The sequence below is a fragment of the Nocardia sp. CC213A genome, assembly GCF_030766805.1.
Classification (GTDB): Bacteria; Actinomycetota; Actinomycetes; order Mycobacteriales; family Mycobacteriaceae; genus Nocardia; species Nocardia otitidiscaviarum.
The window spans coordinates 344959-391848 of record NZ_JASFXA010000006.1; the positions used below are offsets into that span (position 1 = coordinate 344959).

At 69.4% G+C, this 46890-nt stretch carries 48 protein-coding genes, 1 pseudogene and 1 riboswitch (1 of these 50 only partly in view); of the genes and pseudogenes, 17 read left to right on the forward strand and 32 right to left on the reverse strand.

The annotated features are described in order from the left end of the window. Window positions 1–236 carry the end of a DUF4232 domain-containing protein gene (locus tag QJS31_RS14260; protein ID WP_029925258.1) on the forward strand. Its footprint begins 424 nt before the window's first position, so the window shows 236 of its 660 coding nt (coding positions 425–660); its start codon lies beyond the left edge, outside the window; it ends in the stop codon at window positions 234–236. 117 nt (window positions 237–353) lie between these two features. Here QJS31_RS14260 and disA read toward each other — a convergent pair whose 3' ends face one another. The 3 genes from disA to QJS31_RS14275 form a co-directional block, all read right to left on the reverse strand. Continuing rightward, entirely contained in the window at window positions 354–1511 is a 1158-nt protein-coding gene (gene disA, locus QJS31_RS14265; RefSeq protein ID WP_306356909.1) for a DNA integrity scanning diadenylate cyclase DisA, read from the reverse strand. After that, window positions 1511–2911, reverse strand: a complete 1401-nt coding sequence (gene radA / locus QJS31_RS14270; RefSeq protein ID WP_306356910.1) for a DNA repair protein RadA — start codon at window positions 2909–2911, stop codon at window positions 1511–1513. Before radA ends, disA begins: the two co-directional genes overlap by 1 nt. 146 nt (window positions 2912–3057) lie before the next feature. Beyond that, entirely contained in the window at window positions 3058–3732 is a 675-nt protein-coding gene (locus QJS31_RS14275; protein WP_306356911.1) for a hypothetical protein, read from the reverse strand. A 328-nt stretch (window positions 3733–4060) separates the two neighbouring features. On the opposite strand from QJS31_RS14275, the gene carD reads away from it, so the two are divergent. From carD to QJS31_RS14305, 6 genes and pseudogenes are all read left to right on the forward strand, one after another. Beyond that, complete coding sequence (carD, locus tag QJS31_RS14280) at window positions 4061–4549, forward strand: RNA polymerase-binding transcription factor CarD (RefSeq protein WP_019931623.1); 489 nt, start codon at window positions 4061–4063, stop codon at window positions 4547–4549. Window positions 4550–4551: 2 nt separating this feature from the next. After that, a pseudogene (gene ispD, locus QJS31_RS14285) lies at window positions 4552–5226 on the forward strand (2-C-methyl-D-erythritol 4-phosphate cytidylyltransferase); the annotation flags it as partial. Window positions 5227–5387: 161 nt separating this feature from the next. After that, a complete protein-coding gene (gene ispF / locus QJS31_RS14290) occupies window positions 5388–5852 on the forward strand; it encodes a 2-C-methyl-D-erythritol 2,4-cyclodiphosphate synthase (protein ID WP_282780760.1) in 465 nt (154 codons plus the stop codon). A 172-nt stretch (window positions 5853–6024) separates the two neighbouring features. Further along, window positions 6025–7425, forward strand: a complete 1401-nt coding sequence (gene cysS / locus QJS31_RS14295; RefSeq protein WP_306356912.1) for a cysteine--tRNA ligase — start codon at window positions 6025–6027, stop codon at window positions 7423–7425. A gap of 253 nt (window positions 7426–7678) precedes the next feature. Beyond that, window positions 7679–8650: a 23S rRNA (guanosine(2251)-2'-O)-methyltransferase RlmB gene (gene rlmB, locus QJS31_RS14300; protein WP_282780732.1), complete on the forward strand. Its 972-nt coding sequence runs from the start codon at window positions 7679–7681 to the stop codon at window positions 8648–8650. A 590-nt stretch (window positions 8651–9240) separates the two neighbouring features. Continuing rightward, on the forward strand, window positions 9241–9519 hold the full coding sequence (locus QJS31_RS14305) for a hypothetical protein (RefSeq protein ID WP_029925243.1): 279 nt from the start codon (window positions 9241–9243) through the stop codon (window positions 9517–9519). Between the two features lie 19 nt (window positions 9520–9538). Here QJS31_RS14305 and QJS31_RS14310 read toward each other — a convergent pair whose 3' ends face one another. The 4 genes from QJS31_RS14310 to QJS31_RS14325 all read right to left on the reverse strand — a co-directional run bounded on the left by QJS31_RS14310 (window position 9539) and on the right by QJS31_RS14325 (window position 12735). Then, entirely contained in the window at window positions 9539–10357 is an 819-nt protein-coding gene (locus tag QJS31_RS14310) for an enoyl-CoA hydratase/isomerase family protein (RefSeq protein ID WP_282780734.1), read from the reverse strand. A 59-nt stretch (window positions 10358–10416) separates the two neighbouring features. After that, window positions 10417–11586, reverse strand: coding sequence for an acyl-CoA dehydrogenase family protein (locus QJS31_RS14315; RefSeq protein ID WP_306356913.1), 1170 nt, complete (start codon window positions 11584–11586; stop codon window positions 10417–10419). Between the two features lie 188 nt (window positions 11587–11774). Then, window positions 11775–11957, reverse strand: coding sequence for a hypothetical protein (locus QJS31_RS14320; RefSeq protein WP_306356914.1), 183 nt, complete (start codon window positions 11955–11957; stop codon window positions 11775–11777). 22 nt (window positions 11958–11979) lie between these two features. Continuing rightward, window positions 11980–12735: an alpha/beta fold hydrolase gene (locus tag QJS31_RS14325; RefSeq protein WP_306356915.1), complete on the reverse strand. Its 756-nt coding sequence runs from the start codon at window positions 12733–12735 to the stop codon at window positions 11980–11982. A gap of 195 nt (window positions 12736–12930) precedes the next feature. Between QJS31_RS14325 and QJS31_RS14330 the strand changes: the two genes are divergently transcribed. The 3 genes from QJS31_RS14330 to QJS31_RS14340 all read left to right on the forward strand — a co-directional run bounded on the left by QJS31_RS14330 (window position 12931) and on the right by QJS31_RS14340 (window position 14401). Continuing rightward, window positions 12931–13242, forward strand: coding sequence for an antibiotic biosynthesis monooxygenase (locus tag QJS31_RS14330; RefSeq protein WP_029925234.1), 312 nt, complete (start codon window positions 12931–12933; stop codon window positions 13240–13242). Between the two features lie 73 nt (window positions 13243–13315). Then, window positions 13316–13391, forward strand: a riboswitch (cobalamin riboswitch). A 57-nt stretch (window positions 13392–13448) separates the two neighbouring features. Continuing rightward, entirely contained in the window at window positions 13449–13643 is a 195-nt protein-coding gene (locus QJS31_RS14335) for a CbtB-domain containing protein (RefSeq protein WP_029925233.1), read from the forward strand. Continuing rightward, complete coding sequence (locus QJS31_RS14340; RefSeq protein WP_282780743.1) at window positions 13634–14401, forward strand: CbtA family protein; 768 nt, start codon at window positions 13634–13636, stop codon at window positions 14399–14401. The genes QJS31_RS14335 and QJS31_RS14340 overlap by 10 nt, the downstream gene beginning before the upstream one ends. Before the next feature lie 81 nt (window positions 14402–14482). Here QJS31_RS14340 and QJS31_RS14345 read toward each other — a convergent pair whose 3' ends face one another. After that, entirely contained in the window at window positions 14483–14926 is a 444-nt protein-coding gene (locus QJS31_RS14345) for an OsmC family peroxiredoxin (protein WP_282780744.1), read from the reverse strand. A 626-nt stretch (window positions 14927–15552) separates the two neighbouring features. Here QJS31_RS14345 and QJS31_RS14350 point away from each other — a divergent pair. Beyond that, complete coding sequence (locus QJS31_RS14350) at window positions 15553–15780, forward strand: hypothetical protein (RefSeq protein ID WP_282780746.1); 228 nt, start codon at window positions 15553–15555, stop codon at window positions 15778–15780. 94 nt (window positions 15781–15874) lie between these two features. On the opposite strand, the gene QJS31_RS14355 is transcribed toward QJS31_RS14350, so the two are convergent. Together QJS31_RS14355 and QJS31_RS14360 are read right to left on the reverse strand one after the other, a co-directional pair. After that, complete coding sequence (locus tag QJS31_RS14355; protein ID WP_282780748.1) at window positions 15875–16723, reverse strand: ABC transporter permease subunit; 849 nt, start codon at window positions 16721–16723, stop codon at window positions 15875–15877. Then, the gene (locus tag QJS31_RS14360; protein ID WP_282780750.1) at window positions 16720–17628 is read right to left on the reverse strand and encodes an ABC transporter ATP-binding protein; all 909 of its coding nucleotides are present in this window, start codon (window positions 17626–17628) and stop codon (window positions 16720–16722) included. Before QJS31_RS14360 ends, QJS31_RS14355 begins: the two co-directional genes overlap by 4 nt. Before the next feature lie 127 nt (window positions 17629–17755). On the opposite strand from QJS31_RS14360, the gene QJS31_RS14365 reads away from it, so the two are divergent. The 3 genes from QJS31_RS14365 to QJS31_RS14375 all read left to right on the forward strand — a co-directional run bounded on the left by QJS31_RS14365 (window position 17756) and on the right by QJS31_RS14375 (window position 20188). Next, window positions 17756–19051, forward strand: a complete 1296-nt coding sequence (locus QJS31_RS14365) for a sensor histidine kinase (RefSeq protein ID WP_306356916.1) — start codon at window positions 17756–17758, stop codon at window positions 19049–19051. Then, window positions 19048–19710, forward strand: coding sequence for a response regulator transcription factor (locus QJS31_RS14370; protein ID WP_306356917.1), 663 nt, complete (start codon window positions 19048–19050; stop codon window positions 19708–19710). Before QJS31_RS14365 ends, QJS31_RS14370 begins: the two co-directional genes overlap by 4 nt. A gap of 190 nt (window positions 19711–19900) precedes the next feature. After that, the gene (locus QJS31_RS14375; RefSeq protein WP_039808959.1) at window positions 19901–20188 is read left to right on the forward strand and encodes a hypothetical protein; all 288 of its coding nucleotides are present in this window, start codon (window positions 19901–19903) and stop codon (window positions 20186–20188) included. Window positions 20189–20380: 192 nt separating this feature from the next. On the opposite strand, the gene QJS31_RS14380 is transcribed toward QJS31_RS14375, so the two are convergent. Then, window positions 20381–22411 (reverse strand): hypothetical protein, encoded by a 2031-nt coding sequence (locus QJS31_RS14380; protein WP_306356918.1) that lies wholly within the window; start codon window positions 22409–22411, stop codon window positions 20381–20383. Between the two features lie 125 nt (window positions 22412–22536). On the opposite strand from QJS31_RS14380, the gene QJS31_RS14385 reads away from it, so the two are divergent. Further along, a complete protein-coding gene (locus tag QJS31_RS14385) occupies window positions 22537–23202 on the forward strand; it encodes a hypothetical protein (RefSeq protein WP_306356919.1) in 666 nt (221 codons plus the stop codon). A 139-nt stretch (window positions 23203–23341) separates the two neighbouring features. On the opposite strand, the gene QJS31_RS14390 is transcribed toward QJS31_RS14385, so the two are convergent. From QJS31_RS14390 to ftsH, 19 genes are all read right to left on the reverse strand, one after another. Continuing rightward, complete coding sequence (locus QJS31_RS14390) at window positions 23342–25888, reverse strand: ATP-dependent Clp protease ATP-binding subunit (RefSeq protein WP_306356920.1); 2547 nt, start codon at window positions 25886–25888, stop codon at window positions 23342–23344. A gap of 240 nt (window positions 25889–26128) precedes the next feature. Further along, window positions 26129–27091, reverse strand: a complete 963-nt coding sequence (locus QJS31_RS14395; RefSeq protein WP_282783227.1) for a triacylglycerol lipase — start codon at window positions 27089–27091, stop codon at window positions 26129–26131. A gap of 77 nt (window positions 27092–27168) precedes the next feature. After that, the gene (locus QJS31_RS14400) at window positions 27169–27729 is read right to left on the reverse strand and encodes a DUF1772 domain-containing protein (protein WP_282783229.1); all 561 of its coding nucleotides are present in this window, start codon (window positions 27727–27729) and stop codon (window positions 27169–27171) included. A gap of 129 nt (window positions 27730–27858) precedes the next feature. Continuing rightward, window positions 27859–28482: an FHA domain-containing protein gene (locus QJS31_RS14405; RefSeq protein ID WP_051036735.1), complete on the reverse strand. Its 624-nt coding sequence runs from the start codon at window positions 28480–28482 to the stop codon at window positions 27859–27861. Window positions 28483–28681: 199 nt separating this feature from the next. After that, a complete protein-coding gene (locus tag QJS31_RS14410) occupies window positions 28682–29041 on the reverse strand; it encodes an Lsr2 family protein (protein ID WP_282783233.1) in 360 nt (119 codons plus the stop codon). A 118-nt stretch (window positions 29042–29159) separates the two neighbouring features. Continuing rightward, on the reverse strand, window positions 29160–30626 hold the full coding sequence (lysS, locus tag QJS31_RS14415) for a lysine--tRNA ligase (RefSeq protein WP_282783244.1): 1467 nt from the start codon (window positions 30624–30626) through the stop codon (window positions 29160–29162). A gap of 212 nt (window positions 30627–30838) precedes the next feature. Continuing rightward, a complete protein-coding gene (locus QJS31_RS14420; RefSeq protein WP_029925207.1) occupies window positions 30839–31270 on the reverse strand; it encodes a rhodanese-like domain-containing protein in 432 nt (143 codons plus the stop codon). Next, a complete protein-coding gene (locus QJS31_RS14425; RefSeq protein WP_306356921.1) occupies window positions 31267–31881 on the reverse strand; it encodes a cysteine dioxygenase in 615 nt (204 codons plus the stop codon). Before QJS31_RS14425 ends, QJS31_RS14420 begins: the two co-directional genes overlap by 4 nt. Before the next feature lie 192 nt (window positions 31882–32073). Continuing rightward, window positions 32074–32865, reverse strand: coding sequence for a type III pantothenate kinase (locus tag QJS31_RS14430; RefSeq protein WP_029925204.1), 792 nt, complete (start codon window positions 32863–32865; stop codon window positions 32074–32076). Window positions 32866–32879: 14 nt separating this feature from the next. After that, window positions 32880–33299, reverse strand: a complete 420-nt coding sequence (gene panD, locus QJS31_RS14435) for an aspartate 1-decarboxylase (RefSeq protein WP_306356922.1) — start codon at window positions 33297–33299, stop codon at window positions 32880–32882. 14 nt (window positions 33300–33313) lie between these two features. Further along, window positions 33314–34240, reverse strand: a complete 927-nt coding sequence (gene panC / locus QJS31_RS14440) for a pantoate--beta-alanine ligase (protein ID WP_306356923.1) — start codon at window positions 34238–34240, stop codon at window positions 33314–33316. Continuing rightward, window positions 34240–35220: a Rossmann-like and DUF2520 domain-containing protein gene (locus QJS31_RS14445; protein ID WP_306356924.1), complete on the reverse strand. Its 981-nt coding sequence runs from the start codon at window positions 35218–35220 to the stop codon at window positions 34240–34242. Before QJS31_RS14445 ends, panC begins: the two co-directional genes overlap by 1 nt. 188 nt (window positions 35221–35408) lie before the next feature. Continuing rightward, the gene (locus QJS31_RS14450) at window positions 35409–36608 is read right to left on the reverse strand and encodes a DUF6779 domain-containing protein (RefSeq protein WP_306356925.1); all 1200 of its coding nucleotides are present in this window, start codon (window positions 36606–36608) and stop codon (window positions 35409–35411) included. A 69-nt stretch (window positions 36609–36677) separates the two neighbouring features. Beyond that, complete coding sequence (locus QJS31_RS14455; RefSeq protein WP_282786104.1) at window positions 36678–37148, reverse strand: DUF3180 domain-containing protein; 471 nt, start codon at window positions 37146–37148, stop codon at window positions 36678–36680. 109 nt (window positions 37149–37257) lie between these two features. Further along, window positions 37258–37788, reverse strand: a complete 531-nt coding sequence (gene folK / locus QJS31_RS14460) for a 2-amino-4-hydroxy-6-hydroxymethyldihydropteridine diphosphokinase (RefSeq protein ID WP_306356926.1) — start codon at window positions 37786–37788, stop codon at window positions 37258–37260. Next, window positions 37785–38156 (reverse strand): dihydroneopterin aldolase, encoded by a 372-nt coding sequence (gene folB / locus QJS31_RS14465; RefSeq protein WP_282786106.1) that lies wholly within the window; start codon window positions 38154–38156, stop codon window positions 37785–37787. Before folB ends, folK begins: the two co-directional genes overlap by 4 nt. Next, the gene (gene folP, locus QJS31_RS14470; protein WP_306356939.1) at window positions 38153–39004 is read right to left on the reverse strand and encodes a dihydropteroate synthase; all 852 of its coding nucleotides are present in this window, start codon (window positions 39002–39004) and stop codon (window positions 38153–38155) included. The genes folB and folP overlap by 4 nt, the downstream gene beginning before the upstream one ends. Before the next feature lie 275 nt (window positions 39005–39279). After that, window positions 39280–39900: a GTP cyclohydrolase I FolE gene (gene folE, locus QJS31_RS14475; RefSeq protein ID WP_029925192.1), complete on the reverse strand. Its 621-nt coding sequence runs from the start codon at window positions 39898–39900 to the stop codon at window positions 39280–39282. Window positions 39901–40021: 121 nt separating this feature from the next. Next, window positions 40022–42406, reverse strand: coding sequence for an ATP-dependent zinc metalloprotease FtsH (ftsH, locus tag QJS31_RS14480; protein ID WP_282785662.1), 2385 nt, complete (start codon window positions 42404–42406; stop codon window positions 40022–40024). Window positions 42407–42727: 321 nt separating this feature from the next. Between ftsH and QJS31_RS14485 the strand changes: the two genes are divergently transcribed. Continuing rightward, entirely contained in the window at window positions 42728–43657 is a 930-nt protein-coding gene (locus QJS31_RS14485) for a hypothetical protein (protein WP_029925189.1), read from the forward strand. A 152-nt stretch (window positions 43658–43809) separates the two neighbouring features. Here the strand turns inward: QJS31_RS14485 and QJS31_RS14490 are convergent, their stop codons facing one another. Further along, window positions 43810–44634, reverse strand: a complete 825-nt coding sequence (locus QJS31_RS14490) for a DUF1266 domain-containing protein (RefSeq protein WP_282785663.1) — start codon at window positions 44632–44634, stop codon at window positions 43810–43812. A 191-nt stretch (window positions 44635–44825) separates the two neighbouring features. On the opposite strand from QJS31_RS14490, the gene QJS31_RS14495 reads away from it, so the two are divergent. After that, on the forward strand, window positions 44826–45080 hold the full coding sequence (locus tag QJS31_RS14495; protein ID WP_029925185.1) for a DUF2277 domain-containing protein: 255 nt from the start codon (window positions 44826–44828) through the stop codon (window positions 45078–45080). Window positions 45081–45355: 275 nt separating this feature from the next. On the opposite strand, the gene QJS31_RS14500 is transcribed toward QJS31_RS14495, so the two are convergent. Beyond that, window positions 45356–46603, reverse strand: a complete 1248-nt coding sequence (locus QJS31_RS14500) for a CdaR family transcriptional regulator (RefSeq protein ID WP_306356927.1) — start codon at window positions 46601–46603, stop codon at window positions 45356–45358. Window positions 46604–46890: the final 287 nt, after the last annotated feature.

Here is a 46890-nt window from a genome sequence, read left to right on the forward strand (position 1 = left end):
CCTCGCTGGACGGCCAGCGCCGCATGTGGGCCAGCACCGACTGCTACCCGGAGGGCACCCCCGACGTGCGCACCCTGCAGCCCGGTCAGCAGGCCGCCTTCACCGTCACCTGGTCGGGCTCCACCTCCCAGCCCAATTGCGCGGGCGAGCGCGTGCCGGTTCCGCCGGGGCCCTACAGCGTTGTGGCGCAACTCGGTTCGGTCACCAGCTCCCCGGAGCCGTTCAATATCACCTGAGCGATCACCCGAGCGCGGGAGACCGGGCCGCCACCATCACGTGAGCGCGAGACTCGGACCCGCCACCATCACCTGAGCGCCGAGACCGGCCTGCCACCACGGCGACCGCCACCGGGTTCAGCAGTCGCCGCCAGCGGCGTGCCGGGACAGGCCCTCGCGGATACGGCGGGCGGTGGCGGGGGTGACGCCGTCCACGGCTTCCAGATCGGCCTGGGTGGCGTCCAATAGTCCGCGCAGGCCGCCGAAGGCGTCCACGAGCGGCTCCACCCGCCGGAACGGGACCCGGGGTATCTCGGCCAGCAGTCGATAGCCGCGCGGCCCCACCGGTGTGTCCAGGGCCTCCAGGGTGGCCGGATAGCCCAGCGGCGGAGCCAGATCCGCCAGCACGAGCAGTTCCGGCTCGCCGAGCGCGTCCAGTCGCGCCAGCGCGCGGTCGATGCGGGGCTCCCCGGCTCGCTCCGCCACCAGGTAGTCGCGGACGAGCAGTCGCCGCAACTGCGCGGTGTCGGCCACCAGTTCGGTCAGTTGCAGGGCGAGCTGACGGCCGTCGACGCCGAGTTCGGCGACCGCCTGGTCGATCTCGCCCGCAGTTCGGCGCATGAGCTCGAGGCAGTGCAGCACGGTGAGCACATCGCGCAGGGTGGCGAAGTCCTCGATCTCCAGCGCGGACAGCCGCCGGGTCACCTCGTCCAAGCGGGCCCGGTAGCGCTGCAGGGTTGCCATGGCCTGATTGGCGCGCGACAGAATGAGCGGCGAATCCTCCACCAGATACCGGTCACCGTGCGCGTACACGGTCACCAGGCCGGTGGAGCGGCTCACCGACACCACCGGATATCCGGTGTGCGCGGCGGCGCGTTCGGCCGCCTTGTGCCGGGTGCCGGATTCGACGGTCGGCAGCGCCGGATCGGGCACCAAATGCACATTGGCGCGCACAATTCGCGTGCCGTCGGTGGAAAGCACCACCGCCCCATCCATTTTCGACAATTCCCGCAGCCGGGTCGGCGCGAATTCGACATCCAATTCGAATCCGCCGTCGCAGATGCGCTCCACCCGATCGTCGTAACCGAGCACGATCAATCCACCGGTGCGGCCCCGCAGAATTCGATCGATCCCGTCGCGCAATTGCGTGCCGGGCACGAATCGCGAGAGCACGTCGCGGCGCGCGTTCGTGGAATTGTCCCGCGCCGCACCGTCATTCGCGCTCGCTGCCGAACCGTCCCCGGCCGCAGCGGAATTCGAGCGGCCGAGCAGCCCGCTCACCCACCGCCCGGCCATCAGTCGCCGACCGCCTCGACCGGCGCCTTCGCCCGACGGCGGCGTAGTCCGCTGGCGGCGATGGCCGCCCCCAGGTCCGAGACCTCGCGCAGGGTCATGGTGCGTCCGGCGCGGTCCACCCCCGGCGGCACCAGCGCCTCGGTGAAGCCGAGCCGTTCGGCTTCGGCCAGCCGCCTGGTCAGCCCGGCCACCCGGCGCACCTCCCCCGCCAGGCCGACCTCGCCGAGAATCACCATGCCGGGCCGCAGCGCCCGATCCTGGTGCGCGCTCACGATGGCCAGGGCCACCGCCAGATCCGCGGCCGGTTCGGCCAGCCGCATACCGCCGACGGTGGCGGCGTACACATCCTGCTTGCCCACGTAGAGGCCGCAGCGGCTCTGGAGTACGGCCAGCACCATGGCGACCCGGTTGTAGTCGAGCCCGCTCACCGCGCGGCGCGGCGCGGGCACCTGGGTGTCCACGGTCAGGCCCTGCACCTCGCCCAGCATGGGGCGCTTGCCGTCCATGGCCACCGTGACCGCGGTACCGGGCACCGCCACGCCCCGGTGGTGCAGGAACAGCCCGGACGGGTCGTCCACGCAGGCGATGCCGCTCTCGCGCATCTCGAAGCAGCCCACCTCGTCGGTGGAGCCGAAACGGTTCTTGATGCCGCGCACCATGCGCAGGGTGGAGTGCTTGTCGCCCTCGAACTGCAGCACCACGTCCACCAGGTGCTCGAGCGTGCGCGGACCAGCCACCGCACCGTCCTTGGTGACGTGGCCGACCAGCAGCACGGCGATGCCGCTGGCCTTGGCCATCGAGGTGAGCGCGGCCGTCACCGCCTTGACCTGGGTGACGCCGCCCATGACGCCGTCGGCGTCGGCGGCCAGCATGGTCTGCACCGAATCGACCACCAGCAGTGTGGGTTTCACCTGATCCACGTGGCCGAAGATGGTGGCGAGATCGGATTCGGCGGCGAGGTAGACCCGTTCGTGCACGGCATCGGTGCGGTCGGCGCGCAGGCGCACCTGTCCGGCGGACTCCTCCGCGGTCACGTACAGCGACTTCTCGTCACGCTGCCGCGCCCAGCGGTGCGCCACCTCGAGCAGCAGCGTGGACTTGCCCACCCCGGGCTCACCCGACAGCAGCACCACCGAACCGGGCACGATGCCCCCGCCCAACACCCGGTCCAGCTCCGACACGCCCGTGGAGCGGGCCCGCGTCGTCTTGGAATCGATACTGGAGATCGGCGCGGCCGCGGTGCTCGGCAGCATGGCCCGGCGACCCACGGTCGCGGCCGTCGAGGTCGCGGCGACCTCGTCGATGGTGCCCCAGCCGCCGCACTCCGGACACCGGCCCACCCACTTGGCGACCTCGTGCTGGCAGGAGGAGCAGCGGTACAGCGTTTTCACCTTGGCCACGCGGGCAGCCTAATAACGCGCCCCGACAGTCCCGCCTCCGCCGCGCCAGTTCCCGGTCCGCCCGCGACGGCCCGCATCCATCTCGTACGAACGCGACGGCCGGTCCGCACCAGGTGCGGACCGGCCGATGACAGCGCTGGGCCGGGTCAGTGGCCGCCGCCTCCGCCGCCCTCGCCCGAACGCGACTTGTCGGTGACGGCGCGCTCCAGCTCGACGCCCGCGTCGACCGGAACGTTCACCAGGACGGTGCCGTTCTCCTTGAAGTTGAAGCGCACCGGGTAGGTGAGGCCCGCGGTGACGTCCTGCTGGAGTCCGGTGATCTCGATCTTCAGCGGGTCGGCGGCCGGGTCGGCGACCTCGTCGGCGGGCGCGTCGGCGGCGGGCGCGCCGTGCGCGTCGTCGGAGTGCGCGGGATCGGCGTGCGAGTCACCGGCGCCGGCGGCCTCGCCCGCGACCACGGTCGACTGCGGGCCGAGTTCCACCGTGCCGTCGATCTGGACGGTGCCCAGGTCGGGGGCCTCGATGCTGACCAGGGTGTCGCTCTGGTGCTCGCCGAGGTTGATGGCGCTGAACGCCAGCAGCGCCTTGCCGCCCTTGGCGTTGTCGTACTCCGCCGACTGCGGCAGCAGGATCCGCACATCGCGCAGCGCGATCTTGCCGACGTCGGCGCTGTTGCCGTTGACGGCGGCGACCTGATCCGCCGTCTGCGAGATCTGGCCGGCGCTGCAGCCCGTCAACGCGAGCGCCGCGCCCGCAGCGAGTGCGATCAGTGTCGCGGCACGCCGCGGTTTCGACGCTGTGGTGGCTTTCAGGGCAGTCACGGGTTGTCCTCCATGTCGACCGGGCTCACTCCACTATGGAGAGTAGTAGTCAAAGAGAGTAGTGGGCGACTTCCGGAGCTGTGCGCGGGGGCGGTGTCGTACATCGCGCGCGGTTCGCTCACACGCGGATGCGGAATTGCGTGATGCGCCAAGGGATGAACGCGCGAACGCATGTGGCCGGTATCTCCTTATGGCACAACGCAGATGCACACTCAATCGGTTCTGTCAACCCCCGCCGCCGCCTAGTTGTGGCCCTGACCTGCATCGTTGATCGCGCCGTTACCGAGTCGCATGTTAAACTGTGAACATCGAAAGGGGCACGGGACACATGATTTTTAAGGTCGGAGACACCGTCGTTTACCCCCACCACGGAGCGGCGCTGATCGAAGCTATCGAAACTCGCACCATCAAGGGTGTGCAGAAGGAGTATCTGGTCCTGAAGGTCGCACAGGGCGACCTCACCGTTCGGGTTCCCGCCGAGAACGCTGAATATGTCGGCGTTCGCGACGTGGTCGGTCAGGAAGGCCTCGATCGAGTCTTCCAGGTGTTGCGCGCTCCGCACACCGAAGAGCCGACCAACTGGTCTCGCCGCTACAAGGCCAACCTCGAGAAGCTCGCCTCCGGCGATGTGAACAAGGTTGCCGAGGTCGTTCGCGATCTGTGGCGTCGGGAGCAGGACCGCGGCCTCTCCGCTGGCGAGAAGCGGATGCTGGCCAAGGCCCGTCAGATCCTTGTCGGTGAATTGGCTCTCGCCGAGGGCACCGACGATGTCAAGGCCGAGACCCTGCTCGACGAGGTTCTCGCGGCGGCCTCCTGACAGTGAATACATCGCGCGACGGCCTTCGTGTCGTGGCGTTGGTGCCTGCCGCCGGCATGGGCGTTCGCCTCGGGGAATCACTCCCCAAGGCTTTCGTTCCGGTCGGCGGCAGTCCCATGCTCCGACTCGCCGTAGACGGTCTCATCGCCTCCGCGGTGGTGGACCACGTCGTGGTGATGGTCCCCGCCGAGCTGGTCGATGACGCTCGCCGACTGCTGCCCGCCTCGGGCGCGGTGGCGGTGAGCGTCGTGGTCGGTGGGGCCGAACGCACCGATTCCGTCCGGGCCGGCCTCGCGGCCGCGCTGGACGCCACCCATGTGCTCGTCCACGACGCGGCCCGTGCCCTCACGCCGCCGTCGCTGATCGCCCGCGTGGTGGCCGAACTGCGGGCGGGGCGACGGGCCGTGGTGCCCGCACTGCCGGTGTCCGACACGATCAAGTCGGTGGACGCGGCCGGAGAGGTGACCGGAACGCCGGATCGTTCCGCGCTGCGCGCGATCCAGACGCCGCAGGGCTTCGACGCGGCCCTGCTGCGCGACGCGTACGCGGGCGACACCCGGGCGACCGATGACGCCGGACTGGTGGAATTGCTGGGCGCGACCGTGCATACCGTGCCGGGCGACCCGCTGGCTTTCAAGATCACCACTCCCCTGGATCTCACGCTCGCCGATACCCTCGCGGCTCGGCTGCGCGCGACACGCCAGGATGGCCTTGGCCACAGAAGCCCCCTTGACATCCCTGCCAGCCCCCTTGACGTTGCGCGCGGCGCGGCCGACACACCGGGCGATCGGTCGGAATCTTCCTCCGCGACGGTGCCGCGATGATCGATCCGACCGCCATGCGCGTGGGCATCGGCTCCGACGTGCACCCCATCGAACCCGGCCGCCCCTGCTGGATCGCCGGACTGCTCTTCGACGGCGACAGCGGCTGCGCCGGACACTCCGACGGCGATGTGGCCGCGCACGCGCTGTGCGACGCCCTGCTGTCGGCCGCCGGGCTCGGCGACGTGGGCGCGGTCTTCGGCGTCGGACGCCCCGAATGGGAGGGCGTCACCGGCGCGGCCATGCTGAAGGAGGTGCGGCGGCTGCTCGACGAGGCGGGCTACGGCATCGTCAACGCGGCCGTACAGGTCATCGGCAACCGGCCCAAGATCGGGCCGCGCCGCACGGAAGCGCAACAGGTGCTCGGCGATCTGCTCGGCGCGCCGGTATCGGTGTCCGGGACCACCACCGACGGTCTGGGACTGACCGGACGCGGTGAGGGGATCGCCGCCGTCGCCACCGCCATGCTCTGTCGCCCCTGACGCTCGCCGCCGCCGGCTGTCGCCCTGACGTTGTTCGTGCCGCGGCTTTCGCCCGGAAAACCGCTCCCGCCGCGCCGCCGTCGGTGACCCGCACGGACCGTGCGATCACCGCCGAACGCCACCCCCGCTCCGCCCGTAATCCGCATCAATCCACAAGCTAGGATGCCTTGTCGTGACTCTGCGCCTGTTCGACACCGAGACGCGGACCCTGCGTGACTTCACGCCGCTGGTCCCCGGCCATGCCTCGGTGTACCTGTGTGGCGCGACTGTGCAGGGTGAACCCCACATCGGCCATCTACGCAGCAATGTCGCCTTCGACGTGCTGCGGCGCTGGCTCACCGCCAATGGTTTCGATGTGGCCTTCATTCGCAATGTCACCGATATCGACGACAAGATCCTGACCAAGGCCGCCGAGGCCGGGCGGCCGTGGTGGGAGTGGGCCGCCACCTACGAGCGGGCCTTCGACAGCGCCTACGCCGCGCTCAATGTGCTGCCGCCGTCGGCGGAACCGCGGGCCACCGGGCACATCACCCAGATGGTCGAGCTCATGCAGCGGCTCATCGCGCGCGGGCACGCGTACGCCTCCGAGGGCAATGTCTACTTCGACGTCCTGAGCTTCCCCGAGTACGGGCGGCTGTCCGGGCACAAGCTCGACGATGTGCACCAGGGCGAGAGCGCCGGGACCGGCAAGCGGGACCCGCGTGACTTCACGCTGTGGAAGGCCGCCAAGCCGGGCGAGCCGAGCTGGCCGTCGCCGTGGGGGCCGGGGCGGCCGGGCTGGCATCTGGAATGCTCCGCCATGGCCGGGTACTACCTCGGGGGTGAATTCGACATCCATTGCGGTGGAATGGATCTCGTTTTCCCGCACCACGAGAACGAGATCGCCCAGTCACGGGCGGCCGGGGACGGTTTCGCCCGCTACTGGTTGCACAACCACTGGGTGACCATGGGCGGCGAGAAGATGTCCAAGTCACTGGGCAATACGCTGACCGTGGCCAAGGTGCTCGAACGGGTGGGCGTGCGGGCCGTGGAGCTGCGCTACTACCTGGGCAGTGCGCAGTATCGGTCGGTGCTGGAGTACTCCGATCAGGCGCTCGCCGAGGCCGCCGCCGGATACCGGCGCATCGAGTCGCTCATCCAGCGCGTGACCGAGCGGGCCGGCGAGGTGCCGGTCGGCATCTGGACCGCCGGATTCGCCGACGCGCTGAACGACGACCTGGCGGTGCCCAAGGCCCTCGCGGAGATCCACCGCCTGGTGCACGACGGCAACAAGATGCTCGACTCCGGGGATCTCGGCGCGGCGCGCGAGATCGCCGGCCGGCTGCGGGCCATGCTCGACGTCCTCGGCGTGGATCCGCTCGATCCGCACTGGGCCGCGCCCACCGACGACACCACCGCGCTCGCCGCGCTCGACGTGCTGATCGGCGCGGAGCTGCGCCGGCGGCAGGAGGCGCGGGCCGCCAAGGACTGGGCCACCGCCGACGCGGTGCGCGACCGGCTGGAGGCCGCGGGCGTGCAGGTCACCGACACACCCGACGGGCCGGAGTGGTCGCTCGCCGAGAAGGAACGGTGAGCGACGAACCGGCGGCCGACCGCGTGCGGCCCCGGTAGGTGCGGCCGTACCGTGCGACGAGTCGGCCGCCGCTGGCGCGCGGCGGGTGCCGGGTAACCCCACGGAGCCCGGAAGCGGGATGATGGGTGGGGATACGAAGACGAAGGACCCGGTACGGGCTTGCACACGGCAGCCGGGCACAGCGGGACCGCGCCGATGCGGTCGACACGGACGATCGGGCGCGGGAGCACCGCATGAGACGGAAGGCGAAGTGATGGCAGGCAATTCACAGCGGCGCGGCGCGGTCCGCAAAACGGGCTCCAAGAAGGGCGCGGTGGTCGGATCCGGCGGCAAGCGGCGGCGGGGGCTGGAAGGGCGCGGCGCGACCCCGCCCGCGCATATGCGGACCAAGCATCCCGCGGCCAAGCGGGCGGCGGCCGCGGCGAAGGCGGCGCAGGCACAGCAGCCGCGGGGCCGGGGTCCGGCGCGCGGCGGCAAGGGCGACGACGGTCCCGAACTGGTGCTGGGCCGCAACCCGGTGGTGGAGTGCCTGCGGGCCGGTGTCCCGGCCAGCGCCCTGTACGTGGCGCAGGGCACCGAGAACGACGACCGGCTCACCGAGGCGGTGCAGATCGCCGCCGACACCGGCATCTCCATCCTGGAGGTGCCGCGCACCGACCTGGATCGGATGAGCAGCAACGGCATGCACCAGGGCCTGGCCCTGCAGGTGCCGCCGTACCGCTACGCCCACCCGGATGATCTGGTGGACCGGGTCCGCGATTCCGGCGAGCCCGCGCTGCTGGTGGCCCTGGACAATATCTCCGACCCGCGCAATCTGGGCGCGGTGATCCGCTCGGTGGCCGCGTTCGGCGGCCAGGGCGTGGTGATCCCGCAGCGCCGCAGCGCCAGCGTCACGGCCGTGGCCTGGCGCACCAGTGCCGGTGCGGCCGCTCGCCTGCCGGTCGCCCGCGCCACCAATCTCACTCGCACCTTGAAGGATTGGGCCGCGCAGGGCTACCAGATCGTCGGCCTGGACGCGGGCGGCGACACCACCCTCGACGAATTCGACGGCACCGCACCGACGGTCGTGGTGGTCGGCTCCGAGGGCAAGGGGCTGTCGCGGCTGGTGCGCGAGAACTGCGATGCCATCCTGAGCATTCCCATGGCGGGGCCGGTCGAGTCGCTGAACGCCTCCGTCGCCGCGGGCGTCGTCCTCTCCGATATCGCCCGCCAGCGCCGCGGCTGATTCCCATTCCGCGCCCGGCCGAGGCCGCCGCGCATCGGCCGCCCTCGTCGACCGGCGGCTGTCGTCGATGGCGGCTGTCGTTGGCGGCGGCTGGCATTGGCGGCGGCTGTCGTTGGCGGCGGCTGGCATTGGCGGCGGCTGGCATTGACGGCGGCTGGCATTGACGGCGGCTGGCATTGACGGCGGCTGGCATTGACGGCGGCTGTCGTCGATGGCGGCTGGCATTGACGGCGGCTGGCATTGGCGGCCGTCTCGAGCACGCGCCCGTTGCCCCGCAGCCGCCTTCGCGCGCACGCTCGCGCGATGGTCCACCGAGTCCGATTCGGGCGCACTGGCATCCGTTGCCGGAGCATGGAAAGCCATTGTGGGGCAGCACCGTTGGGGCAGCACCGTGTGAGCAGTCAGGTTCGCATTCCGTCCGGCGCGGCTGGCGACGGTGGGATTACGGCCCCGATCTCGCTGGTCTCGGCGATATCCGCACTTGCCGAGCACCGGGCCTCGATACCGGTCGCCCGATCAGTGCCGGGGCGGCGCGCCCGAGACGGCGCGTAAGTCAGCGGTTCCGGGGTCGGCGAACGTAAAATCAGCCGGTGGTCATCCAGAACCAGCCCATCGGACAGCCGGTCGAGCATCCACATGCGACGACGGTGTTGCTGCTCGGGACGCTGAGCGTGTTCTGCTGCGGCGCACTGGGTCCGGTGGCGTGGGCGCTGGGGCGGCGGGCGCTCAACGACATCGAGGCGTCCGGGGGCGCGTTCGGCGGGCGCGTGCAGGTGCTCGTCGGCTACGTGCTGGGGATCATCGGGACCATCCTGATGGTCTTCGTGGCGTTCCTGTTCCTGATGATGCTCATCGGCGGCGGCGACTGACGCCACACCGCCCGATCCGTCAGTCCAGCCGGGGCTGATCGCGGTCGGTGAGCTGGTCGCCGGTATCCCAGGACGGCCATTCGTCGCTCACCGAACCGGACCACTTGGGCTGACGGCGGTCGCGCAACGCGGCGATGCCCTCGCCGCCGTCGGCGGACCGAGCGACGAAACCGTTCAGATCCGTCTCCAGGCGACCCACCGTCTCCGGGGTCATGCCCAGCCCCTCCCACAGCAGACGCTTGGACAGCGCGGTCGGCAGCGGCGCCGATCCGTTCGCGATGTCGTGGGCGACGGCCAGCGCGGTGGGCAGCACCTCGCCGCCGGGCAGGCTGTCGTTGGCCAGGCCGATGGCGGCGGCCTCCTCGCCATCGAAGGTACGGCCGGTGAGCAGGATGTCGGCGGCATGGGCCATACCGATCAGGCGCGGCAGCGTCCAGTGCGCGTAGCCGTCGGCGACCGCGCCGCGACGCACCTGGTTCAGGCCGTACACGGCGTCGCGGGCGACGTAGCGCAGATCGCATTGCAGGGCGATCTCCAGGCCGATGCCCACGGCGTGTCCGTTCACCGCGGCGATCACCGGTTTGCGGATCCGGAACGGCGCGGGATCGATGCTGCCGCTGACCTCACCGACCTTGGCCGACAGGTCCGCGCCCGCGCAGAACGCGGGCGGCGTACCCGTGATGACCACCGCGCCGATGGCGTCCTCGGTATCGCAGCGCCGCAGCGCCGCACCCAGCTCCGCGGCCATGGCGGGGGTGAGCGCATTCTGCTGGGCGGGCCGGTTGAGCGTCAGGACTGCGACCCCGCCCGATACATCGACATGCAGATCCGAACTCATGCAGGGATCCTACGTGGTGGGCATTTGCCTTCGCTGGGCTCCGAACGAGGCTTTCGCCCTCATCGCAGGATCTTGCGGCCGATGGCGTACTTGTGCACCTCGGTGGGGCCGTCGTAGAGGCGGAAGGCGCGCATGTCGCGGAAGATCATCTCCACCACGGTCTCGTCGCTGATGCCGATGCCGCCGAGCACCTGGACGCAGCGGTCGGTGACCTTGAACAGTTCCTCGGAGACGTAGGACTTGGCGATGGAGCTCTCGTGGCGGGCCTTCTCGCCCTGGTCCATGAGCCAGCAGGCGTGCCAGATGGTGAGGCGGCACTGGTGCAGCGCGATCTCGTTGTCCGCCAGCATGAACGACACGCCCTGGTGTTCGCCGATGGGCTTGCCGAAGGCGGTGCGGGTCTTGGCGTAGTCGACGGCGATGGCCTGGGCGCGCTCGGCCGCGCCGAGCCAGCGCATGCAGTGGGTGAGCCGGGCGGGAGCCAGGCGCAGCTGGGCGTAGCGCAGGGCCTGCCCGGTCTCGCCGAGCACGGCGTCCTTGGGTAGCGTCAGATTGTCGAAGCGCACCACCGCGTGGCCGCCGACGTAGTTGCGGTCCATGGTGTTCATGACCCGCTCGATGACGATGCCCGGGGTGTCGCCCTCGGCGAGGAACAGGGTCGGCCCCTCGGGCAGGTAGGGGTTGGCGGCCAGGCGCGCCATGATGATCCAGGTCTTCGCGCCGTCCGCGCCGGTGATCAGCCACTTGGTGCCGTTGACGGTGAAGTTCTCGCCGTCGAAGGTGGCCTCGGTGGCCAGCTGGTTCGGGTCCGAGCCCGCGCCGCCCGGTTCGGTCATGGCGAAGACGGAGCGCTGGTGGCCGTCGATGACCGGCTGCAGGTAGCGCTTGGTCTGCTCGGGGTTGGCGACCTTGGAGAGCAGGAACATATTGCCCTCGTCGGGGGCGGCGCAGTTCATGGCGACCGGGCCGAGCGTCGACCAACCGGCCGCCTCGTAGAGCACCGCCTGCTCGATGTGCGAGAGCCCGCGCCCGCCCAGTTCGACCGGGGCCTGAATGGTGAGCAGTCGCTCGGCCCGAGCCAGCTCCACCAGCTCCTGGCGCAGCTCGTCGGTCGGTCCGTGCGCGGTCAGCCGTGGATCGCGTTCGAAGGGCACGATCTTGTCGATGACGAACTGCCGTACCCGATCGCGTTCGGCGGCGAGCTCGGCAGGAATCGCGAAGTCGATCATCGTTGGTCACCATTCACTCTGGGATGCGTGAGCCGAGCATACGACGACCCTCGCGCCAGACTGAAGGCACCCGCCCGCAGAATGCTCGGCAGCCTGCCTCGCACCATGCTGAGCTGCCGTTGTCTCCACGAAAACCGGTGCTCGGAGATGCTCGCGCGACCCACGCGGGCGGTTGGTGAGCGCGGTGGCTACCGGGCGCGGCGCTCGTACAGCGCACCCGCCGCCACACCGAGCGCCATGCCGACACCGATCCCCAAGGCGAGATTGCCGGTCAGCAGACCGAAGGCCGCGCCCAGGCACAGGCCGAGAGACAATCCGAATGCCGTCCGGGTGCCCTGCGGGCGATTCGCGCCGTCACCGTTCTCGCTCATGTCCCGATTGTCCATGACGTGATCATGATTCGGACGGGTCCAGAACGGCCCGGAGGAAGCGCTCGACCTCGGCGCGGTAGGCGGCGGGCTGATCGTCGTGCACCAGGTGACCGGCGTCGGGGACGACGATGTGGCGGGCGTTCGGGTGGACCGCGGCCATCTCCCGCATCTGGCCCGGCGGCGTGATGGTGTGCTCGCCCTCGATGAGCAGGGCCGGGACCGTGATCGAACGCCACTCGGACCAGAAATCGCGACCGCCCCACTCCTCGGAGATGTCACGGAAGGTGTCGACCGCACCGTGCAGGCGGTAGCCGTCGGGGCCGCGCGTGAAGGAGTTCATGAAGTAGCGACCGGCGACCGGGCCGAAGTGATCGAGCATGGCGGCGGCGTCCGGGAACGGCTGCGGCCAGGCGGCGATCATGGCGGCCCAGTTCGCGGCGGTGCGACCGCGGAAATCGGGGGCGATGTCCTCCACCACGAGCGCGCGTACCCGCTCGGGATGGGTGGCGGCGAAAACCCAGCCGTGCAGCGCGCCCATCGAATGCCCGATGACCACCATGGGCTCGGAAACGGGGGCGGTGGCGGCGGCCAGGTCGGCCACGAACGCCTCGGTGGTGAGCTCCGCCGGTGCCGGACGGCCGTGCCCGGCGGCGTCGAAGGTGTACACGTGCCCGAACTCGCGCAGCCAGTCCAGCTGACCCCGCCAGGTGCGGGCGCTGCCCATCAAACCGTGCAGCAGCAGGATCGGTGCCCCCGTGCCGCCTTCGTCATACAACATCACCGCGACCATACGTGCCCCATCACGACGGTGAGCAAGCGCCGGATCCGACAGCCTGTTTCGCGCGGCGCGGGTAACTCGTCGGGCACGCCCGACACGGATTCGGCACAGGTCGCAGGCACGCGTGTGAAACGGTCGACGGCTCTCAGCCGTGCGCTGAAGACACCGAGAGGTGGACAGGCCTACTCTCGCGGTATGGCAGTCGTGAAGATCAATGCAATCGAGATCCCCGAGGGCGCGGGCCCGGAGCTGGAAAAGCGGTTCGCCGCGCGGGCGCACGCGGTGGAGAACTCACCGGGTTTCCTGGGATTCCAGCTGCTGCGGCCGACCGCCGGGGAGAACCGGTACTTCGTTGTCACGCAGTGGGACTCGGAGGAGTCCTTCGCGGCGTGGCGGGACGGCCCGGCGCGCGAGGCGCATGCGGGCGAGGCACGCAAGCCGGTCGCCACCGGGGCCTCGCTGCTGGAGTTCGAGGTGGTGCTCGATGTGGCGGGCAAGAACGCCTGATCACACCCCCTGTTGACGGTCGGTCGGCGAGGATGCGACAGTTCTGAGTGAACAATGCGATGGTGACGCGTAACCCGGTGTGATTCCGGGGCGGTCGCGCCACTGTAATCCTCGCACCGAGCCTTCGAGGCGGGTGCCGGAGAGCCAGACACCGGCACCGTCGCACCCATCTCGACGGGGACGCGGAATCCCCGAAGGAGGCTCGAATGGCCATCGTCCACTCCCCCGGCCGGGCCGGTGACGCGCTCAACGCGTGGCTCGTCACGGCAGGCGTCGTCCTTCTCGCACTGCTCACGCTGTACCTGGTCGGCTTCGATCAGGGCGCGATCTCCCGCACCGGGATGTTCATGCACGAGCTCATGCACGACGGCCGACACCTGCTGGGCGTCCCATGCCACTGAGCGGTTCCCTGAAGACGCTCCTGCTGCGTGGCCTGCTCGCCGGACTCATCGCGGGTCTGCTGGCGGGCACCGTCGGTTTCCTCATCGGGGAACCCAAGGTGGAGGCGGCCATCGCCATCGAGGAAGCACAGGCGGCACAGCCGCACGGCGACGGGGGCGGCCATGCACACGGCGACGAGGAGGAAGCACTCGTCAGCCGCACCGGCCAGAAGTTCGGACAGTTCCTCGCGCTCGGCCTGGCCGGGATGGCGCTGGGCGCGATCTACGCGGCCGTCGCCAATGTGGCCCGGCGGCATACGAATTCATCGGGCCCGCGACTGGCGCTCGGGCTGGCCGCCGGTGGCTGGCTCGCGATCGTCGCGGTGCCGTTCTTCAAATATCCCGCCAACCCGCCCGCCGTGGGCGATCCGGAGACCATCAACGACCGCACCTGGCTGTGGGTCGCGGTGGTGCTGCTGGGATTCGCGGCCGTCGGTGTCGCCGTGTACGTGTTCGAGCTGCTGCGGGGTCGGCTCGAAACGGTGCGGCTCATCGGCGCGACGGCGGCCTTCGTGGCCATTGTGGCCGTCGGCTATATCGCGCTGCCCGGAGTGAACGAGGTGGCCGACGATTTCCCGGCGTCGCTGCTGTGGGAGTTCCGGGTGGCGTCGCTGTCCGTGACCACCACGCTGTGGGTGGCGCTCGGACTGGCGTTCGCGGCCCTGACCGAATTCGCGAGCCGCGCACAGGTTCGCGAGATCGCCGAGCCCGCCCGGTAATTCGAGGACCGGCGCGGACCGCCGGAAGTACGACCGAGGGGCGGTGTCCGAAGACACCGCCCCTCGACGCGTACGGGCCGTTCAGGCGTCGAACGAGGCGGCCAGTTCGATGGTGTCCACACCGGCGAGCGCCTTGCTCACCGGGCAACCGGCCTTGGCCGCCTCGGCGGCGGCGAGGAAGCCGTCGGCGTCGATGCCCTCGGCCCGGCCGACGACCGTCAGCTTGATATTGGCGATCCGGAAACCGCCCGCCGGATCCGGGCCCAGGGTCACGTCGGCGGTGACGTCCAGGGCCTGCGGGGTGCCGCCGGCCCGGCCGATCTCGGCGGAGAGCGCCATGGCGTAGCAGGACGAGTGCGCGGCGGCGATCAGCTCCTCCGGGCTGGTGGTGCCGTCGGCGCTGTCGGCGGAGCGCTTCGGGAACGACACGTCGTACTTGCCGACGCCGGAGCTGCTCAGCTCGACCTGGCCCGAGCCGTCCTGCAGACCGCCGGTCCAGGCGGTACGCGCGGTACGTGTAGGCATCACTGTCCTTTCAAGATTCGAAGGCTTACGCGTTCGAACCTATACCGCTGTGCCGATTCGTGAGTCGGGGTAGGCGACGATTGTCCCGCTCATTCCGGATTCGTCACCCCTTGTCGGCACGATGCCGCCAATGATGAGCGAGAGTGAAGCAATCGGCTCACGCTGAGCGGATCCTTCCGAATGATCACGCCCAGACCGATCGCGCCCACCGCGCCGCTCCGGTGAAGATGGCGTACGAGGCAGCGCGCCAAGTCCGCGAGCCGGTCGAGATCGGCGCTGCCGTGGGCGAGTACACGGTCGCAGAGTTCGGTCCAGCCTCCCGGATGAACGGCACCGGCTCGGTCGCGAGGTCGCGGCGGTGGTCGCCGACCGGGACTCCCTCACGACGCCGGGGACGACGGGGGTTCCGTGTGCCGCCGACCATGGTGCCGCCACGATTGGGGGCTCGCGGAGAATTCGGTGCTCCTTATAGTTACAGCTCGAGCACGGGCGACGCGGTCCGCGCTTATCAGAGGAACGAGGAGATGTATGAAGCGAATTCTGGCCAGCCCCTCAGGCTGCACTGCTCCACTTCTCTGCTGACCTGACCACGAACCGAATCACGACCTCAAACACCAGGAGTTCGAGTGCACAAGCACCGAGGCGCGCTGGGCGGCCTCTTCATCGGCGCGGCGCTCGCCGCCAGCGTCGCTCTTTCCTCGTCCGCATCCGCCGACGCCGGCGCACCAGTGCCGCCGGAAACGAATCCAGTTGGTACACCGATCAGTTGCGATCCGCACAACTTCAACTTCCTGACCTGCTTGCTGAGCGGTTCCGCTTCGGGGTCCGCGAAGTTACCGGTCGCGGCACACTGAAATTCCTTATTGCCCATTGACAAACTGCTCATTCCTGCCGCTGGATGCGGGCGAGAGGGCCGTCCTCACCGGACGGACCTGCCCGCACGACGCCTCACACCATGTCTCGGCGGCGCATCAGCCACGCCGTGCCACCCGCGAAGACCACCGCGTACACCGCGAGGACGACGAACGATTCGGTGCGGGTCAGAATGTCGAGCACGCCGGGGGTCGCGGGTCCGTCGGCGGTGCGCATGGATCCGGCCAGTGAACCGGCGGCGGTGCCGGGCAGATAGTCGGTGATCGGCGCGATCGGATCGAAGATGTTCGCCACCCCGCGCAGGAGCGTCTCCACCACCAGCACCCACACCAGGCCGAGACCGACCGCCAGGGCGGGACCGCGGGCGACCGCGCCGATCAGCGCGCCCGCCAGGGTCCACATGCCCAGAATCGCGGAGCCGACCACGAGGCCGAGCAGAATCCGTCCGAACGAGGGCAGCGCCGACGACTGCGACTCGCTCGCGGCGATGAGCGCCGCCACCCCGGTATCGACGACGAAGGCGACGACGACCAGGGACACCACGGTGACCGCCAGGCTCACCACCAGCCCGCCGACGGCGGCGGCCCGCGAAGGTCCCTGGGTGAACACGGTTTTCCAGCTCCCCCAGCCATACCCGCTGCCCACCGCCAGCGCGCCGAGCACCAGCATGAGCGCGCCGCCGAACATGGCCATGCCCTGGGTGAACACCTCGGGCACCGCGGTCGGCAGCAGCAACCGCAGCAGCTCCTCGCGCGGCTGCCCGCTGGGCGGGCCGCTACTGTCGCCGGTGGTGTAGGCCAGATAGTTGAACAGGTAGGCGAAGGTCAGGTTCAGCAGAATCCAGACGCCCAACACGATCCAGTAGGCGGGCCACTTGCGCAGCCGCAGGAATTCGGCACGGGAACTTGCCAGCAGGGCATTCACGACACTTGCTCCGTCATCTCGAAAAACACTTCTTCCAGGGACTTCTCATCGGTGCGCAGTTCCAGCAGATCCGCTCCGGATTCGATGACCGCGCGTGCCACCGCAGGCGCCTTCGCCACACCCGCATCGACTCTGATGCCGGTGGCGGTCAGCAGCGCGGCCCGATCACCCACCACCCGGCGCACCGCCGGGAAGGCGGTCTCCAGGGGCTCTGCGCGCAGGAAAAGGGTTGCCGCGCCCCGCAACTCACGCACCGTGGACTCGGTGAGAAGCTTGCCCCGGGAGATGACGCCGACGCGGTCGCAGATCTCCTGCACTTCGCTGAGCAGGTGAGACGACAGCACGACGGTGTGCCCGTCGGCGGCCAAACCGGTGATGAGCTCCCGCATCTCGGCCATCCCGGCCGGATCGAGACCATTGGTGGGTTCGTCGAGGATCAACAGGTCGGGGCGGCCGAGCAGGGCGGCGGCGACACCGAGCCGCTGCTTCATGCCGAGGGAGTAGGTGCGGAACCGGTCATCGCCGCGGTCGGTCAGGCCCACCCGATCCAGCACCTCCGCCACACCGCCGGATCCCGCACTCCCGCCGACTCCCCGGTAGCGGGCCAGTACGCGCAGGTTGTCGCGTCCCGACAGATACGGATAGAACCCCGGCCCCTCGATGAGGACGCCCATGCGACACAGCGCCGCCGGATCGCCGGGCGCACGACCGAGTACGGTCGCGACGCCGTCGGTGGGGCGGATGAGGCCCACCAGCATGCGCAGGGTCGTGGTCTTGCCCGCGCCGTTCGGGCCGAGGAAGCCGTAGATCTCGCCGCGGCGGACGCTCATGTCGACAGCGTCCACGGCCGTGTGCGGGCCGTAGCGTTTGGTCAACCTCTCGGTGACCGCGATCGAATCGTTCATGGCTTCAAGAATCCACCCCTGAGCTGCGGTGACACATCCGCTGCGGCGCGCGATACGGCATACGTACGCAGACGTATTTCCGGTCGGGAACCAGTCGGGAGGGTACGTACCGGGCTACCGTGCAGAGGTGACCTCGAATGCGGCGGCGACCGAATCGCCCGATCAGCCGAGGCCGGAGGTGTCACCGCTCGCCGCCGCCTGGGCACGTTGCACACGCCCGGAGTACGCCGCCCGCTGGAATGCCGCGCTGGTGCTGGTGCTGCTGATCGTGCAGGTCGGTGGCGGGTATGCGGCGAACGCGCGCGGCGAGGCGCTGCGGGCGCTGGACCCCCTCGGCTACGGCCTGCTGATCGCCGGGCCGCTGCTGCTGCTGGCGCGGCGACGGTACCCGCTGCCGGTGTTCTACACGGTCCTGGCCGTCACCGCCGCGTACCTGCTGTTCGGCTACGGGTACGGGCCGGTCTTCTTCGCCCTGATCGTCGCCTTCCTGACGGCGGGGGGCACCGGATCACGGTGGTACTCCTATCCGTTCGTGGCCCCCGGTTATCTGCTGATGGTGTGGCCGGTGCCCGAGTGGCGGGGCTACACCGGCAATGCCTGGCAGCAGTTCGGACTGCTGGCCTGGTTGATCGTGCTGGTCGCGCTCGCCGAGGCGCTGCGGCAGCGGCGGTCGGTGCTGGTGGCCCGACAGCAGCGGGCGGAGGCGGCGCGACGGCACGAGGAGGAACAGCGGGCACGAGCACTGGCCGAACGTGAACGGCGGGCCAGCGCCGAACGCCTGGAGATCGCCCGGGAACTGCACGATGTGCTCGCACACAGTCTCTCGCTCATCAATGTGCGGTCGTCGGTGGCGCTGGAACTGCTCGATCGCAGACCCGAGCAGGCGGCGGTGGCGCTGTCGGCGATCAAGACCGCCAGCAGGGACGCGCTCGGCGAGGTGCACGCGCTGCTGCGGTCGATCCGGTCCGGGGCGGGGGCCGCGCCCACTGCGCCGACCGTCGGCATCGCCGATCTGGAGAGGCTCACCGAGGCGGCACGTACCGCCGGAATCCGGGTGCGCAGCAATGTGATCGGCACCCGGCGGCGACTGCCCGCCGTGGTGGACGTGGCGGCGGCGCGCATCATCCAGGAATCGCTCACCAATGTGGTGCGCCACGCACCGGGCGCGGAAGTGCTCGTCACCGTGCACTATTCGCCCGAACAGCTGCACGTGACCGTGGACAACACCCGGCCCACCGCCCCTGCCGTGCTCACTTCGCCCGGCGGCCACGGGATTTCGGGTATGACCGAGCGCGCCCATGCCCTGGGCGGCGAGCTGTCCGCCGGGCCCGACTCCGACGGCGGCTTCCACGTGGACGCCCGACTGCCGCTGCCCCGGGTGGAACAGCGGCCGAATACGCAACGCGCACAGGAGGTGCCGTGACCATCCGGGTGGTGATCGCCGACGACCAGGCGCTGGTGCGCGCCGGATTCACGGCTCTGCTGAACGCGCAAGACGATATCGAGGTGGTGGGCGAGGCCGACAACGGCGAGCAGGCCGTGCGGCTGGCCCGTGAGCTCACCCCCGATGTGGTGCTCATGGACATCCGGATGCCGGTGCTGGACGGACTGGCGGCGACCCGGATCATCGCGGCCGAGGAACGGCTCACCGAGGTGAAGGTGGTCGTGCTGACCACCTTCGAACTGGACGAATACGTCTTCGAGGCGATGCGGGCCGGGGCCACCGGCTTCCTGGTGAAGCACACCGAACCCGCGGACCTGGTGAAGGCGGTCCGGGTGGTGGCGGGCGGCGACGCACTGCTCTCCCCGAGTGTCACCAAACGGCTGGTGGCCGAATTCGCCACCCACGCGAAACCGGCTCCGTCGGCGACGCTTTCGGAGCTCACCGACCGTGAGCGCGAGGTCATGGCGCTGGTGGCGGAGGGGCTGACCAATGCCGAGATCGCCGAGCGGCTCGCTATGAGCCCGGCCACCGCGCGCACCCACGTCAGCCGGATCCTGATGAAACTCGCGGCCCGCGACCGCACGCAACTGGTGGTCATCGCCTACGAGTCCGGACTGGTCCGGCCCGGCTGGCAGTAGGCCCGGGCCAGCGGTGATCCCGGACTACGTCCACGGACGTAGGCCGATCGTGGTCGCGTCCCCGGCGAACTGGCCCCGGCCTTCGAACGGTCCTCACCCGCATGCGCCGCAGCACCCGGGGGTAGTCCTCGAGGCGGTTTTCCGGCAGGGTCGAGGGTGAATACGCAGGCCCACGGAACGGAGAGCGGACATGCTGGTGCCCGGGTTGACGGTCACGGCGATCGGGCTGGTGGTCGCGGTGGCGGCGGGCGTCGTGCTCGGGCACGGTCCCGTGGCGCGGTCCGTGGCGGGTGGGCTCATCGGCGGCTGGCTCGGCTTCGCGGCGGGCGCCGGGATCGGGTGGCTGGTCGACTCGGCGCTGCCCGCCCCGTACTACGGCACCATGTTCGGGCACGCCCTGGCGGTCCTCGGCGCGCTGGCCTTCGTGACCAGGCCGTTCCGGTCCGGGCAGGGCAGCCTCTCAGCGAACGGGCGCTGACGCCACCCCACGCGCCGACGTCGGACGTTCCCGGCAACGCGCCCACCATCCCACCTCCGCTGACACCGGTGGCCGCCGACACCGACCCCCGAACCGGACCACCACCGCCCCGGGTGCCTCCGAACCGACCGTCTCAACGCGGAACCGGATCGGGTCCGGATGGTCGCGTGCGCCACCGATACCCGGAACGGATTACCGGCTCGTGTCCACCGCATCGTGCAGGTGCCGCGCCGCGATCAGGGTCAGGCCGTGACGTAGCCGCCGGAAGTAGGTGGCGCGACTCAGATGCAACCGCGACGCCGCCTGGACGTGGGTCGCGGAGGGGCGCAGGTGGTAAGCGGCGAGAATGGCTCCGGACTCGGCGGTGACGGGATCGGGGCTGGCGGCCAGTTCGGCGATAATGGCGCGCAGCCAACGGCGTAGCATCCGGGCGGTGGGTGTGGCCGGTGAGGTCAGCAACGGGCTGGCGGACAACACCGCGAGGTCGTCGATGCCGCGCAGGGCGGCGGCGACGTCCTCGGCCGTCGGCGCGCCGGGTATCCCCGAGAACCGCTGCAACCAGTGCCGACCCGACCCGGCCGTGAAGTCGTTGCTGTACACCTCGGGGGCGCGGCCGGAGCGGTAGAGATCGTCCCGCAGCGGTCCGTGCGGATCGAAACGCAGCGCGCGCAACAGGTTCAGGTAGTCGGGGTTCGCGGTGGAGACCACCAGATCTCCGGCGCGCGTGCCTACGGCCAGGGTATGGCGCAGGATGCGGGCGTGCGCGGCCCGATCGGTCCCGAACGCCGCGCCCAACAGCAGCCCGCCCCGGCGGTCACCGATGATCGCATCCGAATGCTGTTGCAGCAGTGGCTCGATGCTGTCGGCGGTATGGTCCGCGATGGGCATGAGGTTGGCCAGGCCGAGCAGCCGGTCGTCCTCGTCGCGAACCAGGTGGAAGCTGCTGATGTCGGTCGCGGACCAGCCGTCGACGACGCGTTCGGCCCGGTCCGGGGCGAAACCGTTGCGGTGGCTCCACTGCCGCATGAGACGGGCGATATCGTCGGCGTCCGCGGCGGTGGCCTGGTGGACGGGTCGGTCGCCGGGCACCGGCGGGAACAGTGTCGCGCGGACCGGTGCGGGCGCGGTCAGGAATAGCGCCTGCTCGGCCAGCGCCGCGCGGCGTTCGGCGTCGGCTTCTTCGCTCAGGCGGGCGAGTGCGCGAGTCGCGGTGCGGTCGCGCACCTTTCGGTGGCCGTCGGGCTGCCGCCACGTGTAGGCGAGTTCGAGTATCTCCCGATACGGTTCGGCGATCGACAGGCCGAGCGGCCCGGGCACCACCACGCTGAGCCCGGACACCAGGGTGAACAGCTCCGGCCCGCCCGCCAACCCGGCCTCGTCGGCGCTTCCGGCGGTGGCCAGCAGCCGCAGCGCGTGCTGCCACCGGCGGCCCGGTGATTCCCGGCTCAGCCGCTCGAGCAGTTCCTGTGCGATCCGGTCGGCCAGCGCGCCCGGTACCGTCGGTGGAACGCCCGCCCGCAGGGCTCGCGCGGCCGCGTGCACCACGAGCGGAATCCCGCCCGCTGTCCGCGTAACCCACGCGCGCACCGCCGGATCCGCGATCCCGGCGGCCCGCGCCGCCGCATCGATGCGGGCGTCCGGCAGCGGCACGACCCGGATCGTCGCCATATCCAGCCCCGACCACACCGGATACGAGGTCAGCGGTTTCCGGGTCACCACGACCACCGGCCCCGGATAGTCGTCCACGACCGCGCGAACCGTCCCGAGCCGCCCGGGAGCATCCGCCTCGTCGACAACCAGCGCCGCACCGGCCGTGCACGCCTCGCTCGCGGTCACCGCACCGACAGTCCCCCGATGCACATCGGCCACCCCGCCACCGGCGGCTGCTGACGGCCGATCGGCAGCGCCGCCCCGGCGACGGGTGCCCCGCGGCGGCGCTGCCGATCGGGCGGTCTCCGGCCGCACATCGGGTCTGGCCGCGGTGCCCCCAGCGACCTCATTCGCGGCCGGTCGGTGCTCACCCACGCCGTGTCCGGCGGCGGAAACGGCGAGCACTCCCGGTCCGTCGACGGTGGCGAGCGCATCGACCCGCGTCGTGGTGGAAAGACTCTCGACCAGATGGGTTTTCCCGACGCCGAGCGGTCCGCACACATTGACGAGGCGGTGCGTCGCCAGCGCCGTCCTGAGTTCGGCGAGTTGCGGCGGGTCCGCTGTCGCCGTCAACAGCTACTCCTCCGGTCGGTCTTCTGCCCGGCACTCTATCGGTAGATATGAGACCACGCTGAGACTCCTGGACGCTCGCCCACCGATAGCGTCGCCGACGCAGACCGAACAGGGAGGAATCACCCATGCAGTGGCGACAGAACGCGACCGCCCGCACGGCCCGAGCGGGCGCGCTGGTAGCGGTGGTGTGCGCGGCCGTGACCGGCTGTGCGGGCGGCGAGGACGACACGGCGCCGACCACCACGACCACCGCGGCGACGGCCGCCACCACGATCACGACCACCGCCGCCACCGCCGGAGCGGGCAGCGGCTTCGATCCGGAGAGCGTCCCGCTGTCCGATGCCGAGCTGGGCGAATTCCCCTACTTCGCCATTCCCGCCGGATTCGAGAACCCGAACACCCCGGACCCGATCGTCGAGCGCGACCGGGTGCCGGTGTGGACCGGCGACGGGCTGGAATGGGTGGTCGGCAAGGTCTACCAGTCCCCCATCTACGCCGCGGATGATGCCGCGTTCTCCAAGTTCGCGCTGATGGAGGCAATCGACGACGCGGTCGAGGACGCGGGCGGGGTGCGGGTCACCGAATCCAAGATCCCGCAGGATGTGCTGGACACGATCGACCGCGACCTGCGGGTGGCGTACAGCTCCGGACTGGGCGATATCTACAACGGCAAGGTGACGACCTACCTGGTGCGCCAGACCGACCGCCGCGTCTGGGTGCACGTCACCGCGGACAGCGCGGGCGGCAGCTGGATGATCGTGGAGGAACGCGTCGACGCCGACGGGAACTGATCGGCGGGAGGCCGAACCCCGCCGGAGCGTCGGCCCGGACGTGAATGCTTCGATCTCCCGGCGCCTTCCACGCCGAAAGCCCCGCTCACCGTTGAGGTGAGCGGGGCTTCGGCCAGCGGTTGCCGACGGCCGTCGGGTCCTACTCGCCGGAAGCGGCCGACGGCTCGCCCGCGAGGGCGACGACCGGCTTCTCCTCGGCGGAGTCCTTCTTGGTCAGCTTCATCTTGCCGGTGAAGGTGAACTTGGCGTCCTCGCCCTGGCCTTCGCCGTCCCAGTTCTCGACGTCGACCTGCACGGTCTGGCCCGCGCCCAGCTCGCCGAAGAGGATCTTCTCCGACAGCTGGTCCTCGATCTCGCGCTGAATGGTGCGACGCAGCGGACGCGCACCGAGCACCGGATCGAAACCGCGCTTGGCGAGCAGGCTCTTGGCCTTGTCGGTGAGCTCGATCTCCATGTCCTTGTTCTTCAGCTGCGTGGCGACGCGGCCGATCATCAGGTCCACCATCTCGATGATCTGATCCTGGGTGAGCTGGTGGAAGACGATCACGTCGTCGATGCGGTTGAGGAACTCGGGGCGGAAGTGCTTCTTCAGCTCGTCGTTGACCTTGAGCTTCATCCGCTCGTAGTTCGAGCCCTCGGAGTTGCTCTGCGCGAAGCCGAGGCCGACCGCCTTCGAGATGTCCTGCGTGCCGAGGTTCGAGGTGAAGATCAGCACCGTGTTCTTGAAGTCGACCGTGCGGCCCTGGCCGTCGGTGAGACGGCCGTCCTCGAGCACCTGCAACAGGGTGTTGTAGATCTCCTGGTGGGCCTTCTCGATCTCGTCGAAGAGCACGACCGAGAACGGCTTGCGGCGCACCTTCTCGGTGAGCTGGCCGCCCTCCTCGTACCCGACGTAGCCCGGAGGGGCACCGAACAGGCGCGAGGCGGTGAAGCGGTCGTGGAACTCGCCCATGTCGATCTGGATGAGCGCGTCGTCGTCGCCGAACAGGAAGTTGGCGAGCGCCTTGGACAGCTCGGTCTTACCGACACCGGACGGACCGGCGAAGATGAACGAGCCCGAGGGACGCTTGGGATCCTTCAGACCGGCGCGGGTGCGGCGGATGGCCTTGGAGACGGCCTTGACCGCATCCTCCTGGCCGATGATCCGCTTGTGCAGCTCGTCCTCCATGCGGAGCAGACGGGTGGTCTCCTCCTCGGTGAGCTTGAACACCGGGATACCGGTCCAGTTGGCCAGCACCTCCGCGATCTGCTCGTCGTCGACCTCGGCGACGACGTCCAGATCGCCGGAGCGCCACTGCTTCTCGCGCTCACCGCGCTTGGCGACGAGCTGCTTCTCCTTGTCGCGCAGGCGCGCGGCCTTCTCGAAGTCCTGCGCGTCGATGGCGCTTTCCTTCTCGCGGCGGGCGTCGGCGATCTTGTCGTCGAATTCGCGCAGGTCCGGCGGCGCGGTCATGCGGCGGATGCGCATGCGCGCACCGGCCTCGTCGATGAGGTCGATGGCCTTGTCCGGCAGGAACCGGTCATTGATGTAGCGGTCCGCCAGGGTGGCCGCGGCCACCAGCGCGCCGTCGGTGATGGACACCCGGTGGTGCGCCTCGTAGCGGTCGCGCAGACCCTTGAGGATGTTGATGGTGTGCTCGACGGTCGGCTCGCCCACCTGCACCGGCTGGAAGCGGCGCTCCAGCGCGGCGTCCTTCTCGATGTACTTGCGGTACTCGTCGAGGGTGGTCGCGCCGATGGTCTGGAGTTCACCGCGGGCCAGCTTGGGCTTGAGGATGGAGGCCGCGTCGATGGCGCCCTCGGCCGCGCCCGCACCCACCAGGGTGTGCAGCTCGTCGATGAACAGGATGATGTCGCCGCGGGTGTTGATCTCCTTGAGCACCTTCTTCAGGCGCTCCTCGAAATCACCGCGGTAGCGGCTGCCCGCGACCAGGGATCCCAGGTCGAGGGTGTAGAGCTGCTTGTCCTTCAGCGTCTCCGGCACCTCGCCGTTGACGATGGCCTGGGCGAGGCCCTCCACGACGGCGGTCTTGCCGACGCCGGGCTCACCGATCAGGACCGGGTTGTTCTTGGTACGGCGGCTGAGCACCTGCATGACGCGCTCGATTTCCTTCGAGCGGCCGATGACCGGGTCCAACTTGCCCTCGAGGGCGGCCTGGGTCAGGTTGCGGCCGAACTGGTCGAGCACCAGCGAGGTGGACGGGGTGCCCGCCTCACCGCGGGTGCCGGACTCCACCGGCTCCTTGCCCTGGTACCCGGACAGCAGCTGGATGACCTGCTGGCGCACCCGGTTGAGGTCCGCGCCCAGCTTGACCAGCACCTGCGCCGCGACGCCCTCACCCTCGCGGATCAGGCCGAGCAGAATGTGCTCGGTGCCGATGTAGTTGTGGCCGAGCTGCAGCGCCTCGCGCAGCGACAGCTCCAGCACCTTCTTGGCACGCGGGGTGAAGGGGATGTGACCGGACGGGGCCTGCTGGCCCTGACCGATGATCTCCTCGACCTGACTGCGCACACCCTCGAGCGAAATGCCCAGCGACTCCAGGGACTTCGCCGCGACACCCTCGCCTTCGTGGATCAGACCCAGCAGGATGTGCTCGGTGCCGATGTAGTTGTGGTTGAGCATCCGGGCCTCTTCTTGGGCCAGGACAACGACACGCCTCGCGCGGTCGGTGAACCTCTCGAACATCGCTCCCTCACTCTCCTGCTCCGCTATCTACGGCGTCCGGCGCTTCAGTGTTCGACTGAAGGCCAGCCTGCCATGAAGCCCTGGGGTTGCATCCCCCTGGCCTCCACTCTAGTGGCCAGGGGTTCCGCCCGTCGTCCGTCCACCCTATTGCGAACCGGCGACAGTACGACTCATTCCCTCATAACGGGGTGGTACCCGGGTTCGTTTCCGGCCCGGCTACGCCCAGAGCGAACATACGAACTAACTGCCCGTCAGCGGGGGGATCAAACCGCATGGAACGTTACGGAGCTGCGTCGGATCGAGCGCGTTCAGCGCGAAGGCGGCGGTGCGCGAACTTCCGGCTATCGCCATGTGATCGGAGAAGTCGGTGGGGCAGCCGTCCTGCACCAGGATGTTCGTGGCGTTCGGACCGGGCACGAGGGCGACCGAGGGGAACACGCCCTCGTCGTAGGAGGTCGCGATATTGGTGTAGGTGACCGAAGGGTGGTACACGCCATCGGCGTTGAGCGCGTCCAGGAACGTCGAACCGCCCAGCATCTGCGGGCACGCCTGGCACACCAGGCCCATGGCGGCCATCTTGTCGACGCTGTCGGCGTCCACGCCCAGTTCGCGGCCGAAAGCCCGGATGACCCGCATCTGATCGCCGAACAGCCCCCGCCACGGCGGTGCGATCCCGACGAACTTGTCCACCTTGCCCGCGCCGCCGAGCCGCTTGACGTAGTAGTTGCCGACGATATTGCCCTGCGAGTGCGCGACGACGTCGACCCGCGCGGCGCCGGTGGCGGCGAGCACGCGGTCCACGAAGGCACCCACCTGCGCGGCGCTCTCCGGCAGCGGGCGCATCCCGCCCATGGCCGACAGCGGCCACGGCACGTCCAGGCTGCCGTAGGTCAGCGCGTAGACGCAGTAGCCCTCGTTGGCCAGCAGCGGGACGTACGCGCCCCAGTTGGTCTGCGCGCCGCCCGCGGTGCCGTGCAGCAGCACCACCGGGTTCGGGTGCGCCGCAGTGGGTTCGCAGTTCCAGTCGTTGGAACCGGGTAGCGCGCCGCCGGGAACGGCGAGTTCGTTGGGGATGCCCGCGAAGAAGTTGTAGACCACCGGGTACTCGGCCCGGGCGGGTGTGCTCGCGGCGGTCCACAGCGCGGCCAGCACGGCCATGATCAGCAGTGTTCCCGGCGAGCGCCGGAACAGGGTGCGGCGCATATCCCCTCCAAAACTAGAACGTGTTCCGGGAAATGTAACCGGAACACGTTCTAGATCACGGCGGAAACGGCGAGAAACTAGCCGACCTGCCGCGGCGTGTATGAGACAGTTCCGGCGCTCGACGGCGTCGCCTCGGCCTCGCCGTGCTGCTGCCCCGCCACGAACAACGCGCCCAGCAGCACCAGGAAGGCCAGGGTGTGCAGCACCGCGCGCACGATATTCCAACGGACCCAGGCGGATTCGAACTGCGCCCGGACCGCCGCCAGATCGGCGATGCCCGCCGGATCACCGGCCGCCGCCAGCTGGTTGTTGAGCGGGACGTTGCCGCCCGCGGTCACGCCGAAGGCGATCACATTGAGCACCAGGGCGATCGCGATCCACAGCAGCACGGTCCGGAAGTCCTTGCCCAGATGCAGGGCCGCGGCCAGCGTCGTGAAGCCGACCGTGCCCATGAACGCGATCATGAACCACGGATTGATGATGACCACGTTGACCTTCTGCATCACGTCGACCATGGTGCGGTCGTCGCTGCGGCCCAGCGCCAGCATGACCGAGTTGGCGTACGCGTAGAACAGCCCCGCGATCAGGCCGGTGGACAGGGTCGCCGCCACCAGAGCGGCAATGCGAAGGGCGAACATGAAAACTCTCCTGACTGGGCGGGTTCCGAGGAATCCGGTTGCTTCGCCTGCTAGTCAAGCCGGTTCGGCCGCGATTGACCATGGCCGAAACTCTCACCGACATCCGCGGGAGTCCACTCGGTTCGAGCGCTACAGATCCCGGTCGGAGATGACGCCGCTCTGCATGGCCAGTCCCGCGAGGCGGACGCGCTTCTGGTTCTGCGGCAGATCCTCCACGCCGAACTTGGCGAACAGCGCGCGCAGGTGCGTCTTGATGGCGTCCACGCTGAGGAACAGCTCCGCGGCGATCTGCTGATTCGAGGCCGGGGTCGCGAAGCCCGCATTGTTCTTGTACGGGCGGCACAGCGCGACCAGGACCGCACGCTGGGTCTCGGTGAGCGAGCGCAGCGTGGGCAGCGAGCCCGTGGAGGTCTGGGTGATGTCGCCGGAGGCCCCGGTGAAGTCGTGGAAGGTGACCCGCGTGGTACCCATCCGGATGACGTCACCGGGCGCGAGGCGGTGGCGGCCCACCAGTCGGTCGCCGTTGACGAATGTGCCGTTGCGGGAAAGCCCGTCGTCGACGATGGTCCAGTGCGCGCCCAGGTATTCGACGGTGGCGTGCAGGCGGGAGACCTCGACGTCCCAGGAGAGGGCGAGGTCGGCCTGCGGCGAGCGGCCGATGGTGACGCGGGGGCGATCCGGGGCCAGCATCAGCTCGTGCTGATGACCCTGGTGATCCTTGACCCGCAGGAATGAGCCCTGGAATGCGGTCACTGCGCCGTTACCTCGTCTCTCCACCCAGCCAGTGACGTCGTTCGCACACAGTCAATGGTGCCGTGCGGAGTCGGCCCGAGCAAGATCGTGCTTCCGAGATGGGCAGCCAGCACCCATGACCGGTTATGCGTAAAGCGTATGAATAAAACTACCGCCGCCCGGGCTCGCACAAACACCCGAGCGACGGTCGCTAATACAACTACTTCGCGGCGGCCTTGTTGTAAGCCTCGGTGATGTCCGCGGAGATACGTCCGCGAGCCGACACCTTGTGCCCATTCCGACGCGCCCATTCCCGAATCGCCGCACTTTGTTCACGATCGGGGGAAACCCGACTCTTCGGTCCCGCGGTGGCACCCGCGGCGGCCTTGGTGCGACGGCGACCGCTCACCTTGCGGGCGGCGGCCACCCAGGTCTCCAAACCGTCACGCAGCTTGGCCGCATTATCCGACGACAGGTCGATCTCGTACGACACCCCATCGATAGCGAACTCGATGGTCTCGTCCGCGATGGACTCACCGTCGACATCGTCGATCAGGCTAACGGTGACCTTCTTTGCCATGAGATGAACGTCCTCTCGAAATCGTGCGACCCTGCAAACCAGGCCGATTACCCGAAGTCAGAATACCGCTGAATTCCGATACTCCCGAAGTGGGTATCGGCAATGCAATCCGGCGCACTCAGCGAGCCGACGGACGCACAATTGGAAAGAGTATCGTTTCTCGGATTCCCAAGCCAGTCAGCGCCATGAGCAACCGATCGATTCCCATACCGGTTCCGGTCGTAGGCGGCATACCGTGCTCCATCGCGGCCAGGAAGTCCTCGTCCAGCCGCATCGCCTCGTCATCACCGGCGGCGGCCAAACGCGCTTGATCGACGAACCGCTCCCGCTGGATCACCGGATCAACGAGTTCGGAATAGCCGGTTGCGAGCTCGAAGCCGCGGACGTACAGATCCCACTTTTCGGTAACCCCGCGTTTGCTGCGATGCTGACGTGTCAACGGAGAGGTCTCCACCGGGAAGTCGCGCACGAAAGTCGGCGCATAGAGCTTGTCCCCGTAGACGTGCTCCCACAGTTCCTCGACCAGTTTGCCGTGGCCGTACCCCTTACCCTCGGGAATTTCCAGACCGACCCGATCAGCCAGGGCCAGCAATTCCTCGACGGTCGTTTCCGGAGTCACCTCGACACCGATCGACTCCGACAGCGACGGGTACATCTCGACGGTCGTCCACTCGCCCGACAGGTCGTATTCCGTGCCATCGGCAAGGGTTACCACCTGGGTGCCGTAGACCTCCTGCGCGACCTCCTGGATCAATTCCCGCATCATCGTCGCGGAATCGTCGTAGGTGCCGTACGCCTCGTAGGTTTCCAGCATTGCGAACTCCGGCGAATGGGTGGAGTCCGCACCCTCGTTGCGGAAGTTGCGGTTGATCTCGAAGACCTTCTCCAGGCCGCCGACCACGCAGCGCTTCAGGAACAGCTCCGGCGCGATGCGCAGGTAGAGGTCCATGTCGAGGGAGTTCGAGTGGGTGACGAACGGTCGCGCCGCCGCACCGCCGTGCAGCGTCTGCAGCATCGGGGTCTCGACCTCGAGGAAGCCCCGGCGCTCCAGGGCATTGCGCAGGGCGCGCACCGCGGCCACGCGGGTACGGGCCATCTCGCGCGCCTCCGGGCGCACGATCAGGTCCACGTAGCGCTGGCGGACGCGCGACTCCTCGTTCATCTCCTTGTGCGCCACCGGAAGCGGGCGCAGGGCCTTGGCCGCCATCGCCCAGGAATCGGCCATCACGCTCAATTCGCCACTGCGCGAAGCGATCACCTCGCCGTGCACGGAAACGAAGTCACCGAGATCCACATCGGCCTTCCAGGCGGCGAGGGATTCCGCGCCGACCCCGTTCAGGCTGATCATGGCTTGCAGTTTGGTGCCGTCGCCCTCCTGGAGCGTGGCGAAGCACAGTTTGCCGGTATTGCGCATGAATATGACGCGGCCGACAATCCCGACCATGAGGCCGGTCTGGGTGTCCGGCGCGAGATCCGGGTAAGCGGTACGAATTTCGGCGAGCGAGTGCGTGCGCTCGACCACCACCGGGTACGCCTCCCGCCCCTCGGCGAGCAGACGCTCCCGCTTCTCCTGGCGAATCCGCATCTGCTCGGGAACATCGTGTTCCACGGCCGCACGCGCGGCGGCGGCCTTGGCCTGCCCGGAGGCGGCCGAGTCGGCGGTACCGGAAGAAGAGGGATTGGGGGTGCTCACGGAGCACCACCCTATCGTGCGGCGGAAATCGTTTTTCTCCCCGCCCGACCGTTCGCCGGGCATAACGATACGGCCACGATCGGCCTACGATCGCGGATATCGAATTAGAGCCACGCGAGGGTGGCGACCTCGCGCTGGAAGTGCGGCGCGGCCGCCGCCACGGTGAGCAGTCCGGCCGCTTTCAGTGCCTGATATCCGCCCACCAGATCGGTGGCGCGATGCAATCCCAGCTGCTGCAGCGAGGCAGCGGCGAGGCTCGAGGTGTAGCCCTCCGAGCAGACGACGATCCATTCCACGTCGTGGTCGGTGGCCAGCGCCAGCCGCGCGGAACTGGCCGGGTCGAGCCGCCACTCCAGCACATTGCGCTCGATGACCAGGGCCCCCGGAATGGTGCCCTCCTTGATGCGCTGCGCCTGGGGGCGAATGTCGACGAGGATCGCACCCCGCCCGACCGCCTGCGGCAGTTCGAAGGCGTAGACACGCCGCAGACGACCGCGCGCCTGCTCGAGCATGCCGTCGATAGTCAAGTGGCTCATTCCAGTTCACCTTCGGGCTGGTCGGTGAGGACGGTGTGGGTGCGTTTGAGGGTGCCGTGGCCGGTGACGTCGTAATAGGACATGGCCGACAGCGGTGGGGAGTAGGTGTGCACGCTGAGCGTGGGGTTCAGCGGGCCGACGTCGCCCGCCTCGGCATCGTCGGCACGCACCACGTCGTGCACCCAGCCGAGCGGGAAGGATGCCTGATCACCGGCGGTGAGGATGCGGCGGCGCAGATCGGAGCCGTTCCACCGGAACTCCGCGAGCGCGCCGGAGAGCACCGTCAGCGCGCCCAGCGAACCGGCGTGGTCGTGCAGCCGGGTGGATTTCTCGGCCACCCAGCTGATGAGCCAGACATCCACCTCGTCGTCGGCGAGCAGCCGCACCGCCCAGCGGTTCTCCGTGGGCCACAGGCCGTTCTCCGGCAGCAGGTGGTCGTAGCGGCCCGCCAGCACGTCCTCGGCGCCCTCGTCGGTCAGGCGCAGCAGGTCGGCGGGTCGCAGGCGAGTCGGCAGGGCGGAGGCGGTGGCGCGCTCGGTCACCTCGGGCAGCAGGGCCTCGGTGCGGGTGCGCACGGCGGAATTCGACAGGGAAAGTGCAGAGGAACGCATGAGCGAAACTCCAGGAATGTGTGGTTGGTCGAGGGGCTATCGGAAGCCTCGACGACAGCCGAGGCGAATCAGCCTCGACAACACTCCTGGGTGCTCACACGGAAATACACGAGCGAGAGTCTAACAGTGGATTCCCGCGAAGCAACAGACGGCCGGGGAGACGACTGCGTCACGTTCCGGCCGATCGGTCCGTTATCGGCGGCGTTGCTGATTACGTTCGTACACCAGCCGCAGCCCCGCCAGGGTGAGATGCGGTTCATGGTGTTCGATGGTCTCCGATTCCGGCACGATGAGCGGCGCGGAAGCGCCCGTGGCCACCACGGCCACGTCGTCACCGGCGAACGCGTCGAACTCATCGCGAATACGGTCGATCAGCCCGTCCACCAGGCCCGCGAAACCGAAAATCGCGCCCGACTGCATGCACTCCATACTGTTCTTGCCCACCACCGACCGCGGGCGCGCCAGTTCCGCACGCCGCAGGGCACTGCGCTCCACCAGCGCCTCGGTGGAGATTTCCACCCCCGGGGCGATGATGCCGCCCAGGAATTCCCCCTTGGCGGAAACCAGGTCCACGCAGATGGCGGTGCCGAAATCCACCACGATCGCCGGGGACGAGAAACGGTGATACGCGGCAAGGCAATTCACGATGCGGTCCGCGCCGACCTCTTTCGGATTGTCGACGAGCAGCGGAATTCCCGTTCGCACACCGGGTTCCACGACGACGTGGGAAACGTGACCCCAGTAGCGGGACAGCATCTCGCGCAGTTCCCGCAATACCGGCGGCACCGTCGACAATGCCGAAACACCGGTCACCTGTTCGGCATCCGCGCCGATCAGACCGCGCACCTGCAATGCGAACTCGTCCGCGGTGAACAGCGGATTGGTGTGCATCCGCCAGTGCCGCACCAGTTTCGAATGGTCACCGCCGCCGGAGAACAGGCCCAGCTCGATCGAGGTGTTGCGGACGTCGATGGTCAGCAGCATGGCCGCACCCGAGGTCAGGCGAACGACAGCGAGCGCGGCGAGGTCAGGCCGGAGTCCTCCGGCGCGTGCGCCGGATCCGAACCCAGCTCCACCTGCCGGTTGCGGTCGTCCACGAACACCACGCGGGGTTCGTAGCTCTTCAGCTCCCGCTCGTCCATCATGCCGTAGGCGATGAGGATGACCAGATCGCCGGGCTGCACGAGATGCGCTGCAGCGCCGTTGATTCCGATGACGCCGGAACCGCGCTCACCCGCGATCACATAGGTCTCGAGGCGAGCGCCGTTGGTGATGTCGACAATGCAGACCTGCTCACCCTCGAGCAGATCGGCGGCGTCGAGCAGATCCTGATCGACCGTCACCGAACCGACGTAGTGCAGATCGGCGTGAGTCACCGTGGCGCGGTGGATCTTCGACTTCATCATGGTGCGCAACATCGTCGTCGCCCTTCTTAGAAAGATGCCTGGGCAGGCTGGTCGGGGGTGGTCGGGTGGCCGTCGATCGGAATGCCGAGGGTGACAGGCATATTGTCGATGAGCCGGGTGCTGCCGATCCGGGCGGCGATCAGCAGGCGGGCATTGCCCTCCGCGCGAACCGGGCCGAGATCGGAGCCGCGCAGCTCCAGGTAGTCGAGTTCGATGGCCGGAGCCTCGGCCAGCACCATGCGGGCGGCCTCGAGGACCTTGTCCGCACCCAGGCCCGCGGCGTGGCGGCCCGCGGCCAGGGCGGCCGAGAGTACCGTGGCCAGCTCACGCTGCTCCGGATCGAGGTAGCGGTTGCGTGAGGACAGCGCCAGGCCGTCGTGCTCGCGGACGGTGGCGACCGGCACGATCTTCAGGCCCATGTTCAGATCGCGCACCATCTGGCGGATCAGTGTCAGCTGCTGGTAGTCCTTCTCGCCGAAGAACGCCTCGTGCGGGTCGGTGATGTCGAACAGCTTGGCGACCACGGTGAGGACGCCCGCGAAATGGCCGGGACGGACCGCGCCCTCGAGTTCGTCGCCGAGCGGGCCGGGGTGCACGGTGGTGCGCGGGCCCTCGGGGTACATGTCGTCGGCGCTGGGCGCGAAGACCAGCTCGACGCCCTCCGCGCGCAACAGCTCCACATCGGCGTCGAGGGTGCGCGGATACTTGTCCAGATCCTCGTTCGCCCCGAACTGCAAAGGATTCACGAAGATCGAGACGATGATGGCCTGGTTGGTGCGCTTGGCGCGACGCACCAGTTCCAGATGACCCTCGTGCAGTGCCCCCATGGTCGGCACCAGCGCGACCCGGCGGCCCACCTGGCGCAGCGCATGGGAGACCTTGCTCATGATCGCCGGATCGTGCAGCACGGTGAGTTCACCGCGCTTGTAGGTGCCACGCAGCGTGGGATCCATCAGTTGCCTTCCTTCGCCTGGTCGGAGCCCTCGGCGGCATCGCGCCGACCGCTCGGGGATGCCAGCAGTTCGACCAGCGCCGGATTGGTGCCGGCACGCTGGGCGGTGCGCAGCGAGAGCGCGCGGTAGCCCGCGGCCAGCTCCGCGTCGGTGGACTCGAGTGCGTTCAGATGCGCGGCCACGGCGTCCACATCGCCGCGAGCCACCGGACCGGTCAGCGCGGACGGCCCGCGGCGCAGGGCATTGTCGAGTGCGGCCGAGGCCAGCGGGGCCAGCACGCGTTCGGCCAGGCCGCCCGGCTGGTCGTCTACGAGCTGCTGGCCCAGCAGGCCGGGACCGGCGAGCGCGGCGCGCAACGCCTCCACCGCGTCCAGAATCAACGTAACCAGGTGATTGCTGCCATGGGCCAGGGCCGCGTGGTACAGCGTGCGATGCTCCTCGGCGACCCGCACCGGTTCGCCGCCCATCTCGATAACCAGCGACTGGGCGATGGCATAGCCGATATCGTCCGCGGCGGTGATGCCGAAGCAGGCGTTGCCGAGCCGGGACACATCCTCGTCATGCCCGGTGAACGTCATGGCCGGGTGAATGGCCAGCGGTAGCGCGCCGCGTGCGGTCAAGGGGGCCAGCACGCCGATACCGTTCGCGCCCGAGGTGTGCGCCACGATGGTGCCGGGCCGCACCGCGTCCGCCGTCGCCAACCCCGAAACCAGACCGGCCAGCTCACTGTCCGGTACGGCCAGCAGCAGTAGTTCTGCGCGACGCGCCACCTCCTCGGCCGGCAGAATCTCCGAATCCGGCAGCCGGGTCCGGGCACGATGCACCGAGGCGTCCGAGATACCGGATACGCCGAACACCACATGACCGGCACGCTCCAGTGCCGCACCCAACGCGGACCCGACGCGTCCCGCCGAGACGATTCCCACCGTCAACCGTGCAGGCGCAGGGTCGGTCCCGCAGACAGCCTTGTCCGAGGTCACCCTTGTCCTCTCGAAAGTGGCGTTCCAGTCCCGCGCTACGCGGGTACCGGACGTTACGCCGACGAGAATATCGGTGCCGATTCGCGGCTGCCACGAACTGTGGGAAGTGCCACTCGGCGCGCCCGGGCGGCGGCCGCGTACGACATGCGGCCGCCGCCGAGCCCGGATGCGCCGTGCGGTGCGGCTGGCTAGCGGTCGCCCTCGGAGCGCAGGTTGGCCATGATCTCGGCCACCGAGAGGCGACGTCCGCTGTCGGCCTCGGAATCCTCGTCGGCGCGGCGACGGCGGCGGGTGCTGGCGGTTCCGATGGGGGTGGGATGGGAGGCGGTCTCGCCCGCGACCACCGTGGTGGGTCGAGTCGCGCCGTTCGGTGCGGTGTCCCGGGCTGCGCCGGCGGGAGCCGAGACTCCGGTCGCGGTGCGGTCGCCGTCCTCGCTGCCCGCGCCGTCGCCGTCCTCGCTGCCCGCGGCGTCGGATCCGCCGTCGGGGGCATCGCTCACGGCGACGAACCTGCCGCTGACGGCGGCCGTGTCGAGATCGGTGGCGGCGGGGCCGATGTCGGGGACGCCGATGTCGATACCACCGGAGATGCTGGGGTCCAGGGCCGCATCGGCGCGATTCTTGGAGTCGTCGAAGGGGTCGAAGTCGTCGGCGGGGGCGGGGCCGAAAGCGGCGGCCCGGTCGGCTTGTTCGCGAATGGCGGCGTATTCGGCGCGGGCCTGGTCGTAGTCGGCGGCCGAGACGGCGGCGGTCTCGGCGGTCACCGGCTCGTCATCGGGGCTGGCGAAGGCGGGGGGCTCGGGGTGGTCGGGTTCGAAGACCGGAGTGACGGGGTGCCGCGACTCCCACGGATCCCAGGGGGTGGCGTCCTCCCAGTTATCGTTCGCCGCACCGAGCGAGGCGGTGGCGGGCGAACCGGGGAGTTCCTGGACTCGGACCGCGTCGGCGCGCAGCGCGGGGCGGTCGTAGTCCAGGTTGCCGTCGAAAAGACGCTGCAGGGACTCGCGTAGGACGGTGAGTTCGGCGCGCAGCGCGGCCAGTTCGGCGGCGTCGGCGCCCACCTCTTGGCGGACCCGGGACTCGACACCGAGCTCGTATTCGCGGCGGGCGGCAACCTCGCGTTCCAACTGCAGATGGTAGACCTTCTGGAGGTCACCGACTTTCGCCTTGTCGACGGCCGCCTCCCTGCGATAACGCGTCGCGGCGAGGGCTCCGATGGCGGCGGCCCAGAGGGCCGCCACCAGTCCGATGCGCACGAATTGGACGTTGTCGCTGAAGACCAGGAACACACTGGCAACCAGACCCAGAAGGATCAGAACACCGGTGAAGAACTTTCCCGCGTCCTCCCGCCGGCGACGGGAAGCACTGCTCCGGGAGGGTGAAACCATGTCCGCCAGCGTAGCTTGTCCGAGACGGTCAGATGCCCAGGTTGCCTGCGATTCCCGGCAAAACGTTAGCTAAGATGTTGCCGCTTCGTCTGGGGGTTCACTCGGCGCGCGACAGCAATACTCCAGCCACAGCGCGGCGGCCACCAGCGCCGCACCGGCGAGCAGCCCCACCACCGCCCCCGGGGTATCCGCCTCCGCCGCACGCAGTTCCGAGCGCTGCGGCAGCACCCAGATCAGGAAGCCCAGCCACACACCCGCCACCAGCGATCCCACCTGCGCCGACGCTTTGGCCAGCGCCACCGCCCGCGCGGCCGTGATCGGATGCAGCTGCCGCGAATCGCTGCCGATCCGCCCGTCCCCCACCCGCGCCCGAATGATGAACGCCAACACCACCTCCAGCACCGCCACCGGCAGCAGGGACGCCCCCGCGAACACCGAGATGGGCGGGAAGCTCGAATAGGCCGCCCGCGTGGCGATCCAGGCCACGATCGCGGCCAGCAGCACATTCGCGAACAGATCAAGTACCCGCGTCGGTCTCACAGCATCCGCTCCGATGACGAGAACAGGTGGCGCGGGGGCTCCGAAACGACCTCCGCGCCCGAGGAACTCGGCCGCACGGCGGGCGACACCACGATCGACGGCCGCCCCATCATGGCCGCCCCAATGACAACGCGGTCCTGCGGACGCCGTCCACCTCGGCGGAATCCAAGTCCGCCAACCACGCTCGCACCGGGCGCGTCCGCCCCGCGGCCTCGAGCACCGCATCCGGTTCCACGTCCAGCCACGGCACCAGCACGAAGGCGCGCTCATGTGCCCGCGGATGCGGGAGGGTCAGGCTCGGATCGGCGCTGCGCACGACCGCCGAGGCCCCGTCGCGCCGCCGCGCGGCCCAGACGATGTCCACGTCGAGAGTGCGTGGCCCCCAGCGGACTTCCCGCACCCGCTCGGCGGCCTGTTCCAGCTCCTGCCCCAGGCGCAGCCAGTCGCCGGGCTCCAGCGCCGGATCCTCGGCCAGCAGCACGGCATTCAGGTAGTCCTGCTGCGGCACACCGCCCCAGGGCGGGGTCGAGTAGACCGGCGACACCGCGAGCAGCCGGGGGCGCAGCGCGTCCACCACGGCGCGCAGGTGCGTCAGCCGGTCACCCAGATTCGAGCCGATGGACAGCACCACGCGGGTCACGGCGCCTCCCGGCGGCGGCTGGTGACCACCCGCACATCCTCGAAGCTGTGCGGGATCGGCGCGGCGGGCTTGTGCAGCACCACCTCCACGGCATGGACGCGCGGGTCGGTCATCACCGCGTCGGCGACCTCGGACACCACCGTCTCGATGAGATCGCGCGGCCGCCCGGACACGATCCGGACCACGCTGTCGGCGAGTTCGCCGTAGTGGATGGTGTCGGCGATGTCGTCGGACTTCGCGGCCGCCGAGAAATCGGTCCACAGCGTGAGGTCCACGACGAATTCCTGGCCGTCGCGCTTCTCGAAGTCGAAGACGCCGTGATGGGCGAACACCCGCAACCCGCGCAGTTCGATGCGATCGGTGCTCATCGGACGCCCCCGTCCAGGCGGCGGTCCGAGAATCGTTCGCGCCGACGGGATTCGGCGCGCCGCCAGGCATCGGTGACGGCGACGGCGTCCAGTGAGGCGCGCACATCGTGCACCCGGACTCCCCAGGCGCCCTGCTCGGCGGCCAGCGCGGAAATGGTCGCGGTCGCCGTCTCGCGCCCGTCCGGTGGACGCGGGCCCGCGGCATCGGCCAGCAGCGCACCCAGGAACCGCTTGCGGGAGGCGCCGATCAGGATCGGCAGCCCGGTGCCCACCAGTTCGGAGAGCCCACCGAGCAGTTCCCAGTTGTGGTCGGCGTTCTTGGCGAATCCCAGTCCGGGATCGAGGATCAGCCGGTCCGCACCGACGCCGCCGGCGACGGCCAACTCCACCTGGGCGCGCAACTCGGCCCACACCTCGGCGACCACGTCGTCGTAATGCTCGGCCGCCCCGGTGTGCCGGTAGTCGGCCTCGGCGCGCCAGTGCATGAGAATCCACGGCAGCCCCGCCGCGGCGACGACCTTCACCATATCGGCGTCGGCACGGCCGCCGGAGACGTCGTTGACCATGGTCACGCCCGCCTCGACGGCGGCCTCGGCCACCCTCGCCCGCATGGTGTCCACGCTGGTCGGCACCCCGGCCGCCGCGAGCCCGCGGATCACCGGCACGACCCGCGCCGCCTCGGTCGCCGGATCGATCCGCACCGCCCCCGGCCGGGTGGACTCCCCACCCACGTCGACGATGTCGGCCCCGAGTTCGTACAGCGCCACCCCGTGCGCCACCGCCAGCTCGGGGTCCAGATAGCGCCCCCCGTCGGAGAACGAATCGCTGGTGACGTTCACGACCCCCATCACCACGCAGGACCGACCCCCGCGCGGCTCGAGCAGCCGTACCGTCACCACGCCCCCCGATCCCAGCACTCACCATTCACCGCCGCAGCACCAACCCTCCGCTGGTTCGCGGCGCGTCTCGGTTCTGGACTGACCGGAGCGGGGGAGCGAAGCGGAGGAGCGGAGGGAGGGAAGAACCGAGACCTCCAGCGCCGCGAACCCGCCCGCAGCGAAGCGGAGGGCAAATTAGACACAGCACCCGCCCGGAGCGAAGCGGAGGGCAAATTAGACACAGCTCACTTCCGGAGGATCAGATCGAGGGCCTCCGCGCGGGAGGAGGGGCTGCTCTGCAACAGGCCGCGCACCGCGGAGGTGGTGGTGCTGGCTCCCGGCTTGCGGATGCCCCGCATGGCCATGCACAGGTGTTCGGCCTCCACCACCACGATCGCGCCGCGCGGGTCCAGCTTGCGCATGACGGCGTCGACGATCTGGCTGGTGAGGCGCTCCTGCACCTGCGGGCGCTTGGCGTAGAGGTCCACCAGGCGGGCGAGCTTGGACAGGCCCGTCACGCGCCCGTGCGGGCCCGGAATGTAGCCGACGTGGGCGACGCCGTGGAAGGACACCAGGTGGTGTTCACAGGTCGAGTACATGGGGATGTCGCGGACCAGCACGAGTTCCTGGTGGCCTTCGTCGAAGGTGGTGTTCAGCACCGCGTCCGGCTCGGTGTAGAGACCGGCGAACATTTCCCGGTACGCACGGGCGACGCGTCCGGGGGTATCGATGAGCCCCGGACGGTTCGGGTCCTCGCCGACCGCGATCAGCAACTCGCGTACGGCGGCTTCGGCGCGCTCCTGGTCGAACGGCCGACCGGTGTCGAGCGCGATCGGGCCGGAGACGACGCGGTTGTTGGCCGACAATCGGCACCTCCTGTGTTCAAGGTCCGCGCCTGACCGGCACGGCCGGTTCGCGGTCTCGGTGTCCCGGGCCGGATGAACCGAGCCCGGGACCGCGAACCCATCGAGAGTATCCAAGCGGCCGTCAGCGACGACCGTTCGGTCCGTCCCAACCGTTGTCGTCGTCCTCGCTGTTCCCGCCGGGCTGCGGGGCGGCCTGACCGGGCTGATAGCCCTGCTGCCCGTACTCCGGCTGCTGCGGGGGCCGCTGGTAGCCGTACTCCGGCTGCCGACCGCCCGCGGGCGCCCAGCCGCCGACGTTGGGCGGCGCGGACGGCTGTCCCTGCTGCGGATCCTCCTGCGGCGGCCAGCCGGGAGCGGACCATCCGGCCGGGGCGCCGTAATCGGGCCGCGAACCGTGCGTTCCGGTCTGGCGACCGCCGTAGGCGGGGGCGGGCGGGGCCGGGTAGCCCGCGGGGGCGGGCTGCGGGTAGCCCTGGGGCTGTCCGGCCGGGTAGCCGGCGGGCTGCGGATAGCCATTGCCCGGTACCGGTGCGGGCTGCTTCGACAGGTCCGGTGTTTCCTCGGGCCACGGCTCGCCGCGCTCGGCGGCTAGTTCGCGCGGGGTTTTCACCGGCGGACGATCCGAGGGCACCCGTTCGCCGAAATCGTTGAAAGCGGTGATGCGCGGGCGCTTGTCGACCGTTTCCAGCACCGCCTCGAGATCCTTGCGGTGCAGGGTCTCGCGCTCGAGCAGGGCGCTGGCCAGGGAGTCCAGCTCGTCGCGGTACTCGTTGAGCACCGACCACGCCTCGGTGTGCGCGGCCTCGATGAGGTTGCGCACCTCCTCGTCGATCTCGCGGGCGACCTCGTGCGAGTAGTCCGAACCGGTACCCATGGACCGGCCCAGGAACGGATCGCCCTGCTCCTGCCCGTAGCGCACCGCGCCCAGCCGGGCGCTCATGCCGTATTCGGTGACCATGGCCCGCGCGATCTTGGTGGCCTGGTCGATATCCGAGGACGCACCGGTGGTGGGCTCGTGGAACACCAGTTCCTCGGCGGCCCGGCCGCCCATGGCCATGACCAGGCGGGCGATCATCTCCGAACGGGTCATCAGACCCTTGTCGTCCTCGGGCACGGTCATGGCGTGGCCGCCGGTGCGGCCGCGGGCCAGGATGGTGACCTTGTAGACGGGTTCGATATCGGGCATCGCCCATGCCGCCAGGGTGTGCCCGGCCTCGTGGTAGGCGGTGATCTTCTTCTCGTGCTCGCTGATGATGCGGGACTTGCGCCGTGGGCCGCCGATCACGCGGTCCACGGATTCCTCCAGCGCGGCACTGGTGATCAGGTTGCCGTGCTCACGCGCGGTGAGCAGCGCGGCCTCGTTGATGACATTGGCCAGATCCGCGCCGGACATGCCGACGGTGCGCTTGGCCAGCCCGTCCAGATCGGCGTCGGGCGCGATCGGCTTACCCTGCGAATGCACCCGCAGAATCGAGCGGCGGCCCGCGAGGTCCGGGTTGCTGACCGGGATCTGGCGGTCGAAGCGGCCCGGACGCAGCAGCGCCGGATCGAGGATGTCGGGGCGGTTGGTGGCCGCGATGATGATGACGCCGGTGCGCTCGCCGAAGCCGTCCATCTCGACCAGCAGCTGGTTCAGCGTCTGCTCGCGCTCGTCGTGGCCGCCGCCCAGGCCAGCGCCGCGCTGGCGGCCGACCGCGTCGATCTCGTCGACGAAGATGATGCAGGGGCTGTTCTGCTTGGCCTGGTCGAACAGGTCGCGCACCCGGGAGGCGCCGACGCCGACGAACATCTCGACGAAGTCGGAGCCGGAGATGGTGAAGAACGGCACCCCGGCCTCGCCCGCGACGGCGCGCGCCAGCAGGGTCTTGCCGGTGCCGGGCGGGCCGTAGAGCAGTACGCCCTTGGGGATCTTCGCGCCGAGGGCCTGGTAGCGAGCCGGGCTCTGCAGGAAGTCCTTTATCTCGTAGAGCTCCTCGACGGCCTCGTCGGCGCCCGCGACATCGGCGAAGGTGGTCTTGGGCATGTCCTTGGACAGCTGTTTGGCCTTGGACTTGCCGAAGCCCATCATGCCGCCGCGGCCCCCGCCCTGCATGCGGGCCATCACGAAGATGAACAGGCCCAGCAGCAGGATCATGGGCAGCATGAACAGCAGGATCTGGCTCAGCCAGGAGTCCTGTTTGACGGAGGTGTTGTACTTCGCACCGGTCTCCTGCACGTCCTGCAGGATCTGCGCGGACACCTCACTGCCGCCCGGATACTTGGCAATGATCTTGGTCTGGCCGTCGGTGGCATCATTGCCGTTCTTCAGCGTGATGCGCAGCTGCTGTTCTTTGTCGTCGATCTGGACCTGATCGATGTTGTCCTTGTCCTGGAGCTGGGAAAGCGCCACCGACGTGTCGACGTTCTTCCAGCCGCGCGTGTCGTTGCTGAAGTAGCTGACCAGGTAGATCACGAGCAGGAAGCCCGCGACTATGGCCAGGTTGCGGAACACAGTCTTGCGGTTCATAGAGCGTCGGCCGGCGGGCCAGTCCTTTCCGGTGATTCCGGTTTTTGCCTGCGATGCTGTAGAGCTTGCGTCACGAGCGCGCCCGTTTCCATACGGAACGGATGCGGACATGCCACGTTACCGCGTACGGTCTACATCGTTACATCGCGAGGTTCGGCAGCTTGTGCAGTTCAACAGGTAAACGGCCGGAGAACGCGGGTGGTTCCCCAACCATCTGCCGCAAAACCCTTCGGGCGAGCATGGTGAGCGTCGGCCCAAGTGGCCACAATCATGGCATGTTCGCCCTATCGTGACCGACAACACAACACGAGCGTAGGGGGTATGGACATCGTCGAGCTACGGACACCCACAGCGATCGTCCGTCACGGCAACGGGCGGTTGACGGTGCTGAGACCAGGAACAGACGGCGAGCGCGTCCTCGATGTGCCGGTAGGCGACCTTCTCAAGGTCAGGTTGAACCGGCGCGCCGACGACGCCGTCGTCATCGAAATCTATCTCAGGTACCCCACCCCCGTACTGACGGGCGTCCCCGCCGACCGCACTCCCCTACCCGTCCTCATCGCCGAACACGATGTGCCCGCGGCCACCGTGATCGTCGAGCGGATCAACAACCAGATCCTGGCCACCCAGCGCCTCGAGGTCGCCGCCCCCGACCTGACACCGCCCACTCCGGCCTGGGGACGCGGCGGACCGGCGCGCGCCGACGTGGACCGCGCGGCCCGGCGGATGGCTCCCAAGCGGGAGGCCAAGACCGCCGTCGCGGCGCTGAACCGCTACGTCACGCCCGGCGAGTACGTACTGGAGACGGCGGTGGTGACGGCCCAGCCGCCCGCGGGCCGGGGAGCCGGACTGCTCGCGGTCACCACCGATCGGATGATCTTCATCTCCACCGGCTCCGGACGCCGGTACGCACACGAGATGCCCATCGCGGCACTGCTGTGGGCGCGCACCACCGACGATTCGGAGACCACGGGCGCCGCGCCCGGTGAATACGGCGTCGATATCCACGACGGCAATGTGACACTGCACTTCACCGGCAATGACCGGGCGGATACCGAACGGATCACCGGCGGGCTCAATTTCGCCATTCAGCGCGAATCGGCCGACGGTGCGGCCGGACCCGCCGATCCGGGGGTGGCGAAGCTGTACGCCGAATGGGAGCTGCTGGTCGAGCGGCATTCCCTGGGCATGGTGGACGACGCCCAGTTCCAGCGGTACGGACGCGGCATCCTGCGTTCGCTGCCGGACTGAGGACGCCGGACCGAAGGACACGGCGGACCGAAGGACACCGATAGCGCCGAGTTTCTCGTGCCCGCCACGCTGACGCGCGGCGGGCACGGTCGGTCGAGGAGGGCGACCCGCAACGCGGACGGTGACCGCCCGTCACACCGATGACGCAGGGTTCAGTCCTCCGGTTGCAGGGTGATGCGACGCCAAGGACTGCTGGGGCGGTTCCACAGGCGCAGCAGTTCCATGCGGCGGTCGACGCCACCGGATTTCAGTTCGGCCAGGTCCTCGCAGGCCTGCCAGTAGGTCCAGCCGGTGAGGTAGGCGTCGCCGAACTGCCGCCAGTTGCGGTATTTGCGCTGGGCCAGTGGGAGGGCCCGCAGCAGGTAGTCCCAGGCCACGTCGGCGTCGAGGTAGCCGGCGGTGTAGGCCATGCGGGCCACCGCGACCACCCGGGCCAGGTCCCACGCCTGGATGTCGGTGGGCAGCGGGCGCACCAGATGGTCGGTCAGGCCGAGTTTGATGGCCTGGGACCAGATGTCGTAGTCGCGGACCAGCGCCTCGGTGTTCTCCATGCCGCGGAAGGCGCCGACCTGACGGAGGAAGGCGCGGTGGCGGTCGGCGCGTTCGCCGAAGCGGTCGCGTTCGGGGGAGTTGACGGCCGCCACGACCAGGGGGTGTACCAGGGCGTACAGCGGGCCGTGCATTCCGTCGAGCAACTGTTCCATGGAGGCCATGGCCTCGGTGCCGTCGGTGATGCCCCAGGCTCCGGTCAGGGTGTCGATGGCGAGTTCGCGGCGGTCGCCGAGGGGATGTTCGCGTTCGGGTCCGAGCAGTAGCGCGTCGTGGAAGGCGTCCCAGCGCGCCGAGTAGAAACCACCGAGAGCCAGGGCACGCAGTTCGTCGTCGTTGACCTGCGCACCGGACCAGTGGTCGTCCTCGCGCTGGTCGAGTTCCGGGTAGGGGAAGGTCGTCAGCGTGGGCACGTCGCGGGCGGGCATACCCCGATTGTTCCGCATGGATCTCGAGACGTCCGCTATTCGCCACAGGGCGTGCGAAGGTTCACCTCGAATCCCCAGCGTGCGCGCCGGATCGCGACGCCGCGCCCACGATGTTCACGGCGTGTGTCCGCCGAGCAAATGTCTGATTCATGCCCTGTCACACAACGAAATCGGACGCTACCCTCTGGGCCATGAGTAGGAATATCACCCTGCTGCGCGGCCTGGAGCCCCCGGCCACTGAGCAGGAAATCTTCGCCGCCGCACAGGAATACGTGCGCAAGGTGGGCGGAGTGTCGGGTTTGACCACTACCACGAAACCGGCGGTGGACAAGGCGGTGGCGGCCATCGCCGCCGCCACCACGCAATTGCTGGCGGAATTGCCCGCCCGCGGCGCGATTCCGGAGACCGAACCGCAACCGGTGCGCGAGGCCGCCAGCGGCGAGTAGTCAGCACCACGCCGCTCGACCACACTCGCCGACCGTCGACCGCCGACCGTCGACCGCCATCCGCCGACCAGCCGACCGCACGAGGCGACCGGCGACCGCCACCCGCCGACCAGCGACCAGCCGACCGCACGAGGCGACCAGCGATCGCCACCCGCCGACCGGCGACCAGCCGACCGCGCGAGGCGACCGGCGATCGCCACCCGCCGACCAGCCGACCGGCGATCGCACGAGGCGACCAGCGATCGCCACCCGCCGCAGGGCGATCGGAGCGGGCGCTACACCTCGTACACCGCCACGCAGTCGAGCGCGATCTCCAGCCGGGGGCCGGGCCGGTCTACGGGGCGGCCGAGGAGTTCCTCGATGCGTTGGAGGCGGTAGCGCACCGTGTTCTTGTGCACGCCGAGCGCCTTCGCGGCGGTGTCGGGGCTGCGGCGGGCCCGCAGATAGGCATGCAGGGTTTCGCGCAGGCGGGCGGACTGGGCGTCCGGGGCGGCGAGCACGCCCAATTCGCGGTCGATGAGGGCGCGCATGCCGGATTCGTCGATCCCGGCCAGGTAGGCGACCTCCACCTCCCGGTAGTCGAGGACGCGCGGCAGTCCGGGGCGGGCGCGTTCGGCGACGTGGCGGGCGGCGACCGCTTCGGCGTGGCCGCGGCGGAAGCCCGCCAGTTGGGATCCGGGGAGCCCGACGGCCACCCGGACCGGCGGTTCGACCGGCCAGTCCGCGACCGACGGCACACCGTCGTCGGGCACGGCCAGCCAGGCCCACAGCGCACTGGCCCCCGCCGGAATCGTGAGCACGCTGCCGCTGCCGACCGCGGCGGCGCAGCGGGCCACCACGCGGTCCAGCCGGTCGCCGACCTCCCCGGTGCCGTCGGCGGAGCCGAGCGCGACCGCGTCCGCATCGGTCCACAGCACCAGGGCCAGATGTCGGCCCGCCAGCCGATAGCCGATCTTGGCGGAGGCGTGCTCGATATCGAGGTCGGCGCCGTCGAGCAGGGCGCGCACGATCTCCCCGCGCTGGTTCAGCGCCGCCCGCAGGCCGCGCTCGCGTTCGGTGATGTAGGTGTCGGTGAGCGTTTCGACGCAGGTGCTGACCCAGCGGGTGGAGCGGTCGAAAAGCCGCAGCAGCACCGACCTTTCGATATCGGGCGGCAGCCGGCGCTCGTCGATGGTCTCGCTCATGTACTCGATCACCGCCTCCTGCCCCACGTGGTAGACGCGCAACAGCACCCGCAGATCGTGGCCGCGCCGCGCGATGGTGCGGGCGAAGGCGTGCGCTTCCGCCGGGATCGGATAGTCGGCATGGTCCTGCGTGAGGGTGCTCAGCACCTCCAGGGCGTGGGCGCGGGTGCTCGCGGCCAGATCGCGGCGCATATCCCGGTCGGCCAATTCCGGCACGCGGGCGATGATGGCATTGTCGAGCCGCGTCACCACCTGGTCGAGGGTGTCGGTGCGCAGGGTTTCGGCGACGAAGTCGGCAATCCACTGCCGAATGGCCGCAGGGGTGGCGGTGGTCGCCACGAGCACCTCCGAATTTGTGCTTCCGGCATAAAACCGGCCGAATTAGTTGACCGATTGGGCCAAGAATGTCCTTGTGGATTGTGTCACGATCATAGTTCGTGAGCTGTCGCACAGCTCGCGGCCGCAACGTAGCGCACGTGGGAGAGCAATCGTGACCAATTCCGAATCCGGGGGTGCCCGCAAGGCCGCGCCCCGCAAATCCACCGGCACCCGGCGCGCCGCCAAGTCCGCGTCCCCGGCCAGCGCGGAGCCCGCCGAGGCCGCGGGCGCCGCCAAGCCGACCGCGG

Coding starts and splice junctions, on each gene's coding strand:
- QJS31_RS14390 (WP_306356920.1), bottom strand. CDS start 25,888: ATGTTCGAGAGGTTCACCGACCGCGCGAGGCGTGTCGTTGTCCTGGCC.
- QJS31_RS14325 (WP_306356915.1), bottom strand. CDS start 12,735: ATGTTGTATGACGAAGGCGGCACGGGGGCACCGATCCTGCTGCTGCAC.
- QJS31_RS14450 (WP_306356925.1), bottom strand. CDS start 36,608: ATGGTTTCACCCTCCCGGAGCAGTGCTTCCCGTCGCCGGCGGGAGGAC.
- QJS31_RS14410 (WP_282783233.1), bottom strand. CDS start 29,041: ATGGCAAAGAAGGTCACCGTTAGCCTGATCGACGATGTCGACGGTGAG.
- rlmB (WP_282780732.1), top strand. CDS start 7,679: ATGGCAGGCAATTCACAGCGGCGCGGCGCGGTCCGCAAAACGGGCTCC.
- folB (WP_282786106.1), bottom strand. CDS start 38,156: ATGAGCACCGATCGCATCGAACTGCGCGGGTTGCGGGTGTTCGCCCAT.
- ftsH (WP_282785662.1), bottom strand. CDS start 42,406: ATGAACCGCAAGACTGTGTTCCGCAACCTGGCCATAGTCGCGGGCTTC.
- QJS31_RS14395 (WP_282783227.1), bottom strand. CDS start 27,091: ATGCGCCGCACCCTGTTCCGGCGCTCGCCGGGAACACTGCTGATCATG.
- QJS31_RS14425 (WP_306356921.1), bottom strand. CDS start 31,881: ATGCGTTCCTCTGCACTTTCCCTGTCGAATTCCGCCGTGCGCACCCGC.
- QJS31_RS14485 (WP_029925189.1), top strand. CDS start 42,728: ATGGACATCGTCGAGCTACGGACACCCACAGCGATCGTCCGTCACGGC.
- QJS31_RS14345 (WP_282780744.1), bottom strand. CDS start 14,926: ATGCCTACACGTACCGCGCGTACCGCCTGGACCGGCGGTCTGCAGGAC.
- QJS31_RS14360 (WP_282780750.1), bottom strand. CDS start 17,628: ATGAACGATTCGATCGCGGTCACCGAGAGGTTGACCAAACGCTACGGC.
- QJS31_RS14330 (WP_029925234.1), top strand. CDS start 12,931: ATGGCAGTCGTGAAGATCAATGCAATCGAGATCCCCGAGGGCGCGGGC.
- QJS31_RS14320 (WP_306356914.1), bottom strand. CDS start 11,957: ATGAGCGAGAACGGTGACGGCGCGAATCGCCCGCAGGGCACCCGGACG.
- folP (WP_306356939.1), bottom strand. CDS start 39,004: ATGGGGGTCGTGAACGTCACCAGCGATTCGTTCTCCGACGGGGGGCGC.
- lysS (WP_282783244.1), bottom strand. CDS start 30,626: ATGCGGATTCGCCAGGAGAAGCGGGAGCGTCTGCTCGCCGAGGGGCGG.
- disA (WP_306356909.1), bottom strand. CDS start 1,511: ATGGCCGGGCGGTGGGTGAGCGGGCTGCTCGGCCGCTCGAATTCCGCT.
- panC (WP_306356923.1), bottom strand. CDS start 34,240: ATGGATCCCACGCTGCGTGGCACCTACAAGCGCGGTGAACTCACCGTG.
- ispF (WP_282780760.1), top strand. CDS start 5,388: ATGCGCGTGGGCATCGGCTCCGACGTGCACCCCATCGAACCCGGCCGC.
- QJS31_RS14385 (WP_306356919.1), top strand. CDS start 22,537: ATGCAGTGGCGACAGAACGCGACCGCCCGCACGGCCCGAGCGGGCGCG.
- QJS31_RS14335 (WP_029925233.1), top strand. CDS start 13,449: ATGGCCATCGTCCACTCCCCCGGCCGGGCCGGTGACGCGCTCAACGCG.
- QJS31_RS14430 (WP_029925204.1), bottom strand. CDS start 32,865: ATGCTGCTGACCATCGACGTCCGCAACACCTCGATCGAGCTGGGCCTG.
- QJS31_RS14310 (WP_282780734.1), bottom strand. CDS start 10,357: ATGAGTTCGGATCTGCATGTCGATGTATCGGGCGGGGTCGCAGTCCTG.
- QJS31_RS14400 (WP_282783229.1), bottom strand. CDS start 27,729: ATGTTCGCCCTTCGCATTGCCGCTCTGGTGGCGGCGACCCTGTCCACC.
- QJS31_RS14375 (WP_039808959.1), top strand. CDS start 19,901: ATGCTGGTGCCCGGGTTGACGGTCACGGCGATCGGGCTGGTGGTCGCG.
- panD (WP_306356922.1), bottom strand. CDS start 33,299: ATGTTGCGCACCATGATGAAGTCGAAGATCCACCGCGCCACGGTGACT.
- QJS31_RS14340 (WP_282780743.1), top strand. CDS start 13,634: ATGCCACTGAGCGGTTCCCTGAAGACGCTCCTGCTGCGTGGCCTGCTC.
- QJS31_RS14420 (WP_029925207.1), bottom strand. CDS start 31,270: ATGAGCCACTTGACTATCGACGGCATGCTCGAGCAGGCGCGCGGTCGT.
- QJS31_RS14490 (WP_282785663.1), bottom strand. CDS start 44,634: ATGCCCGCCCGCGACGTGCCCACGCTGACGACCTTCCCCTACCCGGAA.
- QJS31_RS14315 (WP_306356913.1), bottom strand. CDS start 11,586: ATGATCGACTTCGCGATTCCTGCCGAGCTCGCCGCCGAACGCGATCGG.
- carD (WP_019931623.1), top strand. CDS start 4,061: ATGATTTTTAAGGTCGGAGACACCGTCGTTTACCCCCACCACGGAGCG.
- QJS31_RS14495 (WP_029925185.1), top strand. CDS start 44,826: ATGAGTAGGAATATCACCCTGCTGCGCGGCCTGGAGCCCCCGGCCACT.